Origin of the sequence: Streptomyces sp. SCSIO 75703, assembly GCF_036607905.1 — a bacterium.
Lineage (GTDB): Bacteria > Actinomycetota > Actinomycetes > Streptomycetales > Streptomycetaceae > Streptomyces.
Genome location: NZ_CP144555.1, coordinates 2,811,078 through 2,866,888, shown reverse-complemented (window position 1 = coordinate 2,866,888; position 55,811 = coordinate 2,811,078). Strand labels below are relative to the sequence as shown.

The following is a 55,811-nucleotide window of genomic DNA, read 5'->3' as shown; positions in this document are numbered from 1 at the left end:
GCTGCGCAAGCTGGAGGCCGGCACCCGGCAGCTCCCGCTGCCGCCCGAGCCGCGCATCGAGACCGCCAGCCACATGATGATCGCGAACCCTTTCCGGCCGGGGGAAGGACTGTCCAAGATGTTCTCCACCCACCCTCCGATGGCGGAGCGGATCGCCCGACTCGAAAAGATGGCAGGTCGCCACCAGTGAAGACCATCCTGAACATCATCTGGCTCGTCCTCAGCGGCTTCTGGCTGTTCCTCGGCTACCTGGTCGCGGGCGTGCTGCTGTGCATCACCATCATCGGCATCCCCTTCGGGATCGCCGCATTCCGCATCGGCGTCTACGCGCTCTGGCCCTTCGGCTACACCACGGTCGAACGCCGGGACGCGGGAGCGCCCTCCTGCATCGGCAACGTGCTCTGGCTGGTCCTGGCCGGCTGGTGGCTGGCGCTCGGCCACGTCTTCACCGGCATCGCGCTCTGCGTCACGATCATCGGCATCCCGCTCGGCATCGCCAACTTCAAGCTGATCCCCGTCTCGCTGCTCCCGCTGGGCCGCGAGATCGTCCGCACCGACCAGCCGTTCACGGCCGCCGCCGGACAGCGCAACGGCTGGTAGCCGACGGTCCGTCAGGAGTGCCGGCGCAACCACCGGGCATGATCGGGACGTCCTCTCCACCGACAGGACACGACAGCACGCGCGGAGGATCGGCCCACAGCGGCGGCACGGCGTGGAACGAGAAGGGGCAGGGTAGCGGCATGACCGTCATCGGCTGGATCATCCTGGGACTGTTGGCCGGGGCCATCGCCAAGTTCCTGCTGCCGGGGCGCGACCCGGGCGGCATCATCGGCACCACGCTGATCGGTGTCGCGGGCGCGTTCATCGGCGGCTGGATCTCGGCCCGCTGGCTGGACCACCCCATCACCAAGGGCTTCTACGACGGCGCCACCTGGGCGGCGGCCATCGGCGGCTCCCTGGTCCTCCTGATCGGCTACCGCCTGCTGTTCGGCAACTCCCGGAGCTGACCCCGCCCCGTGCCGGACGGGGCGGACGGCAACCGGGCCGACGATGACTGGGCCGAGGATGGCCGGGCGGACGGCGACCGGGCCGACGATGACCGGGCCGACGGCAACCGGGCGGACGACGAAGGGTGGGCACCCACGGGCGCCCACCCTTTCTCCCGTCCGGACCCCGGCCCCGGGGACCGGACGCCCGTGAACCGGACTACCGGTAGTTCACGAACTGCAACGCGAAGTCGAAGTCCTTGCCCTTCAGCAGCGAGATCACGGCCTGGAGGTCGTCCCGGCTCTTCGAGGTGACCCGCAGCTCCTCGCCCTGCACCTGGGCCTTCACGCCCTTGGGGCCCTCATCGCGGATGATCTTCGCCACCTTCTTCGCGTTGTCCTGGGAGATGCCCTCCTGGATCGACGCGAAGATCTTGTACTCCTTGCCGGAGAGCTGCGGCTCACCGGCGTCCAGGGCCTTCAGCGAGATGCCCCGCTTGATCAGCTTGGACTGGAAGACGTCGAGCACGGCCTTCACCCGGTCCTCGGAGTTCGCCTCCAGGAGGATCTTCTCCCCGGACCACCCGATCGAGGCGCCCACACCCTTGAAGTCGTAGCGCTGCGAAATCTCCTTGGCGGCCTGGTTGAGGGCGTTGTCGACCTCCTGCCGCTCGACCTTCGAGACGATGTCGAAACTGGAGTCGGCCATGTCCTGTGGCTCCTTGTATCTGGTGCGTGTCGGGTCACCTGCGGGACCCGTACCGGCATACGACGGCGGCCACCGGGCCCCTCCGGGGGGCCTCGGCCGCACCCGGCCAGCCTAGCCACCCGCGGCGCCCCGGACGGCGATCAATCGGGTGGCGGAGCACCCCTCCGCATCGGGTATTGTTTACGTCGTTGCCACGGAGCACCGCCCGAAAGCGGCGCGACGAGCAGCGAAACCCGGCGGTGTGCCCGAGCGGCCAAAGGGAGCAGACTGTAAATCTGCCGGCTCAGCCTTCCCAGGTTCGAATCCTGGCGCCGCCACACGACCGAAAGGGTCTGTGACCAGCAGCAATGCTGGTCACAGACCCTTTCGTCGTTGTCGGGTGCCGGCTGGTGAACCGACTGTGGCGGGGGCGCGTCCTTCCTGGTGACCGTCACCGCGCGTACAGGGGGAATGGCCGTGACCGACAAGGGTGTTGGACGGGATGACGGCTCGGGGCCCTGGTGGGCCGACCTCGGGACGTGGGGAGCCGTCGCCCTGGTCGGTGTCGGCGGGCTCGTGGCCGCGTGGGTCTTCCTCCGGCTGCCCGGAGCTCCTCAGGCGGCGGCCGGCTACCACCAGGCCGCCCGGATCGCCGCCATCGGCCTGGTGATCGTGGGAAGCGCCCTGCTCAGCCGCCGCCGCAGCGGCGGGAGGGGCGAGCAGCCGGACCAGGCGGAACGCCCCTGACCGGCGCCCCTCTCCGGCGGCCGGACGACGGCGGGAGGGGGCGATGCCATGATGTGCCGGTTTCCGGTGCGGAGCCGGAGCGGGGGAAAGGCCGGACATGACGGTGTACGTGGCCGGCGCGGGCGCGCTCGTGGCGTTGCTCATCGGTGCATCCGGCGCGGCGGCGCTCACGCGAGGGTGGCTGCTGCCGGTGAACCGGCGATCCGTGCGACGCGTACGGACCCACGGCTGGGGGCAGTTGGTGATCGCGCTCGGCCTCGCCTGGAACGCCGTCTGCGCGCTCACGCTGAACCGCCTCGCCACCCAGGGCGGCCCCCTGTGGGAGTGGGCGGCCCTCGGCGGTGTCGCCCTGCTCTTCGCCGGGCTGGCCCTGTTGGCGCTGAGCCAGTTTCCCGGGCGCGAGCGGCGGGGCGGCGACACGCCGGTCGCCTGATCACGCGGCCCGCCGCGCCGCGCCGCGCCTTGCGCCGCGCCCGGCGGTGTTCGGCGCGGCCCGCGGGCGCTCGGCGGCGTGTCGCGGGCAGACTGGGGGCATGCCGCCGTCCTCCCGGTCCGCCGGACCTTCCGGTTCCGCCCGCCGCCGGCGCTGCCCCGAGTGCCGCCGCGAGATCGCCGTCGTCGCCGGACGCTACGCCCGGCACGATCCGCCCGGTACCAGAGTCAGCGCCGACCTCGTCTCCTGCCCGGGATCGCGCCGCCCGGCCCCGCTCGGGGCGGCGCAGCCCTCCCTGGACGGCTACGTCGTCCCCGAGGTGCCCGGCCAACTGCCCCTGTTCTGAGCGGCGCGGGCCCGCGCCGCCGGCGTTCTCAGTTGCCGGCCACCGCCTTCACCGCGACCGACACCGGCGCCGAACCGCTGATCAGCTCCAGCGTCAGCCCCGCCGTCGCCGGCGTGTCCACCAGTTCGGCCAGGACCGCGGCCACGTCGTCCCGCGGCACCGGGCCGCGCCCGGTGTGCGCCTCCAGCCGTACCAGCCCCGTACCGGCGTCGTCGGTCAGCAGACCCGGGCGCAGGATCGTCCAGTCCAGCGCCTCCTGGGAGCGCACGTACGCGTCGGCCTCGCCCTTCGCGCGCAGGTAGACGTCGAACACCTCGTCGCCCGCGTGCCGCGGATCGGCGTTCATCGCCGACACCACCACGAACCGCCGTACCCCCGCCCGCACCGCCGCGTCCGCGAACAGGACCGCCGCCGCCTTGTCCACCGTCTCCTTGCGGGCCGCGCCGCTCCCGGGACCCGCGCCCGCCGCGAAGACCGCCGCGTCGGCGCCCCGCAGCCGTGCCGCGACCTCGTCGACGGAGGCCGACTCCAGGTCGAGGACCACCGGCTCGGCACCGGCCTCCCGCAGATCGTCGGCCTGCTCGGCCCGGCGGACGATGCCCGCCACCTCGTCACCGCGTGCGGCGAGCAACCGCTCCAGCCGCAGCGCGATCCGACCATGACCCCCAGCGATGACAATGCGCATGCCTTCGACCGTACGCCGCGACGGCCGTCCCCGCCGTACGGTCTCGGCCCGGCCCACGGAACGGGCAGGCGCAGGCAACGGGAGCGCGCCGCCGCGGCGAGGCGCGCGGTCACGAGCCCGGCCTCACGGCCACTCCCCGCGCCCCTGACGGCCGTCCCGGTCGCCGCGTCCCTGACGGGGCAGCCCCGGCTCCAGCCCGGTCGGCGGGTCGCCGAACTCCCGTACCGCGCTGGTCCGCGACACCACGCGCCCCCGGTGCACCACGATCCGGCTGTACGCCAGGGAGAGCGCCCCCGCCAGCCCGTCCGCGCGCACCGCGAGGAGTTCGGCCGGGAAACCCGCCTCCACGCGCACCCCGGGCAGCCCCAGCACCGACCGCGCCGTGGAACTCACCGCCTCGTACGCCTCCGTGGGGCGCAGCCCGTGCCGCGAGGCCAGCAGGAAGGCCGCCTCCAGGGGGTCGCCGCGCCCCACCGGGTTGGAGAGGTCCCGCAGCGCTCCGCTCCCGGCGGCGACGCGCACCCCGGCGGCGCGCAGCAGCCGTACCGGCGCCGGGGCGTCGCGATGGTCGGCGCCGCCGTCCCCGCCCCCGGCGCAGCCGCCCTGCGGCAGGCACACCACGGTCACCCCGGCCGCCGCGAGCAGGTCCGCCATCCGGGAGGCCACCTCGTCCGGCAGCAGGGCGAGCCCCTCGCACGGCCCGAGCGTCACCCCGGGGCGCAGTCCGCCCGCCATCGCCGTGATGCGGGCCAGCCGCGCCGGGTCGGCGGCGTCCGTGTGCAGGTCGACGGGGACGCCGTGTTCGGCGGCGATCTCCAGGACCGCCTCCACGTACCCCGTCGGGTCGGGGTCCAGGTCGGGGCAGCCGCCCGCCACGTCGGCGCCCATCTTCAGCGCGTCCCGCAGTATCGCCAGCCCCTCGGCCCCCGCCACGCCCGTCAGCACCCTCGGCACCGCCACCGTGGTCAGCTCCGTCAGCCCGCGCAGCGCGCGCCGCGCCCGCAGGACCCCTGTCAGCGTGCCCAGTCCCGGGACGTCGCCCACGCGTACGTGCGCGCGGAGCGCGGTGGCGCCGTGCCCGAGCTGGAGCAGGGCGGCCTCCGTGGCACGCCGCTGGACCTCCCGGGGGTCGTCGAGGACGGGGCCGGGCGTGTCGGCCGTCAGTGCCGTGTCGGCGTGGACGTGGGGCTCGGCGGGGGCGGGCAGGAGCAGGTAGCCGGAGAGGTCGACGCGGGCTCCCGCGCCGGGCGGAAGGCCGCCGGTCAGGCTGCCGGCGGTGCCGACCGCCTCGATGCGGTCGCCGTGCAGCCGTACGTCCACGGTGCGGCCGTCGGCGAGCCGGGCGCCGGACAGCAGCAGGGAGCCGCCGTCGGCCGGGCCCGAGCGGGAGGACGAGTGGTGCGGCTGCGGCTGGCTGGCGGGCATCGCGCTCCTCCGGGCTCGGGGCTGCGCAGTGGGGACGCAGGATCACGTACAAGATCACGCAGAGTGGGTCGAGCCTAGGACGGTGATCAGTCGGGGGCGCGGAGGAGCGCAATAGTCGTACCGCAGGGGTCCCCGTCGAGCCGGGCTTGATCCCGGTGTGGAGAACGCCCGTGGGGGAGGGGAGGGCACGGAGGGGGCCTGTCCGCGTTGACGGGGCGTGTGGGGTGGGGTGGGATGGGTCACGGTCCGGTGGGGAGGGCGGGCGCGGCGTTCGGGGGTCCGGCGGCGCCGGGGAGTCTCCGGGGCCCGGTGGTTCGGCCTCCGATCCCGCGCCGGGCCGCGGCCGCCGGGGCCGGCCACCGTACCGGCCCGGTCCCCGGCCTCGTCGCCGCTGCGGCCCCGCCCCGGCGTTCCCGGCCTTCGTCCCGGTGGGCCGGGTGCCTCGCGGGAGCGTCCGGCCCGGCGTGCTCGGCACCTTGCGGAGTGTCCGCCCGTGGTCGCCCCGGCACCGCCGGGAACGTCCGCCTCCGTGGTCCCCACGGCATCACCAGGGGTGGTCCCGGGGCGCGGGAACGAGGTCGGAGGGGACCGGGAAATGGATTTGGGCGATGGGCGGGCGAGCGTGTAATGTCTTCCTCGCTCGCCCCAATAGCTCAGTCGGCAGAGCGTCTCCATGGTAAGGAGAAGGTCAACGGTTCGATTCCGTTTTGGGGCTCTGGTGTGAGAGGTTCCCGCCGCCAGGCGGGGCCCGATCGCATCTCAGCGGTGTAGCTCAGTCGGTAGAGCAAGCGGCTCATAATCGCTGTGTCACCGGTTCAAGTCCGGTCACCGCTACGTTAAGTAGCCGATTGCGGGGTCGGTCCTTCGATCGGCTACTCTTTCTGCGTTGAACATCGTCAATCCGTTCGTCAAGGAGCACTCACGTGGCTGCCACCGACGTCCGCCCGAAGATCACGCTGGCCTGCGTGGAGTGCAAGGAGCGGAACTACATCACCAAGAAGAACCGGCGTAACAACCCGGATCGCCTGGAGATGAAGAAGCACTGCCCGCGTTGCAATGCGCACACCGCGCACCGCGAGACGCGATAAATCAGGCTCGTACGCGAGGCCGTCCCCGAAGTCAGGGGGCGGCCTCGCGTCGTTCCGGCCCCGGAACCATCGGGCCCGCGGGAACCGGCGGAACCCAGGGAACCGGCGGGCTCCGGCAGCCCGTAGTCCCGACCGGCGGGCCCCGGCCCCGGCCCCCCGTCCCGCCCCCGGGCTCCCCGCCCGGCCCCGGCCACCCGTCCCCGCGCCGCGCGGCGCGCGTCACGGACGGTCACGGGCGGCGGCGGTCGCAGACAGCAGCAGTCGCAGAGACCAGGAGGTTGCGAGCCCATGGCGCTCGACCAGTCGTTCGTGGGGCGGACCTATCCGCCGACCGCGCCCTACGAGGTGGGCCGGGAGAAGATCCGTGAGTTCGCGGAGGCGGTGGGCGACCCCAACCCCGCCTACACCGACACCGAGGCCGCCAAGGCGCTCGGCCACCCGGACGTGATCGCCCCGCCGACCTTCGTGTTCGCCATCACCTTCAAGGCGGCCGGCGAGGTCATCCAGGACCCGCAGCTCGGGCTGGACTACAGCCGGGTCGTGCACGGCGACCAGAGGTTCGCCTACGCGCGCCCCGTCCGCGCCGGCGACCGGCTCACCGTCACCTCCACCATCGAGGCGGTCAAGTCGATGGCCGGCAACGACATCCTGGACATCCGCGGTGAGGTCCACGACGAGGCCGGCGAGCACGTCGTGACCGCCTGGACCAAGCTCGTGGCCCGCGCGGCCGAGGAGGCGTGAGCACCCCATGACGGCGAAGATCGCGTACAGCGACGTCGAGGTCGGCACCGAACTGCCCGCCCGTTCCTTCCCCGTGGACCGCGCCACCCTGGTGCGCTACGCGGGTGCCTCCGGCGACTTCAACCCGATCCACTGGAACGAGCGGTTCGCCAGGGAGGTCGGTCTCCCGGACGTCATCGCGCACGGCATGTTCACCATGGCCGAGGCCATCCGGGTCGTCACCGACTGGACCGGCGACCCCGGCGCGGTCGTCGAGTACGGCGTCCGCTTCACCCGCCCCGTGGTCGTGCCCGACGACGGCGAGGGCGCCGTGATCGAGGTCAGCGGCAAGGTCGCCGCCAAACTGGACGACCACACCGTCCGCGTCGACCTCACCGCGACCAGCGCCGGGCAGAAGGTCCTCGGCATGTCCCGCGCGCTCGTCCGGCTCGCCTGACCGGCGACGACGCCAGCCCGGCGAGGGCCGCCCTCCGGGCCCGTGAACCCTCCGGGGCGCACGGGCCGGAGGAGCGGCCCTCCCGGCCCTTGACGTAGTTAGTGATTGCCCACTAACTTTCTCGCATGGTCAGGATGAGCGCCGAGGAGCGGCGCGAGAGCGTCATCCGCGCGGCGACGAGCGAGTTCGCCCGGGGCGGCTACCACGGCACGTCCACGGAGGCCATCGCCAAGCGGGTGGGGGTCTCCCAGCCGTACCTCTTCCGGCTCTTCCCGGGCAAGAAGGCGATCTTCCTCGCGGCGGCCGAACGCTGCCTGGAGGACACCCGCCGGGTCTTCGAGGAAGCCTCCGACGGACTGCGCGGCGAAGAGGCCCTGCAGGCGATGGCGGCGGCGTACACACGGCTGATCACGGAGCGGCCCGAGCAGCTCCAGATGCAGTTGCAGGTCTACGTCACCGTCGCCGCCGCCGAGGCCGCCGGCGACCACGAGTTCGGCGAGATGGTCCGCACCCGCTGGATGGAGCTGTGGGACGCCGTCCACCTCCCGCTCGGCGGGGACACCGCGGAGACGACCTCGTTCATGGCGTTCGGCATGCTCATCAACACCCTGGCAGGCATGGGCTTCCCGCCCGGCCACCGGGTCTGGGAGGGGCTCGACCTCTCCGCCCGCGTCCAGCGGGAGGCGGAGGGCACCTAGCCGGGGCGCGGCGCCGGATGGCGCGCGTGTCCGGTACGCATCCACGGCCATCCGGGCCGTGCGCTTCACGGGCGGTCTCGCGTGCCCGCGGAAAGTAGTGATCAATAACTAATCTCCGCTCGCGCAGAGCGGCGGACACCCTCTGGGGGAGAGATGTCACAGCACGGCGCACCACGCGGGGGAGCCGGGTGGGCCCTCGTCATCACCAGCGTCGCCGGTTTCATGGCGGCCCTCGACAACCTCGTCGTCACCACCGCACTGCCCTCCATCCGCGAGGACCTCGGCGGCGCGCTGCACGACCTCGAATGGACCGTGAGCGCCTACACGCTCACCTTCGCCGTCCTGTTGATGTTCGGCGCGGCCCTCGGCGACCGCTTCGGCCGGCGCCGCCTCTTCCTCGCCGGGCTCACCGTCTTCACCGGCGCCTCCGCCGCCGCCGCGCTGGCCCCCGGCATCGACGCCCTCATCGCGGCCCGCGCGGTCCAGGGCGTCGGCGCGGCCGTCATGATGCCGCTGACGCTCACCCTGCTGACCGCGGCCGTCCCCGCCGAGCGGCGCGGGATGGCGTACGGGATCTGGGGCGCCGTCAACGGGCTCGCCGTGGCCTCCGGCCCCCTGGTCGGCGGCAGCCTCACCGAGCACATCTCCTGGCAGTGGATCTTCTGGCTGAACGTTCCGCTGGGCCTCGCCCTGCTGCCCCTCGCCCGCCTCCGACTCGCCGAGTCCCACGGCACCGGCGCCCCGCTCGACATCCGCGGCACGCTGCTCGCCAGCGGCGGACTCTTCGGGATCGTCTACGGGCTGGTCCGCGGGCCCGCCGACGGCTGGACCGACGCCGTGGTGCTGACCGCCCTGTTCGCCGGGGCCGCGCTGCTCGCCGGCTTCGTCGTGCACGGCACCCGCGCCGCCCACCCGATGCTGCCGATGCGGCTGTTCCGCTCCCGGGCCTTCGCCGGGATCAACGCGGCGAGCCTGCTGATGTTCCTCGGCATGTTCGGCTCGATCTTCCTGCTCAGCCAGTACATGCAGGGCGTGCTCGGCTACTCGCCCACCGAGGCCGGGCTGCGCATGCTGCCCTGGACCGGCATGCCGATGCTCGTGGCGCCCCTCGCCGGGCTCCTCTCCGACCGGATCGGCGGGCGCCCCGTCGTCGCCGCCGGGCTCTTCCTCCAGGCGGCCGGCCTCGCCCACCTCGCCTCCGTGGTCACGGCCGACGCCACCTACGCCGCCCAACTGCCCGGACTGATCCTCGGCGGCGTCGGCATGGCCCTGTTCTTCGCCCCGGCCTCCGCCCTGGTCATGTCCAGCGTCCGGCCGCGGGAGCAGGGCATCGCCTCCGGCGCCAACAACGCGCTGCGCGAGGTCGGCGGGGCGCTCGGCATCGCCGTGATGGGGTCCATCTTCGCGGCGCGGGGCGGCTACGAGTCCGCGCAGACCTTCGTCGACGGGCTGCGGCCCGCGGTCGCCGTGGGCGCCGGGGTGGTGGGGCTGGCCGGGATCGCGGCCCTGGTGGTCCCCTCCGGCCGCCGGAGCGGGGCGGAGGCCACGCCCGGGACAGCGGCGGAGCGCACGGCTGCCGACACGCCGGCAGGTGACACGCCGACGGGACGCACGGTTGCCGACTCGCCGGGACACGGCACGCCGACGCGGCGCACGGGCACCGACACGCCGGCAGGTGACACGCCGACGCGGCGCACGGCTGCCGACACGCCGGGACGCGACACGCCGAGGTCCGGCACGCAGGCGGCGCCCGACACGCCCGTACCCGGCGGGGTACCCGGCCCGGTGGACCCCGCTCCTGCCGCCGCCCTCACCCCCGAGCCCGGACCCGCCACCCGCTGATCCCCCCCCCGGGGGGCCGGGCCCCGGCCGCCCCACGCCGCCCAGCACTCCGCGCCCGGCGCCCCACCGCCGGGCCCCGCCGAACCACTCCCCGGCAGTCCCCGGCAGTCCCCGGCAGTCCCCGGCAGTCCCCGGCAGTCCCCGGCAGTCCCCGGCAGTCCCCGAGCGACAGCCCCGACCGGCACCCACCGACCCACAGCCCTCCGGCAGGACCCGAAGCTCCCCGGCACCCCACGGCACACCCCGACGCGCCCGTGGGGCGCGCTGAGGTTCGTGGGCCCGGCCGCCCGGGTGGGGCGGCACATCGGCGCCGCCCCGGCGCGTACGGGGCCACCCTGAAGGCGCAACCTCCGCGGCGGACGTCGTGGACGCTCTCCGCCCAGGAGGCGCCCGGGGCCCTGCGGGACTTCGGGCGCTCGGGCGCCCACGCCCCCACGTCCCGCGGGCTGCCCGTGCCGATGCGGGACGACGCGTTCGCCTCCTGGACGGCGCCCGCCGGTGAACTGCCCGTCTCCTGGGCGGAGGTCCGGCGGCGGCCGGGCCGACGCGGACGAGGCCGCCCGCGGGGGTGGGCCGGCCGGGGCGGTCTCGTAGTCTTGGGCCCGTGCAGGAACTCCACGACGCCCCCCTCGCCCCCCTGACCACCCTCCGGCTGGGCGGCCCCGCCACCCGCTTGCTCACGGCAACGACCGACGGCGAGATCGTCGAGGCCGTCCGCGAGGCCGACGACAGCGGCACGCCCCTGCTGCTCATCGGCGGCGGTTCCAACCTGGTCATCGGCGACAAGGGCTTCGACGGCACCGCCCTGCACCTGGCCACCCGGGGCCTCACCCTCGACGGCACCACGCTGGAACTCGCGGCGGGCGAGGTGTGGACCGACGCCGTCGCCCGCACGGTCGAGGCCGGACTCGCCGGCATCGAGTGCCTGGCCGGCATCCCCGGCTCGGCGGGCGCGACTCCCGTCCAGAACGTCGGCGCCTACGGCCAGGAGGTCGCCAACACGATCACCGAGGTGGTCGCGTACGACCGCGAGGCCCGCGAGACGGTCACCCTCGCCAACGCCGACTGCGCCTTCTCCTACCGCGACAGCCGCTTCAAGGCCGAGAACGACCGCTACGTCGTCCTGCGTGTCCGCTTCGCCCTGGAGGACGCCGACGGCCTCTCCGGGCCGATCCGGTACGCGGAGACGGCCCGCGCCCTCGGCGTCGCCCCCGGCGACCGGGTGCCGCTGGCCGCCGCCCGCGACACCGTGCTGAAGCTGCGCGCCGGAAAGGGCATGGTCCTCGACCCGGAGGACCACGACACCTGGTCGGCGGGGTCGTTCTTCACCAACCCGATCCTCGGCGACGAGGAGTTCGCCGCCTTCCGCGCCCGCGTGGCAGGCCGCCTCGGCGCCGCCGTCGAGCCGCCCGCCTACCCGGCGGGGGAGGGGCGCACCAAGACCTCCGCGGCCTGGCTGATCGACAAGGCCGGTTTCACCAAGGGCTACGGCACCGGACCCGCCCGCATCTCCGGCAAGCACACCCTCGCCCTCACCAACCGGGGCGGGGCGACCACGGAGGACCTCCTGGCGCTCGCCCGCGAGGTCGTGGCCGGGGTGCACGAGGCGTTCGGCGTCACCCTGGTCAACGAGCCGGTGACGGTCGGCGTCAGCCTCCACCCGTAGAAGCCCCCGGCGCCCGGCGCTCACCCCGGCACCCGGCGCCCTCCCCCCGCCCCGCAGCACCCCGGCCACAGGACCGGCGCCCCGCCACGCGCCCCGCCGCGTCTCACCCCGTCCCCCGCCGGGCCCGCCTCAGGCGTCCCCGCCTCGCCGCTCACCCTGCCGGCTTGTTCAGCCAGTCGTCCACGCCCGCCAGGAGCTTCGCCCTGACCTCGGGCGGGGCGGCGGAGCCGCGGACCGACTGGCGGGCCAGCTCGGCCAGTTCCGCGTCCGTGAAGCCGTGGTACCGCCGCGCGATCTCGTACTGCGCCGCCAGCCGGGAGCCGAACAGCAGCGGGTCGTCCGCGCCCAGCGCCATCGGCACCCCGGCGTCGAACAGTTTCCGCAGCGGCACGTCCTCCGGCTTCTCGTAGACGCCGAGGGCGACGTTGGACGCGGGGCACACCTCGCAGGTCACCTGCCGGTCCGCGAGCCGCTTCAGCAGCCGCGGGTCCTCCGCCGCCCGCACCCCGTGCCCGATCCGGTCCGCCTCCAGGTCGTCCAGGCAGTCCCGCACCGAGGCCGGGCCGGTCAGCTCGCCCCCGTGCGGCGCGGACAGCAGCCCGCCGTCCCGGGCGATCGCGAAGGCGCGGTCGAAGTCGCGGGCCATGCCCCGGCGCTCGTCGTTGGACAGGCCGAAGCCGACCACGCCCCGGTCCGCGTAGCGCACCGCCAGCCGGGCCAGGGTGCGCGCGTCCAGAGGGTGCTTCATCCGGTTCGCGGCGACCAACACCCGCATGCCGATCCCGGTGTCGCGCACCGTCGTCTCCACCGCGTCCAGGATGATCTCCAGCGCCGGGATCAGCCCGCCCAGGCGCGGCGCGTACGAGGTGGGGTCGACCTGGATCTCCAGCCACTCCGAGCCGTCCCGCAGGTCCTCCAGCGCCGCCTCGCGGACCAGCCGCTGGATGTCCTCGGGCTCCTGGAGGCAGGACCGGGCCGCGTCGTACAGCCGCTGGAAGCGGAACCAGCCCCGCTCGTCGGTCGCCCGCAGCTTCGGCGACTCGCCCCGGGAGAGCGACTCCGTCAGCGTGTCGGGCAGGCGCACGCCGTGCTTGTCGGCGAGTTCCAGCAGGGTGGCGGGCCGCATCGACCCGGTGAAGTGCAGGTGGAGATGGGCCTTCGGCAGCTCAGAGAGATCACGTACACGCTCCATTCCGTGATCCTGCCGTACGCCGGGCCCGGCCCGGAAGCCGTTTCCCCATACGGGGGCTTGCTCGTACAAAGGAACAGAGCACCCCCCGGTGACCGGGGAGTGCTCCGTGAGTACCGCGCGGAAGGGGTGGGGGACCGTCAGTCCCGGGCCTCCGCCAGCAGCTTCTGCACCCGGCTCACACCCTCGACGAGGTCCTCGTCGCCGAGCGCGTACGACAACCGCAGGTAGCCCGGTGTGCCGAACGCCTCACCCGGCACCACCGCGACCTCGGCCTCCTCCAGGATCAGCGCGGCCAGCTCCACGGAGTCCTGCGGGCGGCGGCCCCGGATCTCCTTGCCGAGCAGCGCCTTCACCGACGGGTACGCGTAGAAGGCGCCCTCCGGCTCCGGGCACACCACGCCGTCGATCTCGTTGAGCATCCGCACGATGGTCCGGCGGCGCCGGTCGAACGCCTCCCGCATCGCGGCCACGGCGTCCAGGTCGCCGGAGACCGCGGCCAGGGCGGCCGCCTGGGCGACGTTGGACACGTTCGAGGTGGCGTGGGACTGGAGGTTGGTCGCGGCCTTCACCACGTCCTTGGGGCCGACGAGCCACCCGACGCGCCAGCCGGTCATGGCGTACGTCTTGGCGACACCGTTGACCACGATGCACTTGTCGCGCAGCTCGGGAAGGATCGCCGGCAGCGAGGTGAAGGTGGCGTCGCCGTAGACCAGGTGCTCGTAGATCTCGTCGGTCAGCACCCACAGGCCGTGCTCGACGGCCCAGCGGCCGATGGCCTCGGCCTCCTCGGCGCGGTAGACGGCGCCGGTCGGGTTGGAGGGCGAGACGAAGAGGACGACCTTGGTCTTCTCCGTGCGGGCCGCCTCGAGCTGCTCGACGCTCACCCGGTAGCCGGTCGTCTCGTCGGCGACCACCTCCACCGGCACACCGCCGGCCAGCCGGATCGACTCGGGGTACGTCGTCCAGTACGGGGCCGGGACGATGACCTCGTCGCCGGGGTCGAGGATCGCGGCGAACGCCTCGTAGATGGCCTGCTTGCCGCCGTTGGTGACGAGGATCTGCGACGGGTCGATCTCGTAGCCGGAGTCGCGCAGCGTCTTCGCGGCGATGGCGGCCTTCAGCTCGGGCAGGCCGCCGGCCGGCGTGTAGCGGTGGTACTTCGGGTCCTTGCACGCCTCGACGGCGGCCTCGACGATGTAGTCCGGGGTCGGGAAGTCGGGCTCGCCGGCACCGAAGCCGATCACCGGACGCCCGGCGGCCTTGAGAGCCTTGGCCTTGGCGTCCACGGCGAGGGTGGCGGACTCGGAGATCGCGCCGACTCGGGCGGAGACCCGGCGCTCGGTGGGAGGGGTTGCAGCGCTCATGCACCCCATCGTTCCAGACCCGAAACGCCCGGGGCACGCGGGTTTCACAGACCGAACGGCCCCGGGGCGAACCCCGGACAAGAGTCCGGAACCCGCCCGCGGCCTGGGCGATCTTCGGCCAGGAGGGGCCGGGGACGCCCCTCACGGGCGCTTTCTGTTCGACGCCCGGCCCCGGAACACGTACACTCTCACCTCGTTGGCCCTCAGCGGTCCGCCGCCACTCGGTGCACACCAGGCAACCGGGCGGATGCGGTACGTTGGGGGACGCACAAAGGGTCGTAGCTCAATTGGTAGAGCACTGGTCTCCAAAACCAGCGGTTGGGGGTTCGAGTCCCTCCGGCCCTGCTACACACTCCTCCGCCAGGATGTGTGCGCGTGTACGTACAGCAATGCACCGCCGTGCGGCTCAGACCGGGCGCGGCACGGCCACGACCCGGAATCAGGTGAGGACGAGTGACGGACGCCGTGGGCTCCATCGACATGCCTGATGCCCAGGACGAAGCGCCGAACTCCAAGAAGTCCCGCAAGGGCGGCAAGCGCGCCAAGAAGGGCCCTCTGAAGCGTCTCGCGCTCTTCTACCGCCAGATCGTCGCCGAGCTGCGGAAGGTCGTCTGGCCCAGCCGCAACCAGCTCACGACGTACACCACCGTGGTGATTATTTTCGTGGTCATCATGATCGGGCTGGTGACTCTGATTGACTATGGCTTCAGCCACGCCGCCAAGTACGTCTTCGGCTGAGCCGCAAGCGAAGGGCGCCGAGGTACCCGGCGCCCCTTTCGCGTGTTCCACCCCTATGTATCCAGGAAGAAGCAGCCACCGTGTCTGACCCGAACGTGAACGACGCCGCTGAGCCTCGCGGGGAGGCTGCCGAGTCCGTCGAGGACAAGCCCGGCACCGTCGAGGGCTCGGACAGCGAGGCCACCGAGACCTCGGCCGAGGTCGAGGGCGCCGAGGCCGTCGTCGCCGAGGAGACGGACGAGGCGGCCGGGGACGGCGCCGCGGACGCGGAGACCGAGGAAGAGGCCGAGCCGCAGCTCGACCCCGTCGAGCAGCTCCGCCAGGAACTGCGCGTCCTGCCCGGCGAGTGGTACGTGATCCACACCTACGCGGGCTACGAGAAGCGCGTGAAGGCCAACCTGGAGCAGCGCGCCGTCTCGCTGAACGTCGAGGAGTTCATCTACCAGGCCGAGGTCCCCGAGGAAGAGATCGTCCAGATCAAGAACGGCGAGCGCAAGACCGTCCGGCAGAACAAGCTGCCCGGTTACGTGCTCGTCCGCATGGACCTGACGAACGAGTCCTGGGGCGTCGTCCGCAACACCCCCGGCGTCACGGGCTTCGTCGGCAACGCCTACGACCCCTACCCGCTCTCCCTCGACGAGATCGTCAAGATGCTCGCCCCGGAGGCCGAGGAGAAGGCCGCCCGCGAGGCGGCCGAGGCCGAGGGCAAGCCGGCGCCGCAGCGCAAGGTCGAGGTCCAGGTCCTGGACTTCGAGGTCGGCGACTCGGTCACCGTCACCGACGGCCCCTTCGCCACCCTCCAGGCCACCATCAACGAGATCAACGCCGACTCGAAGAAGGTCAAGGGCCTCGTCGAGATCTTCGGCCGCGAGACCCCGGTCGAGCTCTCCTTCGACCAGATCCAGAAGAACTAGGTCACCCGGTTCTCCCTGGACCACCAGCGTCCGGGCAGGTCAGGCCGTCGCGTACGCGATCGCCTGACCTGCCCGGTTTTTGGCCGCGCATCCATACCCGCTATCGTTGTGCGGTATGCCTGCGTCCGGGTTGTTCCCGGTACGCGGGCAGGACCCGAATGAAAGGACCCGGAGAGCCATGCCTCCCAAGAAGAAGAAGGTCACGGGGCTCATCAAGCTCCAGATCCAGGCCGGTGCCGCCAACCCGGCTCCGCCGGTCGGCCCCGCGCTGGGTCAGCACGGCGTCAACATCATGGAGTTCTGCAAGGCCTACAACGCCGCGACCGAGTCGCAGCGCGGTTGGGTCATCCCGGTGGAGATCACGGTCTACGAGGACCGCTCCTTCACCTTCATCACCAAGACGCCGCCGGCCGCCAAGATGATCCTCAAGGCCGCGGGCGTGGAGAAGGGCTCCGGCGAGCCGCACAAGACCAAGGTCGCCAAGATCACCCGCGACCAGGTCCGCGAGATCGCCACCACCAAGCTGCCCGACCTCAACGCCAACGACCTGGACGCCGCCGAGAAGATCATCGCCGGCACCGCCCGTTCCATGGGCGTCACGGTCGAGGGCTGATCCCCACCTTCCCGCAGAAGTGGCGGGGCCTGCTCGGCCCGGACCACGACTCCTAAGCAACCCCAGGAGCAGTAGTGAGCAAGCGCAGCAAGTCTCTCCGCGCTGCGGACGCCAAGATCGACCGGGAGCGCCTGTACGCCCCGCTCGAGGCCGTCCGCCTCGCCAAGGAGACCTCCACGACCAAGTTCGACGGCACCGTCGAGGTCGCCTTCCGCCTGGGTGTCGACCCGCGCAAGGCCGACCAGATGGTCCGTGGCACCGTGAACCTCCCACACGGCACCGGCAAGACCGCCCGGGTCCTGGTCTTCGCGACCGGTGACCGTGCCGAGGCCGCGCGTGCCGCGGGCGCCGACATCGTCGGCGCCGACGAACTCATCGACGAGGTGTCGAAGGGCCGTCTGGACTTCGACGCCGTCGTCGCCACCCCGGACCTCATGGGCAAGGTCGGCCGCCTCGGCCGCGTGCTCGGTCCCCGTGGTCTGATGCCGAACCCCAAGACCGGCACCGTGACCCCGGACGTCGCCAAGGCTGTCAACGACATCAAGGGCGGCAAGATCGAGTTCCGCGTCGACAAGCACTCGAACCTGCACTTCATCATCGGCAAGACGTCGTTCGACGAGACCAAGCTGGTGGAGAACTACGGCGCGGCCCTGGACGAGATCCTGCGTCTGAAGCCGTCCGCCGCGAAGGGCCGGTACATCAAGAAGGCCGCCGTGAGCACCACCATGGGCCCCGGCATCCCGGTCGACCCGAACCGCACCCGCAACCTCCTCGTCGAGGAGGACCCGGCCGCGGTCTGAGCCGACGGCTCGCTCGACGGTCACGGGCCCCGCACCCACGGTGCGGGGCCCGTCCCCTTTTTCGGGTTTCCCGGGCTGCCGGTCCTCCCGACTTCCGGTCCTCCGGGCTGCCGGTCTATCCGGCCCCCCTGCGCCCGGCGCGGCGGCTCCCGTCCGCCGTTTCCCCGCGTCCACCCACCGCCGGGCCTTTCCCCCCGGGGGAGAGGCGGGCCAGGCTTTGCGGGACGGGTACCGCGCGCCTCGGCTAGCGTGCGGGCAGGTGACGCGCACAGGGGTGGGACGACATGACGAGCACGACGCTACGCCGCACGGCCTTCTCGACCGCGGTGACGGCCGTGCTGCTGCTGTGCACGCCCTCCTGCGCCGGCACCGGCGCCACCGGCGGCGACCGGGACGAGGGCCGCCCCACGGCCACGCCGACCGCCCCCGTGCCCTCCGCCCTGCGCGCCGCGGAACGGGCCGTCGGCCGGGCCGGCTCCGCCCGGGTCGAATCGGCCACCGTCATGGGCAGCGAACTGTCCCTGGAGGCCACCGGCGCCCTCGGCTGGAGCGACGGCCTCACCGGCACCCTGACCATCACCTACACCGGCGGCACCACCGCCGAGACGATGCGCGGACTCGGCACCACCGCCATGGAGGCCCGGTACCTGGCCGACGCGTACTACGCGAAGATGGGCGACGCCTTCGCCGAGCGGGCCGGCGGCCGGCACTGGATCAGGTACGTCTACGACGACCTGGAGGAACTGGGCGACCTCGGCGCCGACTTCGCCGACCAGATGCGCAGCACCACCCCCCACCAGGCGCTCAAGCAGCTCCTGGCCTCCGCGGACGTCCGGCGGGTCGGCGAGGAGACGACGCGCGGCCGGCGCACCACACACTGGTCGGGCACCGTGGACGGCGCCACCGCCCAGACCGTGGACGTCTGGGTCGACGACCGGGACCTCCTCGTGAAGAAGGTGGAGCGGGGCCGGACGGCGACCGGGGAGCTGACGCAGACCGCCTGGTACACCGATTACGGCGTGACCGTCGTCGCCGAGCGCCCGCCGGCCGCGGACACCGCGGACTTCAAGGAACTGCTGGCGGCGCAGACCGGCTCCTGACCCGGGAAAACTTCCGGAACGTTCGAACCGTCTTGCGATAGTCTCGCGTCCTCACTGTGAACGAGCAGTCGATTCTCTGTGCCCTCCATGGGCGCCAGGTGTCCCTTGGGGGGAATGCATGAAGACGTCCGTGCGGATGCGTGTGCCCGTCGCCACCGGTCTCGCCGCGCTGTTGCTCGCCGGGGGTGCGGTGGGCTGCGGCCAGGAGAAGAAGGCGGAGGAGACGCCGGCCATGTCGCCGGCCGCCGCGGTCGCCAAGGCGGCCAAGAACTCCGAGGACATCACCTCGCTGCACTACCGCATGACCGGCCGCACGCCCGAGGAGGGCCGCCTGGAGGGCGAGGCCAGGATGCGGCTCAAGCCCGAGCCCGCGATGGACATGAAGGTGAAGGCGCCCGACGAGGACCCCGACGCGACCGTCGAGATCCGCCTGCTGGACGGGGCCATGTACATCGGCGGCGCCGAGGCCGCCAAGGAGCTGGACGGCAAGAGCTGGATCAAGTTCGACCTGGAGGCGCTGGGCGCCGACGGCGAACTGAACGAGCTGGGCGGCTCCTCGCAGGCCGACAAGAACCCGGCCGCCGAGTCCACCTTCCTCACCGGCGCCAAGGACGTGCGCGAGGTCGGCACCGAGACCGTCGACGGCGTGAAGACCACCCACTACGAGGGCACGGTCACCCTCGCCGAGCTGGAGAAGTCCCTCAAGGACGAGGGGGCGGGCGAGGAGGAGCGCCGCAAGAGCCTGGAGGAGTACAAGGACCTCGGCATCGACAAGCTCACCATGGACATGTGGATCGACGAGAAGGACCGCACCAAGCAGTTCCGCATGCGCGGCGACGCCACCAAGGGCGAGCTGGACATGACCATCACCTTCCTCTCGTACAACGAGCCCGTGGAGATCGCGGCTCCGCCGGCCGGCGAGACCATGGACCTGGCCGAGATGATGGAGGAGATGGGCGAGGGCTGAGCCCCCGGCCGGGCGGCCACGGGAACGGATTTGCCTGGGACCGGCCCGTTCCCGTACGCTCCCTGAGAAGCCAAAGACCGCTGGTCGTCGCCGTGTGTTCGCAAGAGGACACGGTGGCCGAAGGAACCGCTGAACTGCGGACGACCCGCGTAGGTGACAGAGGATGAGCTCCCGGCCGTACCGTCGTACGTCCCGGTCGAGCCACGCCCCGTGCGCCTGCGCCCGGGGCGTTTCGTTTTCTCCAGTCCTCCTTCGGGGTCCGCGCGGTCCGAATCACCCGGAAGGAGGCCGAGGCTCTATGGCGAGGCCCGACAAGGCTGCCGCGGTTGCCGAGCTGACGGACAAGTTCCGCAGCTCCAACGCCGCCGTGCTGACCGAGTACCGCGGTCTCACCGTGGCGCAGCTCAAGACGCTGCGCCGGTCGCTCGGTGAGAACGCCCAGTACGCCGTGGTGAAGAACACGCTGACCAAGATTGCGGCCAACGAGGCCGGGATCACGACGCTGGACGACCAGTTCACTGGTCCGACGGCGGTCGCCTTCATCACCGGTGACCCGGTGGAGTCGGCGAAGGGTCTGCGCGACTTCGCCAAGGACAACCCGAATCTCGTCATCAAGGGCGGTGTCCTGGAGGGCAAGCCGCTCTCGGCCGACGAGATCAAGAAGCTCGCGGACCTCGAGTCCCGTGAGGTTCTGCTCTCCAAGCTGGCGGGTGCCTTCAAGGGCAAGCAGTCCCAGACTGCGCAGCTCTTCCAGGCGCTTCCCTCGAAGCTCGTCCGCACCGTGGACGCGCTCCGTGCCAAGCAGGACGAGCAGGGCGGTGCCGAGTAACTCGGCTCGCTTTCCGGCCCTCGCCGCCTGAGGCAAGGGCCATAGCGGGCCCGACGTCTACGCAGCAATGCCGTAAGGCACACGCCCGCCTCACCCCGTACATCCGGCATCTGCCGTTTTAGTGGAAGGACCGCCACCATGGCGAAGCTCAGCCAGGAAGACCTGCTCGCGCAGTTCGAGGAGATGACCCTCATCGAGCTCTCCGAGTTCGTGAAGGCGTTCGAGGAGAAGTTCGACGTCACCGCCGCCGCCGCGGTCGCCGTGGCCGGCCCCGCCGGTCCGGCCGCCCCGGTCGAGCAGGCCGAGGAGAAGGACGAGTTCGACGTCGTCCTCACCGGCGCCGGCGAGAAGAAGATCCAGGTCATCAAGGTCGTGCGCGAGCTGACCTCCCTGGGTCTGAAGGAGGCCAAGGACCTCGTCGACGGCACCCCGAAGCCGGTCCTCGAGAAGGTCAACAAGGAGCAGGCCGACAAGGCCGCCGAGGCCCTCAAGGGCGCCGGCGCCTCGGTCGAGGTCAAGTAAGACCTCACGGGTCCTCGTGGACCTGTAACGCCTCAGCACCGAAGAGCGATCATCCAATCGGGTGGTCGCTCTTCGGTGTGTACGGGGCCCGGCGGCGGCTGCCTTGCGTGGGCGGCGACGGGGAGTATGGTGATCTTCGTCGTGCCGTCTCCGGGGGCCACGAGGCACCCCCGGCGGCACCGGGTTTCGGCAAGGGGGGCCTTGACGAACCGCACGCGGCGCGCGATTCTCAGGACGCGTCGTCACAAGGTCCGGATCCGAGGCATGGATCGACGACGAAGAGGGCAGTATCACGGTGCGTTGAGGGATTGACCTCCCGCAGGTGGTGAGAACAACGAGGAGCCAAGACGGTCCGGGAAACCAGCACTGGACATCAGTGAGCCAAGTGGCTACACTGACCCTTTGCGCTGCCTGTTAGCTGCCCCCTGCCCGTCACCAGGGGTCCGCCCTCGCCCGAGCACTGACGATCAGAGCATGTCTGACCTGGCCTTTCCGCCACATCAGACACCCCCTGTCTCCGTGCACGGAAGAGGGGCCGGTACGCGCGTAGTGAGTCCGAGCCCTCGGAAGGACCCCCTCTTGGCCGCCTCGCGCAATGCCTCGACCGCGAATACGAACAACGCTGCCAGCACCGCCCCGCTGCGCATCTCCTTTGCAAAGATCAAGGAGCCCCTCGAGGTTCCGAACCTTCTCGCGCTGCAGACCGAGAGCTTCGACTGGCTGCTCGGCAACGACGCGTGGAAGGCTCGCGTCGAGTCGGCTCTGGAATCCGGTCAGGACGTCCCCACCAAGTCCGGTCTCGAGGAGATCTTCGAGGAGATCTCCCCGATCGAGGACTTCTCCGGGTCGATGTCGCTGACGTTCCGCGACCACCGCTTCGAGCCCCCGAAGAACAGCATCGACGAGTGCAAGGACCGCGACTTCACGTACGCCGCGCCGCTCTTCGTCACCGCCGAGTTCACGAACAACGAGACCGGCGAGATCAAGTCCCAGACCGTCTTCATGGGCGACTTCCCGCTCATGACGAACAAGGGCACCTTCGTCATCAACGGCACCGAGCGTGTCGTGGTGTCGCAGCTCGTCCGCTCGCCCGGCGTCTACTTCGACTCCTCCATCGACAAGACGTCCGACAAGGACATCTTCTCCGCCAAGATCATCCCGTCCCGGGGTGCCTGGCTGGAGATGGAGATCGACAAGCGCGACATGGTCGGTGTCCGCATCGACCGCAAGCGCAAGCAGTCCGTGACCGTCCTCCTCAAGGCGCTCGGCTGGACCACCGAGCAGATCCTGGAGGAGTTCGGCGAGTACGAGTCCATGCGCGCCACCCTGGAGAAGGACCACACCCAGGGCCAGGACGACGCGCTGCTCGACATCTACCGCAAGCTGCGTCCGGGCGAGCCCCCCACGCGCGAGGCCGCGCAGACGCTGCTGGAGAACCTCTACTTCAACCCCAAGCGCTACGACCTGGCCAAGGTCGGCCGCTACAAGGTCAACAAGAAGCTCGGCGCGGACGTGCCGCTGGACGCCGGTGTCCTGACCGTCGAGGACGTCATCTCGACGATCAAGTACCTGGTGAAGCTGCACGCCGGCGAGATCGAGACGGCCGCCGACAACGGCCAGACGATCGTCGTCGAGACCGACGACATCGACCACTTCGGCAACCGCCGTCTGCGCAGCGTCGGCGAGCTGATCCAGAACCAGGTCCGCACGGGTCTCGCCCGCATGGAGCGCGTCGTGCGCGAGCGCATGACGACCCAGGACGTCGAGGCGATCACGCCGCAGACCCTGATCAACATCCGGCCGGTCGTCGCCTCCATCAAGGAGTTCTTCGGCACCAGCCAGCTCTCGCAGTTCATGGACCAGAACAACCCGCTGTCGGGTCTCACCCACAAGCGCCGCCTGTCGGCGCTGGGTCCGGGTGGTCTCTCCCGCGAGCGGGCCGGCTTCGAGGTCCGTGACGTGCACCCCTCGCACTACGGCCGCATGTGCCCGATCGAGACCCCCGAAGGCCCGAACATCGGCCTGATCGGCTCGCTCGCCTCCTACGGCCGGGTCAACGCCTTCGGCTTCGTCGAGACCCCGTACCGCAAGGTGAACGACGGCCAGGTCACCGACGACGTCGACTACCTGACCGCCGACGAGGAAGACCGCTTCGTCATCGCGCAGGCCAACGCCGAGCTCAACGACGACCTGCGCTTCGCCGAGGCCCGCGTGCTCGTCCGCCGCCGCGGCGGCGAGGTCGACTACGTCGGCCCCGAAGAGGTCGACTACATGGACGTCTCGCCGCGCCAGATGGTGTCCGTGGCGACCGCCATGATCCCGTTCCTGGAGCACGACGACGCCAACCGCGCGCTCATGGGCGCGAACATGATGCGGCAGGCCGTCCCGCTGATCCGCTCCGAGGCCCCGCTCGTCGGCACCGGCATGGAGTACCGCTCCGCGGTCGACGCCGGCGACGTGGTCAAGGCCGAGAAGTCGGGTGTGGTCCAGGAGGTCTCCGCGGACTACATCACCACCGGCAACGACGACGGCACGTACATCACGTACCGCCTCGCCAAGTTCGCCCGCTCCAACCAGGGCACCTCGGTCAACCAGAAGGTCCTCGTCAACGAGGGCGACCGGATCATCGAGGGCCAGGTCCTCGCCGACGGTCCGGCCACCGAGAACGGCGAGATGGCGCTCGGCAAGAACCTGCTGGTCGCCTTCATGCCGTGGGAGGGCCACAACTACGAGGACGCGATCATCCTGTCGCAGCGCCTCGTGCAGGACGACGTCCTCTCCTCGATCCACATCGAGGAGCACGAGGTCGACGCCCGCGACACCAAGCTGGGCCCCGAGGAGATCACCCGGGACATCCCGAACGTCTCCGAGGAGGTCCTCGCCGACCTCGACGAGCGCGGCATCATCCGCATCGGCGCCGAGGTCATCGCCGGCGACATCCTCGTCGGCAAGGTCACGCCCAAGGGCGAGACCGAGCTGACCCCCGAGGAGCGGCTGCTGCGCGCGATCTTCGGCGAGAAGGCCCGCGAGGTCCGCGACACCTCGCTGAAGGTGCCGCACGGCGAGACCGGCAAGGTCATCGGCGTCCGCGTCTTCGACCGCGAGGAGGGCGACGAGCTGCCCCCGGGCGTCAACCAGCTCGTCCGCGTCTACGTCGCCCAGAAGCGCAAGATCACCGACGGTGACAAGCTCGCCGGCCGCCACGGCAACAAGGGCGTCATCTCCAAGATCCTGCCGATCGAGGACATGCCGTTCCTGGAGGACGGCACCCCGGTCGACATCATCCTGAACCCGCTGGGCGTCCCCTCCCGGATGAACCCCGGCCAGGTCATGGAGATCCACCTCGGCTGGCTCGCCAGCCGCGGCTGGGACGTCTCCGGCCTCGCCGACGAGTGGGCCGAGCGCCTCAGGGTCATCAGCGCCGACCGCGTCGAGCCCGGCACCAACGTCGCCACGCCCGTCTTCGACGGCGCCCGGGAGGACGAGATCGCCGGTCTGCTCCAGCACACCATCCCGAACCGGGACGGCGAGCGGCTGGTGCTCCCCTCCGGCAAGGCGCAGCTCTTCGACGGCCGCAGCGGTGAGCCGTTCCCCGAGCCGATCTCGGTCGGCTACATGTACATCCTCAAGCTGCACCACCTGGTCGACGACAAGCTCCACGCCCGTTCGACCGGTCCGTACTCCATGATCACCCAGCAGCCGCTGGGTGGTAAGGCTCAGTTCGGTGGCCAGCGCTTCGGTGAGATGGAGGTGTGGGCCCTCGAGGCCTACGGCGCCGCCTACGCGCTCCAGGAGCTGCTGACCATCAAGTCCGACGACGTCACCGGCCGCGTGAAGGTCTACGAGGCGATCGTCAAGGGCGAGAACATCCCCGAGCCCGGCATCCCCGAGTCCTTCAAGGTGCTCATCAAGGAGATGCAGTCCCTGTGCCTCAACGTGGAGGTGCTGTCCAGCGACGGTATGTCCATCGAGATGCGTGACACCGACGAGGACGTCTTCCGCGCGGCGGAGGAGCTCGGCATCGACCTGTCGCGGCGCGAGCCGAGCAGCGTCGAAGAGGTCTGACGGGAGTTCCGGCGGCCTTCGCGCCGAAGGCCGCCGGCCCCAGGACCCCCGTTTCAGACCCCATGACTCACAACCCTGAGAGGGATTGACGCATAGTGCTCGACGTCAACTTCTTCGACGAGCTCCGGATCGGTCTGGCCACCGCTGACGACATCCGTCAGTGGAGCCACGGCGAGGTCAAGAAGCCCGAGACCATCAACTACCGCACCCTCAAGCCGGAGAAGGACGGACTCTTCTGCGAGAAGATCTTCGGTCCGACCCGCGACTGGGAGTGCTACTGCGGCAAGTACAAGCGCGTCCGCTTCAAGGGCATCATCTGCGAGCGCTGTGGCGTCGAGGTCACGCGCGCCAAGGTGCGCCGTGAGCGGATGGGCCACATCGAGCTGGCCGCCCCCGTCACCCACATCTGGTACTTCAAGGGCGTCCCGTCGCGCCTCGGCTACCTGCTCGACCTCGCCCCGAAGGACCTGGAGAAGGTCATCTACTTCGCGGCGTACATGATCACGTACGTCGACGAGGAGCGCCGCACCCGCGACCTGCCCTCGCTGGAGGCCCACGTCTCCGTCGAGCGCCAGCAGATCGAGCAGCGCCGCGACGCCGACCTGGAGGCCCGCGCCAAGAAGCTCGAGACCGACCTGGCCGAGCTGGAGGCCGAGGGCGCCAAGGCGGACGTGCGCCGCAAGGTGCGCGAGGGCGCCGAGCGCGAGATGAAGCAGCTCCGCGACCGCGCCCAGCGCGAGATCGACCGCCTCGACGAGGTGTGGAACCGGTTCAAGAACCTCAAGGTCCAGGACCTGGAGGGCGACGAGCTGCTCTACCGCGAGCTGCGCGACCGCTTCGGCACCTACTTCGACGGCTCGATGGGCGCCGCCGCGCTGCAGAAGCGCCTGGAGTCCTTCGACCTGGACGAGGAGGCCGAGCGCCTCCGCGAGATCATCCGCACCGGCAAGGGCCAGAAGAAGACCCGTGCCCTGAAGCGGCTCAAGGTGGTCTCGGCGTTCCTGCAGACCTCCAACAGCCCCAAGGGCATGGTCCTGGACTGCGTCCCGGTCATCCCGCCGGACCTGCGTCCGATGGTGCAGCTCGACGGTGGCCGCTTCGCGACCTCCGACCTGAACGACCTGTACCGCCGTGTCATCAACCGCAACAACCGCCTGAAGCGGCTTCTCGACCTCGGTGCCCCCGAGATCATCGTGAACAACGAGAAGCGCATGCTCCAGGAGGCCGTCGACGCGCTCTTCGACAACGGCCGCCGCGGTCGCCCGGTCACGGGCCCCGGCAACCGTCCGCTGAAGTCGCTGTCCGACATGCTCAAGGGCAAGCAGGGCCGCTTCCGCCAGAACCTGCTCGGCAAGCGCGTGGACTACTCCGCGCGTTCCGTGATCGTCGTCGGTCCGCAGCTCAAGCTGCACCAGTGCGGTCTGCCCAAGGCGATGGCGCTGGAGCTCTTCAAGCCGTTCGTGATGAAGCGCCTGGTCGACCTGAACCACGCGCAGAACATCAAGAGCGCCAAGCGCATGGTCGAGCGCGGCCGCACGGTCGTGTACGACGTGCTGGAAGAGGTCATCGCGGAGCACCCGGTCCTGCTGAACCGGGCGCCCACCCTGCACCGCCTCGGCATCCAGGCCTTCGAGCCGCAGCTCGTCGAGGGCAAGGCCATCCAGATCCACCCGCTCGTCTGCACCGCGTTCAACGCGGACTTCGACGGCGACCAGATGGCCGTGCACCTGCCGCTGTCCGCGGAGGCGCAGGCCGAGGCCCGCATCCTGATGCTGTCCTCGAACAACATCCTCAAGCCGGCCGACGGCCGTCCGGTGACGATGCCGACCCAGGACATGGTGCTGGGCCTGTTCTTCCTCACCACCGACGGCGAGGGCCGCGACGTCAAGGGCGAGGGCCGGTCCTTCGCCTCCGTCGCCGAGGCGATCATGGCCTTCGACGCGGGCGAGCTGTCGCTCCAGTCGAAGATCGTGGTCCGCTTCCCGGTGGGCACCATCCCGCCGCGCGGCTGGGAGCCCCCGGCCCGCGAGGAGGGCGAGCCCGAGTGGCAGCAGGGTGACACCTTCACCCTGGAGACCACGCTGGGCCGCGCGCTCTTCAACGAGCTGCTTCCCGAGGACTACCCGTTCGTCGACTACGAGGTCGGCAAGCGCCAGCTCTCGGAGATCGTCAACGACCTCGCCGAGCGCTACCCCAAGGTCATCGTGGCGGCGACGCTCGACAACCTGAAGGCGGCCGGCTTCTACTGGGCCACCCGTTCCGGCGTGACCGTCGCCATCTCGGACGTCATCGTCCCGGAGGCCAAGCGGTCGATCGTCCAGAGCTACGAGGCCCAGGACGAGAAGGTCCAGAAGCAGTACGAGCGCGGTCTGATCACCAAGGACGAGCGCACGCAGGAGCTCATCGCGATCTGGACCAAGGCGACCAACGAGGTCGCCGAGGCGATGAACGACAACTTCCCGAAGACCAACCCGATCTTCATGATGGTGAACTCGGGTGCGCGCGGCAACATGATGCAGATGCGTCAGATCGCCGGTATGCGTGGTCTGGTGTCGAACGCGAAGAACGAGACGATCCCGCGGCCGATCAAGGCGTCCTTCCGCGAGGGCCTGTCCGTGCTGGAGTACTTCATCGCCACGCACGGCGCCCGCAAGGGTCTGGCGGACACCGCGCTGCGGACCGCCGACTCGGGTTACCTCACCCGTCGTCTGGTCGACGTCTCCCAGGACGTCATCATCCGCGAGGAGGACTGCGGCACCGAGCGCGGTCTGAAGCTGCGGATCGCCGAGCGGGACGCGGACGGCACGCTGCGCAAGGCCGAGGACGTCGAGACCAGCGTCTACGCCCGGATGCTCGCCGAGGACGTCGTCATCGACGGCAAGGTGATCGCGCCGGCCAACGTCGACCTGGGTGACGTGCTCATCGACCAGCTCGTGCACCACGGTGTCCAGGAGGTCAAGACCCGCTCGATCCTGACCTGCGAGTCCGCCGTCGGCACCTGCGCCATGTGCTACGGCCGTTCGCTGGCCACGGGCAAGCTGGTCGACATCGGTGAGGCGGTCGGCATCATCGCCGCCCAGTCCATCGGTGAGCCCGGTACCCAGCTCACGATGCGTACCTTCCACACCGGTGGTGTGGCCGGTGACGACATCACCCAGGGTCTGCCCCGTGTCGTCGAGCTCTTCGAGGCCCGTACCCCGAAGGGTGTCGCCCCGATCTCCGAGGCCGCCGGCCGCGTGCGGATCGAGGAGACCGAGAAGACCAAGAAGATCGTCGTCACCCCGGACGACGGCAGCGACGAGACGGCGTTCCCGATCTCGAAGCGCGCCCGTCTGCTGGTCGGCGAGGGCGATCACGTCGAGGTGGGCCAGAAGCTCACCGTGGGTGCCACCAACCCGCACGACGTGCTGCGCATCCTGGGTCAGCGTGCCGTCCAGGTCCACCTGGTCGGCGAGGTCCAGAAGGTCTACAACTCGCAGGGCGTGTCGATCCACGACAAGCACATCGAGATCATCATCCGGCAGATGCTGCGCCGGGTGACGATCATCGAGTCGGGCGACGCCGAGCTGCTGCCCGGCGAGCTGGTCGAGCGGTCGAAGTTCGAGACCGAGAACCGGCGCGTGGTCCAGGAGGGCGGTCACCCGGCCTCCGGCCGTCCGCAGCTCATGGGTATCACCAAGGCGTCGCTGGCCACCGAGTCGTGGCTGTCGGCGGCCTCCTTCCAGGAGACGACCAGGGTCCTGACGGACGCGGCGATCAACGCCAAGTCCGACTCCCTGATCGGCCTCAAGGAGAACGTCATCATCGGTAAGCTCATCCCGGCCGGTACGGGCCTGTCCCGCTACCGCAACATCCGGGTCGAGCCGACCGAGGAGGCCAAGGCCGCGATGTACTCGGCCGTCGGCTACGACGACATCGACTACTCGCCGTTCGGCACCGGTTCCGGCCAGGCCGTCCCGCTGGAGGACTACGACTACGGTCCGTACAACCAGTAAGCGAGCAGCATGACCGGAGGGCGGTCACCCCGTGGGGGTGGCCGCCCTCCGGCGTGCGCGGGGTCCGTCAGGGCACGCCCAGTTCGAAGAGGACGTAGTGGGCGTACCAGCCGGAGGCGAGGGCCGCGGTGGTGAAGAAGACCGTGAGGACGAGCGGCCGGAGCCGGGCGAGGGCCGCGGCGGGGGCGATGAGCAGGGGGAAGGCCGGCAGCAGGTAGCGCATGGTGTTGCCGAACATCTGCTGGGTGCCGAGCACGGTGACGAGGGTGGCCAGGGTGTAGGCGACCAGCACCAGCGGGGGCCGCTTGCGCAGCATCAGGGCGACGAGGAAGGGCAGCGCCAGCACCAGTTGCAGGGAGAGCAGGTCGGGTACGGAGAAGGCGAAGACGTAGTCGTGCCGGCCGACGGCCAGGTTCCGCAGGACGTCCAGGGTGTAGGCGCCGTAGTCGAAGAAGTGGGCCCAGCCCTCGCGCTGGAGCGTGAAGTACGCCGTCGCCTCACCGGTGGACCAGCCGACCCAGGCGACGTAGGAGAGGAGCCCCAGGGGGGCGACGAGCATGGCGTAGACCGGCCCGCGCACCCCGTGTTCGCGTCTGCTCGCCGGGCGGGCGAGGGTGACCAGGGCGGCCAGGCCCACGGCGCCGATGAGGACGGCGGAGGTGGGCCGGTTGAGCCCGGCGAGGAAGGCGAGCAGCCCGGCCGTCACCCAGCGGCGGGTCATCACGGCGTAGCAGGCCCAGGCCGCGATGGCGACGAAGAGGGACTCGGAGTAGACGGCCCACTCGACGCCGGCGCCGGGCGCCACCGCCCACAGCCCCGCGGCGAGGGTGCCCGCGCGGACGCCGGCGACCAGCCTGACCACGCTGTAGATGCCGGCGGCGGCGACGAAGGAGCACAGGACGGAGACGAGGATGCCGGAGCCGTAGAGGCCCAGGCCGGTCGCCTCGGAGACCGTGCGGATCAGCGACGGGTAGAGCGGGAAGAAGGCGACCGAGTTCTGCCGGACGGTGAACAGGCCCTCCGTCTCCAGCCGTACCAGCGCGGGCTGGTAGCCGTGCTCGGCGACCTGGAGGTACCACCAGCCGTCCCAGGTGGCCAGGACGTCCCACCAGTGGGCGCCGCCGCCGAAGCGCGGGTTCTTGCCGTGGTAGTCCCCGGCGTACTCCAGCAGGGCGGCGAAGACCGCGAGGCCGGTCAGTTTGAGGACGCCGTAGAGGGCGAGCGGCGCGAGGAGGGGGCGGGCGGCCGGCGGCAGGGGGAGCTGCCGGAGCCGGGCGGTGAGCCGCGCGGGCCACGGCGTGCGCCGGTTCGTGGCGGGTCCGGCGTGCGCGCCGGTGTCCTCGTCGTGCGCGCCTCCCGGCGCGCCGGTCACCGTGTCGTCGGCAGCCGATTCCATGCCGTCGTCCCCCCTGGCCCGTCCACGGGCCTCCCTTGCTGCCATAAGATCGCACAAGAGTCGCACACCTGTGCGCCGCGTCGGGGGAGGGGAGGGGCGGTGCCCGAGGAACGGGACGAGCCGATCGCGCTGTCGGTCGTGATCCCCATGTACAACGAGGAGGAGGCCCTGCCCGCGCTGGTCAGCCGGGTGCGGCCGGTCCTCGACGGCCTCGGCGTCGCCCACGAGGTCATCGCGGTCGACGACGGCAGCGGCGACCGCACGGGCGAGTTGCTCGCCGCCTTCCGGCTGGGCTGGCCCGAGCTGCGGATCATCTCCCTGCGGCGCAATTCCGGCCACCAGGCCGCCCTCACCGCGGGGCTGGACCGCTCGGTGGGCGCCCACGTGGTCAGCCTCGACGCCGACCTCCAGGACCCGCCGGAGAAGATCCCGGAGATGCTGGCGCTGGCCCGCGCCGAGAACCTGGACATCGTCTACGGCGTGCGTGCCGACCGCAGCAGCGACACCGGCTTCAAGCGCTGGACGGCGGGGGTCTACTACCGGCTCATGCGCCGGCTGGCCGGGCCCTCCGTCCCCGCGCAGGCCGGCGACTTCCGGCTGCTCAGCCGGGCCGCGGTGGACGCCCTCAAGGCCCTGCCCGACCAGCAGCGGGTCTACCGGCTGCTGGTGCCCTGGCTCGGCTTCCCCAGCGGGCGGGTCACCTACGAGCGCGCCCCGCGTACGGCCGGCCGCACGAAGTACCCGCTGGGCCGCATGATCCGGCTCGCGGTGGACAGCGTCACCGGCTTCTCCGCGGCCCCGCTGCGGCTGGCCACCTGGCTCGGCGCCGGCGCCTTCCTGGTCTGCCTGGGGCTGCTGGTCTACACGCTCACCGCGTTCGCGCTGGGCCGGACGGTGCCGGGGTGGACCTCGCTCTTCACCGGGCTGGTGTTCATCGGGGCGGTCCAGTTGGTCTGCGTCGGGCTGCTCGGCGAGTACGTCGGCCGGATCTACACGGCCGTCCAGAACCGGCCGACCTACTTCGTGCGCGACGACACAGCGGCGCCGGAGGCGGGGACACCGGCGGACAGGCCCCGCCTGCCCGCTCCCCGGACCTGAGAAGGGCCGCGTCGTGCCAGGACGGAACGGGGGGAACCGGGAGGAGCCGGGAGGAGGCGGTCGGCGCTCCGGGTGCGGCCCATTTGTTTTGACCGCAGCGAATGCTATAGGTACGCTCAGACCTTGTGCCTGGGGTGTGCCCTGGCTCAGGTGTGTGCCTTTCAACCGCACCGAGAGCTGTGACCGGCCACCGTGATCTGCGCATTCTTTTCGCCGTGCGGCGGGAGTCCGCGTGATTCGACACACCCGACCGCGTGGGTCGGTGACGTTCCAGGTTAGCTGTACCCATCGGCACACAGAAACCGGAGAAGTAGTGCCTACGATCCAGCAGCTGGTCCGGAAGGGCCGGCAGGACAAGGTCGACAAGAACAAGACGCCCGCGCTCGAGGGTTCGCCCCAGCGTCGCGGCGTCTGCACGCGTGTCTTCACGACCACCCCGAAGAAGCCGAACTCGGCCCTGCGTAAGGTCGCGCGTGTGCGTCTGACCAGCGGTATCGAGGTCACCGCTTACATTCCGGGTGAGGGACACAACCTGCAGGAGCACTCGATCGTGCTCGTGCGCGGCGGCCGTGTGAAGGACCTGCCGGGTGTTCGTTACAAGATCATCCGTGGCTCCCTCGACACCCAGGGTGTCAAGAACCGCAAGCAGGCCCGCAGCCGTTACGGCGCCAAGAAGGAGAAGTAAGAATGCCTCGTAAGGGCCCCGCCCCGAAGCGCCCGGTCATCATCGACCCGGTCTACGGTTCTCCTCTGGTGACCTCCCTGATCAACAAGGTGCTGCTGAACGGCAAGCGCTCCACCGCCGAGCGCATCGTCTACGGCGCCATGGAGGGCCTGCGCGAGAAGACCGGCAACGACCCGGTCATCACGCTGAAGCGCGCTCTCGAGAACATCAAGCCGACGCTCGAGGTCAAGTCCCGCCGCGTCGGTGGCGCCACGTACCAGGTGCCGATCGAGGTCAAGCCCGGTCGTGCCAACACCCTGGCGCTGCGCTGGCTCGTCGGTTACTCCCGCGCCCGCCGCGAGAAGACGATGACCGAGCGTCTGCTCAACGAGCTCCTCGACGCCTCCAACGGCCTCGGTGCCGCTGTGAAGAAGCGCGAGGACACGCACAAGATGGCCGAGTCCAACAAGGCCTTCGCGCACTACCGCTGGTAGTCGGAAACCCCTTCGAAACCGAGAGAAGACTGAAGCCTTATGGCTACCACTTCGCTTGACCTGGCCAAGGTCCGCAACATCGGGATCATGGCCCACATCGACGCGGGCAAGACGACCACCACCGAGCGGATTCTGTTCTACACGGGCGTTTCGTACAAGCTGGGCGAGACGCACGAGGGCTCGGCGACCATGGACTGGATGGAGCAGGAGCAGGAGCGTGGTATCACCATCACCTCCGCTGCGACCACCTGTCACTGGCCGCTCGAGGACATCGACCACACCATCAACATCATCGACACCCCGGGCCACGTCGACTTCACGGTCGAGGTGGAGCGTTCGCTGCGCGTCCTCGACGGTGCCGTCACGGTGTTCGACGGTGTCGCCGGTGTCGAGCCGCAGTCCGAGACGGTGTGGCGTCAGGCGGACCGCTACGGCGTTCCGCGTATTTGCTTCGTGAACAAGCTTGACCGCACCGGTGCGGACTTCCTCCGCAGCGTCGGCATGATCTCCGACCGGCTCGGCGCCCAGCCGCTGGTCATGCAGCTCCCCATCGGTGCCGAGGCCGACTTCCGCGGCGTCGTCGACCTCGTGACGATGCAGGCGTACGTCTGGTCCGTCGAGGCGACCAAGGGCGAGATGTACGACACCGTCGAGATCCCCGCGGACCTGGTGGAGCTGGCGGACGAGTACCGCGCCAAGCTGCTGGAGTCCGTCGCGGAGAACGACGAGGAGCTGATGGAGCTGTACCTGGAGGGCACCGAGCCCTCCGTGGAGCAGCTCTACGCGGCCGTCCGTCGCATCACCATCGCCTCCGGCAAGGCCGAGAACACCACCATCACCCCGGTGTTCTGCGGCACCGCGTTCAAGAACAAGGGCGTGCAGCCCCTGCTCGACGCGGTCGTGCGCTTCCTGCCCTCGCCGCTGGACGTCGAGGCCATCGAGGCCCATGACGTGAAGAACCCGGACACGGTCGTCACGCGCAAGCCGTCCGAGGACGAGCCGCTGGCCGCGCTGGCGTTCAAGATCATGAGCGACCCGCACCTCGGCAAGCTCACCTTCGTCCGCGTGTACTCCGGACGCCTGGTGTCCGGCACCCAGGTGCTGAACTCCGTCAAGGGCAAGAAGGAGCGCATCGGCAAGATCTACCGCATGCACGCCAACAAGCGTGAGGAGATCGAGGCGGTGGGCGCCGGCGACATCGTCGCCGTCATGGGCCTGAAGCAGACCACCACCGGTGAGACGCTCTCCGACGACAAGGCCCCCGTCGTCCTCGAGTCCATGGACTTCCCGGCGCCCGTCATCGAGGTCGCCATCGAGCCGAAGTCCAAGGGCGACCAGGAGAAGCTGGGCGTCGCGATCCAGCGCCTGGCCGAGGAGGACCCCTCCTTCCAGGTCCACTCGGACGAGGAGACCGGCCAGACCATCATCGGCGGCATGGGCGAACTGCACCTCGAGGTGCTGGTCGACCGCATGCGCCGTGAGTTCAAGGTCGAGGCCAACGTCGGCAAGCCGCAGGTCGCGTACCGCGAGACCATCCGCAAGACGGTCGAGAAGGTCGAGTTCACCCACAAGAAGCAGACGGGTGGCACCGGCCAGTTCGCTCGCGTGATCATCGCGATCGAGCCCCTCGAAGGCGGCGACGCCTCGTACGAGTTCGTCAACAAGGTGACCGGTGGCCGCGTGCCGAAGGAGTACATCCCTTCGGTCGACGCCGGTGCGCAGGAGGCCATGCAGTTCGGCATCCTCGCCGGCTACGAGATGACCGGCGTCCGCGTCACCCTGCTCGACGGCGCCTACCACGAGGTCGACTCCTCCGAGCTCGCCTTCAAGATCGCCGGTTCGCAGGCGTTCAAGGAGGCCGCGCGCAAGGCCGGCCCCGTGCTGCTCGAGCCGATGATGGCCGTTGAGGTCACCACGCCCGAGGACTACATGGGCGAGGTCATCGGTGACATCAACTCCCGCCGTGGCCAGATCCAGGCCATGGAGGAGCGGGCCGGTGCCCGCGTCGTGAAGGGCCTCGTGCCCCTCTCGGAGATGTTCGGCTACGTCGGCGACCTCCGCAGCAAGACGTCGGGTCGCGCAAGCTACTCGATGCAGTTCGACTCCTACGCCGAGGTTCCCCGGAACGTCGCCGAGGAGATCATCGCGAAGGCCAAGGGCGAGTAACGGACTCCGTTCACACGCTTTAGGCTTGACTCCGGAGCCTGATGGGGCATTCCACCGCGAACCCGGTGGAATGCCCCGCGGCCCGGGATTTCCAGCAAAGATCACCTGGCGCCGATGAGTAAGGCGTACAGAACCACTCCACAGGAGGACCCCAGTGGCGAAGGCGAAGTTCGAGCGGACTAAGCCGCACGTCAACATCGGCACCATCGGTCACATCGACCACGGTAAGACGACCCTCACGGCCGCCATTACCAAGGTGCTGCACGACGCGTACCCGGAGCTGAACGAGGCCTCGGCCTTCGACATGATCGACAAGGCGCCGGAAGAGCGCCAGCGCGGTATCACCATCTCGATCTCGCACGTCGAGTACCAGACCGAGTCGCGTCACTACGCCCACGTCGACTGCCCCGGTCACGCGGACTACATCAAGAACATGATCACCGGTGCCGCGCAGATGGACGGCGCCATCCTCGTGGTCGCCGCCACCGACGGCCCGATGCCGCAGACCAAGGAGCACGTGCTCCTGGCCCGCCAGGTCGGCGTTCCGTACATCGTCGTCGCCCTGAACAAGGCCGACATGGTGGACGACGAGGAGATCCTGGAGCTCGTCGAGCTCGAGGTCCGCGAGCTGCTCTCCGAGTACGAGTTCCCCGGCGACGAGGTTCCGGTCGTCAAGGTCTCCGCTCTGAAGGCCCTCGAGGGCGACAAGGAGTGGGGCAACACCGTCCTCGAGCTGATGAAGGCCGTGGACGACTCGATCCCCGCTCCCGAGCGTGACGTCGACAAGCCGTTCCTGATGCCGATCGAGGACGTCTTCACCATCACCGGTCGCGGTACGGTCGTCACCGGCCGCATCGAGCGTGGTGTCCTCAAGGTCAACGAGACCGTCGACATCATCGGCATCAAGACGGACAAGACCACCACCACGGTCACCGGCATCGAGATGTTCCGCAAGCTGCTCGACGAGGGCCAGGCCGGTGAGAACGTCGGTCTGCTGCTCCGCGGCATCAAGCGCGAGGACGTCGAGCGCGGCCAGGTCATCATCAAGCCGGGCTCGGTCACCCCGCACACCGAGTTCGAGGCGCAGGCGTACATCCTGTCGAAGGACGAGGGTGGCCGTCACACCCCGTTCTTCAACAACTACCGCCCGCAGTTCTACTTCCGCACGACGGACGTGACCGGCGTCGTGACCCTCCCCGAGGGCACCGAGATGGTCATGCCGGGTGACAACACCGAGATGAAGGTGGAGCTCATCCAGCCCGTCGCCATGGAAGAGGGCCTGAAGTTCGCCATCCGCGAGGGTGGCCGCACGGTGGGCGCCGGCCAGGTCACCAAGATCAACAAGTGAGTCTCGCTCACCTGAGGATCGCCTGACCTGACAGGCACGAGGAACCCGCACGACTTTGGTCGTGCGGGTTCTTTCGTTTTTGTGGGGCTTCGCGTGTGGGCCTTGCGCGCAGGGGGTGGGGAGGCCGGATTCCTCCACCGTCCCTGTCGACTCAGAAGTCGAGGTAGGTGATCTGGACGATGTAGACGCGCTCAGCCCGTACGACGATCTGGTACCTGAACATCCCGCCGGGAACCGTGATGTCTCCGCCCTTCGGGTCGCCCTCGCGGTGTGCGCGGCCGTGCAGGTACCGAGCTTCGGCCGCTCTGAGCAGTTCGGCGGCCTTGCGTTCCACCGCGGTGAGGAAGGCGGCCGGGGCGGTGCGGGCGGTTTCCTCCGCGCCGAAGGCGTACTCCCAGGCCCAGCTCACACGTGTACGGCCTTCATCGCCTCGTCCAGGACGGCGCTGAGCTCGCGCAGGGCCTCACGGGCGATGTCCGCGTCCTCGTGCTCCAAGTCGCTCGTGGCGCGGGCGTGGCGGGCGGCGAGGTCGGGCCGGCGGGCGATCTCGATGTCGCGCGACCAGGTCAGGACCCAGCTCCGCACGGGGCTGAGCGATTGCCACTCCACGGCCTGGGCGAACGCCTCGTCCTTGGTCCGCTGCATCTCCGGCAGGCGACCGGGATCGACGACGGCGAGGGCGGCACGCAGAGCGTCCGGCGTCTGCTCCGGACGGGGAACCAGCTCGTGCCCGTGGTCGGCCTGCGTGCTCATGGAGTCCTCCCGGCAGTGCATTGGCCAGAGTAGTCGTCCGGGCGGAGTGGGGCAGGGGAGCGCGAACATACGGTGTGTTTCTGCTGGTCAGCGGGTGCGTGCGGGGGAGTGGCCAGATGGCGTGCCGGTGGGTTCGCCGCTGGTGGCCGACCGGCAGTCGCGGCAGTGGGGTTCGGACTCGGGGGCGCGGAAGGCGCGGTCGCAGCGGTCGCAGGAGCGCAGGCCGTGGCGGGGTGGTGGGGGTGTGGCGGGGGCCCGGAACGGGGGCGGGGGTGGCAACTGGGCGGTGAGGCGGTGGGCGAGGAGGGCGGCGGGGCGGCGTAAGGGCTCGTCCGGCAGGGCGGTGGTGAGCGCGTGGCGTACGGCGCCGGGGGTGACGTCCCGTTCCAGCCAGGCGGCGACGCCGGGGGCCAGGTGGGCGGTGTCGGTGGCGGAGAGGAGCAGGCGCGGGTCGTGGCGGCGCAGGCCGGTGAGGAGGCCGGCGGCCTGCTGGAGGAGGCCGGCGGCGGGCACCGCGGGCTGCGGCACGGCGGGGAGGGGCTTGCGGGGCGTGGGGGCGGGCGCGACGGCGGTGGCCTGGCCGGTGCCGGTGCCGGTGCCGGTGCCGGTGCCGGTGCCCTTGCCGGTGTCTGCGTGTGTGCCGCTGGTGTGGGGACCGCTGCCCGGGCAGGGGCGGGGTGATGCCGGGGGTTCCGGGTGGCGGGTCGTCGGGCGGGGCGGCCGGGACGGTCCCGGGGGCGCGGACGGGCGGGGCTGCCGGGGTGCGGCGGACGGGCGGGGCGGTCGGTCCGCGCGGCCGGCTCCGGCGGGCGCGCGGCGGGGGCCCGGCTGGTTGCAGGAGACGGTGCGGGTGATGATGCGGCCGCTCGGCGTACGGACGCGCTCGCGGCGCAGGTACCCGTGGGCCTCCAGTTCGCGCAGCGCGGCGGCGATCCGGGTCGGGCCCTCCGGGAAGCGGGCGGTGAGCGACTTGATGTCGGCACCGGCGCCGGTGGGCAGCGACTGGATGTGGCAGCCGAGACCGATCGCCAGCAGCGACAGCGCCGGGTGCTGGACCAGGTGGTTGCCGATCACCACGAAGCGGGCGGTGTGACGGGTGTTCTCGTGGATGACGCCGCCGCGGTGGTGACGCGATCGGGTCGGATTGCCGTCGTCGGCTGACCAGGCGCGCGGGGGCACGCTAGGGTTTTCGGTATCCATCGGGGAAGGTCCGTTCTTCCTTGGTGGTCAGGCCCTCGCACTGGGATTGCCGTCCCGGCGAGGGCCGAAGTCTTTTCGCGGTGGTGTGCGCCGAGCGTAGGGGAGCCGGGGGTACGGAAAGCCAGCCGAGCCGGTGATGTTCACCCGCCCGAGTGAGAGCGCGCCTCGGGCGGGCCACGGGCGGGAGGGGTGGGGCTGGGAGGGGTTCTTTCCTCACCGGTTCTTTCCTGGTCAGAGCGCCGAGGGCACCGGAACCTCAGAACGTGGGTCCCGGTGCGGCGACGCGCAGTTCGGCCCACACGGTCTTGCGCGGGAAGCGGCCCTCGGTCACCCCCCACCGGTCCGCCAACGCCTCCACCAGCAGCAGGCCACGGCCGGACTCGGCGCCGGGCGCGGGCGTCCGGGGCTCGGGAAGCGCCTCGCCCCGCGTGTCGGTCACCTCGATGCGCAGCGTGTCGCCGACGACGTGCAGGACGAGCCGGAAGTCCCGGCCGGGCACACGCCCGTGCGCGGCGGCGTTGTTGGCCAACTCGGCGACGAGCAGCCGCGCCGGGTCCGGCGGCAGGCCCCAGGGCCGGAACCGCTCGGTCGCCAGCAGCCGGGCCAGCCGGGCACCGCGTGGCGTGGGGGAGAGCCGCACGCTGAAGTGGCGGACGGGGCTCATGAGTTCGGTGGGTTTCTCGTTCACGTCACTCAGCGTGGCGGCGTGTGCGTACGGTGAGAAGTGACTCCTTGAGTGCGCACGGTCACTGTCCGGAGGTTGTCCGGTGCTGTCCGGTCCGTCGGAGCGGTTGGTACGGGTAGGGCGTCGCGGTACGGCGCGGACGGCAGAGGGGTGCGGCATGGCGGTGGACGGCGAGGCGGTACGGCCCACGGAGGCGGCGGGCGAGGCGGGCGAGCCGGGGTGGGAGGTGGACCCGGACGACGAGTGGGGCGTCGCCGTCATCGCCACGGTGGGGCGGCAGTTGAAGCTCCGGCGCGAGGCGGTGGGCCTGCGCGCCGCCGAGTTCGGTGCCGCGGTCGGGTACGGGGAGGACCTCGTCTACAAGGTCGAGGGCGGCAAGCGCATCCCCCGGCAGGAGTACCTGGACAGGGCCGACGAGGTCCTGGGCGCGGGCGGCCTCATCGCAGCGACCTGGGAGGACGTGAAGAAGGTCCGGTATCCGAAGAAGGTACGGGAGCTGGGGAAGCTGGAGAGCAAGGCGGTTGAGATCGGCCTGTACGAGTGCAACATCGTTCCTGGGCTGTTGCAGACGCGGGAGCACGCACGCGCGGTGATCGGAGCGGCTCAGCCGCCGTACTCGCCGGACGACGTGGAGCGCATGGTGGCCGCCCGGCTGGCCCGGCAGTCGGTGTTCGAACGATCCCCTGCGCCCGCGCTCAGCTTCGTCCTGGAAGAGGGGGTCCTGCGCCGTCCCATCGGAGGCACAATGGTTTGGCGTCAGCAGCTCGAACGCTTGCTGGAGATGGGGCGGTTGCACAACGTCGTGCTTCAGGTGATGCCGACGAACAGTGACACCCACTCTGGCTTGGATGGTCGGATCGAGTTGCTGAAGTTCCCGGACGGTACAGCGGTGGGTCGCTCCGACGGTGCGTTCAACGGCCGGCCGACCGTCGAGCTTAAACATTTGCGCGTCCTTGAGCTGCGGTATGGAACCATCCGGGCTCAGGCGCTCTCGCCGGGGGAGTCGCTGGCCTTCATCGAGCAACTGCTGGGAGAAACATGATTCGCAAGCCCCTTGCCGGGGACGACGCTTCTGACTTGCTCTGGTTCAAGAGCAGCTACAGCGGCGGAAACGACGGCAACTCCTGCGTGGAGCTTGCCGTGACCCCCGGCACCGTGCACGTCCGTGATTCCAAGAGTGTCGACGGGCCACGCCTCGCGCTGGCGCCCGGGGCGTGGGTGCGCTTCGTCGCGTATGCCGCCGAGGGGTGACCTCTCGGCGGCGCGTACAGCGAGACGCGGCCCCGGGCGCGCCGTGACGGCGGGCCCGGGGCCGCTTCCATTCCCCCGCGGAATGGTCAGGTGCGGGTCAGACCCGCTGCCACAGGGCCGGGACGTTCGAGGGCTCCCAGCCCGCCTGGGCCTGGTGACCCTGGAGGCACCGGTACGAGGCGCCGCCGTACGTCACGGTGTCGCCCGGCTGGTAGACCGTGCCGGCCGCCCAGGTGCCGCCGGCGGGCGGGGGCTCCTCGCCGCCGCCACCGTTGCCGGAGGTCTTGAGGGTCAGGCCGTAGGTCTGGAGCAGCGGGTTGATCGGCTGGAAGAAGGTCTCGCCGCCGCTGCTGCAGTTGCCGGAGCCGCCCGAGGTGACGCCCTGGGCCTGGCTGCCGGAGATGTACGAGCCGCCGGAGTCGCCGGGCTCGGCGCACACCGTGGTGCGGGTGACGCCGGTGACCGTGCCCTCCTGGTAGGAGACGCTGGTGTTGAGCTGCTGGACGACGCCGCAGTGCCAGCCCGTGGTCGAACCGGAACGGCACACCGAGGAGCCGACCGGCGCCTGCGTGGAGCCGGCCACCTGGACGTTCTGCCCGCCGGCGCCCTTGACGTACGGGGTCGCGGTCCAACTGGAGTTGGTCGCCACCCAGGCCATGTCGCGGCCGGGGAAGGTCGAGCCCTGGAAGGTGCCCTGCGCGACCTGGTTGGAGCCGCTGGTGGAGGCCCCCGCCCGCCCGCAGTGACCGGCGGTGGCGAAGCCCTGCTGCGTGCCCTTGGTGACCGGGAAGCCGATCGAGCAACGGCCGCTGTTGTTGATGTAGTACGCCTCGCCGCCGCGCAGGTCGTAGAAGGTGCGGGGCCGCTCGGTGCGCTGCTCGACCCGGACCAGGGAGGCGTCCACCCCGGCCGCCGCCACCAGGTCCTGGGCCGCGGCGGTCCGTACCGCCTCCACGACCAGCGTGTTGCTCCGGACGTCCACGTACCAGACCGGGGCGTCGGTGGTGTCCCGGCCGTCCGCCGCGCGGTCCACGCGGGCCTTGGCGGCGTCCAGTTCGGCCAGCGAGTGGCGTACGACCTTCGCCTCGGCGCCCTGGGCGGTGATGGCGGCGACGTCGCGGGCGTCGGTCGTGGCCACGGTGAGGCTGCCGGACTCGGCGCCGCGCACCCACGCCCCGGCGTAGTCGGAGCCCAGGGCCGCCTGGAGCTTGCCGGCGGCGGCCCCGGCCTCGGCCTCGTTGACCAGGCGCTGGCGGGCCTGTGCGGCGTCGAGGCCGAGGTCGCGCTGCATCGCCTTCAGCAGGGCGGGCGGGGCGGCGTCGGTACGGAGGGTCTGGGCGGCCGAGGGCGCGGTGTCGGCCGGCGCCTGGGCACTGGCCGAACCGGCCAGCCCGGCCACGACCAGGGCTGCCGCCGCGGCGAGGGCCGCGCCCGCGCCTCTGGCTCTCGCTCGGGGGTGACGCTGGAACAGGGGGGACATGGGGCATCTCCTCGGTCTCGTTGGGAGGTGCCGAAACCGTAGGGAGGCCCCTGGGGCGGTCGTAAGCCGTCGTCCTGCCCTCTGTCCGGCGTTATGGATCGCGGGGGATGGCGGGCCGGGTGACGTCGTGCGAGGTCAGGGGAGGGGCGGGACCGGCTCGGGGGCGGGGCGCCGGGCGGGGGCGCCGGCGCCGCGGGGCTCGTGGCCGTGCGGTGGGGCGCCGTGGGCCGTCACCCCGTTGCGGGGCTTCCGGGCGCGGGCCGCCTCGGCGGGGTCGTCGACGCGGCGGGTACGGGCGGTGTGGTCCGCCTCGCCGCCGACGGCGGGGACGGCGGCCTCGGTGCCGGGGCTGTGTCCGGTGTCTTCGGCGTTCCCCCGGTGTGGGGGACCGCCGTCGGGGCGCCCCCGCTCGCCGGGACCCGGCCCGGGGCCGTCCGGGTCGTCGCCCCGGCCGCCGTGGACCTTCGGCCGCCGGGGCTCGTCGTGCCGTAACCGGGCCTGCTCCGCCCGTACGCGGTCGTCCCGCAGCCGCTCGTCCCGGGCCTCCGCGTCCCGTGCCGCGAGCCACTCGGTGTAGCTGTCGCTGCCCGCCGCCACGTCGGCGTGGGCGAGGCGGGCCTGCGTGAGCACGGTGGCGGCGGTGTCCTCCGGCTGGGTGGCGGCGTGCCGGCCGAGCAGGTGCCGCCAGGCGAGCGGCGTGTCCGTGAGCGGCCGGGTGACGATGCCGGGGGTGGTGGGGAAGGTGGCCCGGCACAGGCCGATCGCCCGGCCCACCTGCACCAGGTGGACCAGCGAGGCGGTGTCGGTCTCGTACAGGCGGCGCGGGGTGAACCCGGCGCGGGCGCACGCGGCGGTGAAGCAGTCGCCGAAGCAGCCGTCGCCCGGTACGCAGGCCCACTCCTCCTCCGCCAGCTCCGGCAGGGCCAACTCGCCCCGCCCGGCGAGGGGATGGGCCTCGGAGAGCATGACGAACACCGGGTCGACGGCGACCTCCTGCCAGACCAGGTCCTCGGCGGCGGGCGGCGCGGCCGAACCGCATGTGCCGGTCAGGGCGAAGTCCAGGCGCCCCTCGCCGAGTTGGTGGGCCAGCTCGCGTTCTGACCAGGAGGTGCAGGTCGTCATGCGCGCATGCGGGGACACGTCCGCGAGCCGGTCCACGAGGGCGCCGAGCAGGGGGCCGTGGGTGCCGCCGAGCCGGAGCCGGTCGGTGGTGCGCGGTGCCCGTGCGAACCGGGCCGCCTCGCGTTGCAGTTCGCTGACCGCGGGCAGCACGATCCGGCTCCGCTCCAGTACCAGTTCGCCCAGGGCGGTGGCCCGTACGCCGTGCCGCCCACGTTCGAACAGGGCGCCGCCCAGGGCTCGTTCGATGCGCTTGAGCTGTGCGCTCAGCGCGGGCTGTGCGAGGCCGAGCGCCGTCGCCGCCCTGGTGAGGCTGCCGGCGTCGGCGATGGCCCGGACCGTCTTGAGGTGACGCAACTCCAGCTCCATAGGGGGAGCTTGCGACGGGGGAGGGGCGGGGGCAAGAGGTTGGTCCGGACCTTTGGCATAAGGAGTCCGGACGAACCGGACGGGCCACCCGAAACCATCCCCTTTCCCCCCGTGTGGGCCTCAGCGGTACCGGATGACATGCAAGCGGTGGACGCCCGCGGGGTCGAACGTCACCGGTTCCTCCGAGGAACCGTCGAGCACCATCACCCCGGCATCCAGCCGGAGCGCGGTCATGAGCCGGCCGACGGCCTCACGCCCCCGGCCGTCCGTGCGACGGGCCCAGACCAGGGCGCGTGCCGCGACGGGCAGCGCACGGGCGGCCTCCAGCGCCCCGTCCCAGTCCTGGTGCTCGGACACCGACAGCGCCGGTCCCAGTTGGGCGAGCGTCGGCTCGAACCACGCGGCGGGCCCCGGGGCGGGCGGCACCGGCAGGTCCCCCGTGCCGGGGGTGGCGCCCGCGTCCCAACGGGCCAGCCAGGCCCATGGATCGGTATGGGGCAGGCCGAACGGTGCCGACCCGTCCTTCGGGACGACCACGGTCGCGTCGAGCATGGCGTCCTGCCAACGGCCTCCGCGCAGGAAGGCGGTGGTGTTGCAGGAGAAGACCCAGCCGCGCGCGGTCTCGTCCCGTGCGGTCGGGGCGTGCAGTTCGGCCTGACCGTGATACGTGCCCCGGAGCCAGCGCTGCGCCTTCTCGGCGGCGGACGGGAAGTCGGGGGCCGGGATCTCCCAGGGGGCACTGCGCAGCGCCGCCGCCTCGGGCGTCGCGCGCAGCAGGACGACATCGCGGACGAGCGGGTCGTCGAGCCGGGCGAGGGCGGAGGCCGTCGGGTCCAGCAGGACGACCTGGCCCTTGTTGTTGTGGGCGTAGAGGAGGTTGCCCGTCGCCTCGTGCCCGGCGACCGCGCGCCGTACCCACACCACGCCCCGGGTGTCCGGACCCGGCTCGGCGACGGCGCGGACCACGTCGTCCCAGGCGCGGACCGGAACTTGCGTGAACTCCGGGAAGTACCGGCGGGTCAACCGCTCCCACCAGCCGGGCGCCTCGTCGGAGGGCTTCCAGGGCAGCGCCACGGAGGGGGCCCGGCCGATCGCGGAGTGGACGGAGACGAGGCAGCCCCGGGTGTTGATCCGCCGGGGCTGACCCTCCACCCGGCCGGCCATCTCCTGGGGCGCGGCCGGTTCGAGGTCGGCGAGCGGGGCGCTCGGCGAGGGGTGGAAGGGGCTGCCTCCCGCCTTCGGCACCACGACGGAGGCGGCGAGCATGGGGGTCTCCGGGTAACCGGGCTGCGGCAGCGGGCGGCAGGCCATCAGCCAGGCGGCGGGCGTCTCGTGCACCGGGTGCGGCACGCTCAACTCCACGAGGCCCCCGTACGTGGCCCGCAGCCAGTCGGCCGCCCTCTCACCGGGGTTCCGCATCAGCGCCCCTTCTTCGGAGGCCAGTCGCCCGACGCACGCATCGCCATGTACTTCTCGGTCGCGGGGAAGGTCGGCGCCATATGGGCGGGCGTGCCGTCGTGCGGCACGACGACGACCGGGCTGAACGGCTTCTTGGTGAAGTCACCCGTCTCGATGTGCTCCTTCAGGTCGAAGCACACGGTCCAGCCGTAGGTGAACTCGACAGCCGTCTCCGGAAGCATGACGACCGAGTCGGCCTGCTCCTTGTAAGGGCCGGTCTTCACGAAATACTCGGCAGCGATTACCGCATCTTCCTTGCTTACCATTTATGAGGCTCCATCACGATAGGGAATGTGTCCGATGTGCGTGACATCTCTTTCCAGCAAGCCCAGAGTGCCACTCTGTCCGTCGAGGAAGACGACGCCGTGCCGGGTATTCACAGCGTTGAAGACGTGTGCGGATCCATTGGGGCGGGCGATGTAGACGACGCTTCTCGCACCGTCGCCCCGGGCCTGAAGATCTCGAATGACGTCATCGTAGCTGCTCACCCAGTCGTACTGGCCAGGCGCCCGGTCCTTGAGGCCGAGGTGCTCCGGCGGGATGTGGCCACCGGCATCCTTCGGCGCCGCACCCACTTCGATGCCGTCCATTCTGCGGTCCAGCGTAACGACGTTGTGGCTACAGTTGTCCGTGTATCCCGGCATTCCTGTGTTGTTGATGTCCTTGAGCCACGGGTATTCGCTGTCAAGGAATTCCTGAGCCTTCTTGGGATCCACGGAATCATAGTGAATGGCGCGTTCCTTCACATGGTCCGTCGACCTTGCGAGGTCGCTCCAGTCCTTCGGTATGCCGTCCACATGCTTCGCGCCCTTGGGCACCGTCTTTCGGGCACCGGCCTCCGCGGCCTCCTTGGCCGCAAGGCGGAGACCCCCGCGGGCGACACCTGCGCCCTTGCTGCCGATGACCTCGGGAACGAGACGGCCGATGAACTCGGAGGGGTCCTGCCGGAAGCTGTCCACCGCGGTGTTCAGCGCCCGCTCAGGCTGGGCCACGGTAGAAACCAGGCCGGCGAGCGTCAACGAGACGTTCTGCAGGTACTCGGCCGGGTGGGTCAGGTTGTAGGGGTCCACCGGGTTCAGGCCACGGGCGAAGTTGACGAGACCCGCAGTGCCCTTGAGTACGCCGCCGACAGCATGGGTGAGTTCGAGGTTGTTCGCCATGATGCCGTCGACCAGATCGTTGCCGATGCGCTCCAGCGGCGGTGGCTTGGCCGGGGCGTGCGTCAGAGCCTTGCGTATGCTCCCTTCCGCGTCGAACGAGGCGGCGTCGCGCTGGGCGCGGGCGTCGGCGAGCTTCTCGCGTGCCTGCCGGATGTTCTCCTTGCCGGGATCGTGGAACGGTGCGGGCGTGGGTCCCGGGTCCTGGTCCGCCCTCACCTTGGCGTTGTAAGCCTCGATACGCCGGTCGTACGCTTCGATGGCCTCCTCCGAGGCCCGCTTTCCCTGCCGGTACAGTGCGATGGCATCCGCCGCCTGCCGCTGCGCCCACTCGACGGTGTCGGCGTACGACTCCAGCGCTGCCGCGGCCGTTTCACAGGCGTCGGCGGCTCGCAGCCATCGGTTGGGATGCACACCGAACTTCTCGCGGAAGGCGTCGCCTCCCTCGCCGCGCCATCCGGAGGAGTCCACCGTCTTGAGACCCGACCCCACGCTGTCGAATGCGGTCGAGAAATCCCGCAGGTGCGAGGCACTGGTCCGGATACGGTCCGGTTTGCCGTGGACGAGTTCCTCGGCTTCCTCGGTCTGGCCGAGTTGCTGCTCACGAGGGGTTGCGCCGAGGCCGGAGGCGATCTCGTCGCCCCAGTCCTCCACCGTGTCGGCGACACCCTCCAGGCCGACCCGTTCGAGTCCCGCGCCTATCTGGTCGGTGCCCCAGTCGACGCCTTCGCCGAGCACCTTCTTGCCGACGTCGACCCCGTGTTCCACCATGGTCAAGCCGCGGTTGACGCCGTCCTTCAGCTTGCCGAGGCCTTCGTCGAGATCGTCGAGGACGCCCATCAGCCGTCGCCCTCACCGTCACCCGGGGCCCCGGCGCGTTGTTCCGGGGAGGGGCCAAAGCTCTCGTCGAGCATCCGCTCGTACTGTGCGTCCGGGAGTCCGACGGACTTGCGCACGGCCTCCGGTCCCCATCCTGGAAGGCCGAGGTTCTCGGAGGTCATGACGTCCCGGCCGGTGTCACGCCAGGCCTGGGTGCTGGTGTCCCACGCCTCTTCGAAGGACTCCTTGCTGTAGTCGGCGTCGCGGACCTGGGTGACCACGTTGTTCGACACGACCTCCTGCCAGCCCAGACCGGCGATCTCGTCCTCCCTCGCATGGGGGTTGCCCATCAGGGAGTTGGTCGTGATCTTCAGGGCGCCTTCCACGTACTGGTCGGTCTCGTGGTAAGTGCCCGCCGCCAGGCCGGTTTTGAGCGCGAAGCCGTTGCCCTCGTTGATCAGCGAGCGCACGCCCCACTCCCAGCGCTCGCAGAAGGAGACGAACACGCGGGTGAGGCCCTCCGTGCCGAGGTCGAGCCCGGACAGGGCGATGTCGCCGAAGCCCCGACCCGTACTCGCCTCGCCGATCACCCGAGCTCTCTCAACTCGTCCAGTGCGAGCGTCAGTCCCTTGGCGATCTGGTCCAGGCCGATTGCCGTCAGGTCCTTGCCGTCGTCCTCGGTCATCGAGGCCTTCCCCCTTGATCTGCTCGGTCCACTGCGAAGGCGTCGGGCACCACTCCCGAGACTGGTGGGAGCAGCAGCGCGTGCTCGGGGCCATCGGCGACGTCCAATGCCACGCCGCACGGCACACCGGCCTCGGGCACCGCCAGGTCCAGCAGCTTGGCCCCGAGAACCGCTTGGTAGGTCCATTCCAGGTGGCCCTCGTCGCGGGCGAGCGCATACCGGGACAGCGCCGACTCGTCGGAAAAGGCCAGAATCCAGCGCACGCCTCCGAAGTCGGCGGTGAGCCAGCCGCCTCCGCGGAGCGGCACGAGGACGGCTGTGTCCCGGAAGGTCGCCAGCAGGACCGCGAACTCTGCACGTCGGGCCGCCACTTCGGAGGCGGAGGCGATCTCAGTGTCTGGTGGTGTCCCCGTCGTTGCCGATGCCGGCGCGGGTTCGGCCGGTCCGGCGCGCGTGGGCGGCGGTGTCGTCGTCTCCGCGTACTCGGCGAGGCGGGAGCGCCGTGCCGGTACGTCCGTGTCTCCCCCTGGATGTGTCATCGGCCCCCTTATACCGGAGGCCGATGACAGAGCCGCGTCCGCGTCCCGGGCGCGGCGGGGAAGGGGACCTCCGGCGCGCGTCGAACGCCGGTACCTGGGTATGTGGTGCTGCGGCGGGTATCCGGAATGCCCATGCCCTGCGCCACCCGGAGGAAGGGAAGGGCCGGGGGCGCCCGCGCGTTGTCGGCCGGGAGCGGTGGCCGGGTTGCGGGGTGGTTCCGTATCGCGTTCAAAGGTGAGGAGCGACACAACCAGGGCCCGCGCGGGGAAATTGGAAACTAGGATAAAACGGTCAGCAGTATCGATATGTGGTGTGATCGTCTCACATAGTGAGCAGGTGATGCGCCGGGCGCTGGCCACGGCGTTTATGTGGGCGTCACACTGAAGTGTCCTGCGCGCGGCAACGGCGCCGAGCGCCCCTCACCGGACCGCACCCATTTCGTGTGCCGGGCCGGCTCCGGTGCCAGCCGTGCCAGCAGAAAGGGCTCCCGTGACGACGCGACCCGACATCAACACCACGCTCGACCTCCTGCGGATCGAGATCGAGCACCGCAACCCGGCCCAGCCCGAGTTCCACCAGGCCATCCACGAGGTGCTGGAGACCCTGGCCCCGGTCGTCGCGGAGCGCCCCGAGTACGCGGAGCCGGGCCTCATCGAGCGGTTGTGCGAGCCGGAGCGGCAGGTCATCTTCCGGGTGCCGTGGCAGGACGACCACGGGCGGGTGCACGTCAACCGCGGCTTCCGGGTGGAGTTCAACAGCGCCCTCGGCCCCTACAAGGGCGGCCTGCGCTTCCACCCCTCGGTGAACCTGGGCATCATCAAGTTCCTCGGCTTCGAGCAGGTCTTCAAGAACGCCCTCACCGGCCTCGGCATCGGCGGCGGCAAGGGCGGCAGCGACTTCGACCCGCACGGCCGCAGCGACGCGGAGGTCATGCGGTTCTGCCAGTCGTTCATGACCGAGCTGTACCGGCACATCGGCGAGCACACGGACGTACCGGCCGGTGACATCGGCGTCGGCGGCCGCGAGATCGGCTACATGTTCGGCCAGTACCGCCGGATCACCAACCGCTGGGAGGCCGGCGTCCTCACCGGCAAGGGCCAGGGCTGGGGCGGCTCGCTGATCCGCCCGGAGGCGACCGGGTACGGCAACGTGCTGTTCGCCGGGGCCATGCTGCGCGAGCGCGGCGAGGACCTGGAGGGCCAGACCGCGGTCGTCTCGGGCTCCGGCAACGTCGCGATCTACACCATCGAGAAGCTCACCGAACTCGGTGCCAACCCGCTGACCTGCTCGGACTCCAGCGGCTACGTGATCGACGAGAAGGGCATCGACGTCGCCCTGCTGAAGCAGGTCAAGGAGGTCGAGCGCGGCCGGATCGGCAGCTACGCCGAGCGCCGCGGCGCCTCCGCGCGGTTCGTGCCGGGCGGGCGGGTCTGGGAGGTCCCGGCCGACATCGCGCTGCCCTCGGCCACGCAGAACGAACTGGACGAGAACGACGCCGCCACCCTGGTCCGCAACGGCGTCAAGGCCGTCTCCGAGGGCGCCAACATGCCGGTCACCCTGGAGGCCGTGCACCTGCTCCAGCGCGCCGGCGTCGCCTTCGGCCCCGGCAAGGCCGCCAACGCGGGCGGGGTCGCGGTCAGCGCCCTGGAGATGGCCCAGAACCACGCCCGTACGTCGTGGACGGCCCAGCGCGTCCAGGACGAGCTGAGCCACATCATGAACGACATCCACACCACCTGCCACGAGACCGCCGAGCGCTACGGCGCCCCCGGCGACTACGTCACCGGCGCCAACATCGCCGCCTTCGAGCGTGTGGCCGACTCGATGCTGGCCCAGGGCGTCATCTGATCCCGGTCGTGCCCCCGGTGCCGCCACGAGCGGCGGGACGGTCTCCCCGGCCGTGCCGCCGCTCTTCGCGTCCCCGCGGCCCCACCCCGTCGGCACCCGGCCGGGCGCGGCGCCGCACCGCGGCCGGCGGTGCCGGGGCGCCCGCTTCCCCGGGCCCCGCGCCCGCCCGGACGTGGCCGAGGGGGTGGTACGGGAGGGGGTGTTCCGGGGCGCCGGTTTGACGTGGGTCACTCTCGGGGTAATCTCTACGGCTCGATTGGCCAGCGCCGCGTCTGGTGTGACAGACTAGCGGGGTTGCTCGGTCGAGTGCCGATGCTGCGCGCCTCCCGCCGGGGGGACCGGAAGCGAGTCCCACAGTACTCGTCGCCCCTGATCAGGGGCGGACGTACGGGAATCTTCCGGGAAGCGTCAGCGGGGTGCAGACCAGGCACCCGGTGGGCCTCTCGCCCCCGCCCGCGGACCCGGAAGGGACCCGCACTCCCCCTCGCAGGGAAGTTCCGCCCAGGGACATCCATGTCAGCGGGAGCGCGACACGCCCGACCGCGTGGGTCGGAGGGGAGGGGCGTTGTTCCGCCGGGTTCCGGAGCGTTCACGAGAGACAGGACTACGAAGTAGCCATGGCGGGACAGAAGATCCGCATCCGGCTCAAGGCCTACGACCACGAGGTCATCGACTCCTCGGCGAAGAAGATCGTCGAGACGGTGACCCGCACTGGTGCGTCGGTCGCGGGCCCGGTGCCGCTGCCCACTGAGAAGAACGTGTACTGCGTCATCAAGTCGCCGCACAAGTACAAGGACTCGCGCGAGCACTTCGAGATGCGCACGCACAAGCGCCTGATCGACATCCTCGACCCGACCCCCAAGACCGTTGACTCTCTGATGCGACTCGACCTCCCGGCCGGTGTCGACATCGAGATCAAGCTCTGAGGCCGGTGATCTGAAGATGACCAAGCAGATCAAGGGCATCCTGGGCGAGAAGCTCGGCATGACGCAGGTGTGGGACGAGAACAACCGTGTCGTCCCGGTCACCGTCGTCAAGGCCGGACCCAACGTCGTCACCCAGGTCCGTACGAACGACGCCGACGGCTACGAGTCGGTCCAGATCGCCTTCGGCGAGATCGACCCGCGCAAGGTGAACAAGCCCCTCAAGGGCCACTTCGCCAAGGCCGACGTCACCCCGCGCCGCCACCTCGTCGAGATCCGCACCGCGGACGCCGCCGAGTACACCCTCGGCCAGGAGATCACCGCCGAGGTGTTCGAGGCCGGTGTCAAGGTCGACGTGACCGGCAAGAGCAAGGGCAAGGGCTTCAGCGGCGTCATGAAGCGCCACAACTTCGGTGGCCTCGGCGCCGGTCACGGTGCCAAGCGTGTGCACCGCGCCCCCGGCTCCATCGGTGGCTGCGCCACCCCTGGTCGTGTGTTCAAGGGCCAGCGCATGGCGGGCCGCATGGGCAACGAGCGGGTCACCACCCAGAACCTGACCGTCCACGCCGTTGACGCGGAGAAGGGTCTGCTGCTCATCAAGGGCGCGGTTCCCGGTCCGAACGGCGGCCTCGTCCTGGTCCGCACCGCGGCCAAGGGGGCCTGAGGTAACCGATGAGCACTGTTGACATCCTTTCGCCGGCGGGCGACAAGGCCGGTACCGTCGAGCTCCCCGCGGAGATCTTCGGCGTGGAGAAGGTCAGCATCCCGCTGATCCACCAGGTCGTCGTCGCGCAGCTGGCAGCCGCCCGCCAGGGCACCCACAAGACCAAGACGCGCGGCGAGGTCCGCGGCGGTGGCAAGAAGCCGTACCGCCAGAAGGGCACCGGCCGTGCCCGTCAGGGCTCGACCCGCGCTCCGCAGTTCGCCGGCGGTGGCGTCGTCCACGGCCCGCAGCCGCGCGACTACTCGCAGCGGACCCCGAAGAAGATGAAGGCCGCGGCCCTGCGCCACGCCCTCACCGACCGGGCCCGCCACAACCGCATCCACGTCGTCTCCGGCGTGATCGAGGGCGAGACGCCGTCCACGAAGGCCGCCAAGAGCCTGTTCGGCAAGATCAGCGAGCGCAAGAACCTGCTCCTGGTCGTCGACCGCGCCGACGAGGCCGCGTGGCTGTCCGCCCGCAACCTGCCCCAGGTCCACATCCTGGAGCCGGGCCAGCTGAACACGTACGACGTTCTCGTCTCGGACGACGTGGTCTTCACCAAGACCGCTTTCGAGTCCTTCGTCGCCGGCCCGCAGACGGCCAACGACACCGAAGGGAGCGAGGTCTGATGGCTACGCGTCACCCGTCCATCGCCTCGAAGGCGGCCAAGGCCGCCAAGGCCGCGCGCGTCGCCAAGGCGCGCCGCCACGCCGCCGAGGGCAAGAACACCGTCGTCACCCCGGTCAGCAAGGCGTTCACGGACCCCCGCGACGTGCTGCTGAAGCCGGTCGTGTCGGAGAAGAGCTACGCGCTGCTGGACGAGAACAAGTACACGTTCGTCGTCGCGCCGAACTCCAACAAGACCCAGATCAAGGAGGCCGTCCAGGCGGTCTTCTCGGTCAAGGTCACCGGGGTCAACACGATCAACCGTCAGGGCAAGCGCAAGCGGACCCGCACCGGCTTCGGCAAGCGTGCGGACAGCAAGCGCGCGATCGTGACCCTCGCCGAGGGCGACCGTATCGACATCTTCGGCGGTCCGACCTCCTGACGGGGGTCTGAGCGTCCAGATTTCGGAAGAACTTCCGAGGACTGAGAGACAATGGGTATCCGCAAGTACAAGCCGACGACTCCGGGCCGTCGTGGCTCCAGCGTCGCCGACTTCGTCGAGGTCACGCGGTCCACGCCGGAGAAGTCGCTGGTCCGCCCCCTCCACAACAAGGGCGGCCGTAACAACACCGGCCGTGTGACCGTTCGCCACCAGGGTGGCGGACACAAGCGCGCCTACCGCGTGATCGACTTCCGTCGTCACGACAAGGACGGCGTGCCGGCGAAGGTCGCGCACATCGAGTACGACCCCAACCGCACCGCGCGCATCGCGCTGCTCCACTACGCGGACGGCGAGAAGCGCTACATCCTCGCGCCGCGCGGCCTCGGCCAGGGCGACCGTGTCGAGAACGGCCCCGCCGCCGACATCAAGGCGGGCAACAACCTCGCGCTGCGCAACATCCCGGTCGGTACCACGCTGCACGCCATCGAGATGCGGCCGGGCGGCGGCGCCAAGCTGGCCCGCTCCGCCGGCGCCTCGGTGCAGCTCCTCGCGAAGGAGGGCGCCTACGCCCACCTCCGCATGCCGTCCGGTGAGATCCGCCTGGTCGACGTGCGCTGCCGCGCCACGATCGGCGAGGTCGGCAACGCCGAGCAGAGCAACATCAGCTGGGGCAAGGCAGGCCGCAAGCGCTGGCTGGGCGTCCGCCCGTCCGTGCGTGGTGTGGTCATGAACCCGGTGGACCACCCGCACGGTGGTGGTGAGGGCCGGACCTCCGGTGGCCGCCACCCCGTGTCCCCGTGGGGCAAGAAGGAAGGCCGTACTCGTTCGCCCAAGAAGGCGTCGAACAAGTACATCGTCCGCCGCCGCAAGACGAACAAGAAGCGCTAAGGACGGGTTGAGATGCCTCGTAGCTTGAAGAAGGGGCCCTTCGTCGACGACCACCTGATCAAGAAGGTGGACACGCAGAACGAAGCCGGCACCAAGAACGTCATCAAGACCTGGTCCCGTCGCTCGATGATCGTCCCGGCCATGCTCGGCCACACGATCGCGGTGCACAACGGCAAGACCCACATCCCGGTGTTTGTCACCGAGTCCATGGTCGGCCACAAGCTCGGCGAGTTCTCGCCGACGCGCACCTTCCGGGGTCACGTGAAGGACGACCGGAAGTCGAAGCGCCGCTAACCAGCGGGGTGTGAAAGATCATGACAGACACTGAAGGGACAACCATGGAAGCCAGGGCCCAGGCGCGGTACATCCGCGTCACGCCCATGAAGGCCCGCCGCGTGGTGGACCTCATCCGTGGCATGGATGCCGCGGAGGCTCAGGCGGTCCTGCGTTTCGCCCCGCAGGCCGCGAGCGTGCCGGTCGGCAAGGTGCTGGACAGCGCCATCGCCAACGCCGCGCACAACTACGACCACACCGATGTCGACAGCCTCTTCATTTCCGAGGCCTACGTCGACGAGGGCCCGACCCTGAAGCGGTTCCGTCCGCGTGCCCAGGGCCGTGCCTACCGGATCCGCAAGCGGACCAGCCACATCACCGTGGTCGTCAGCAGCAAGGAAGGAACCCGGTAATGGGCCAGAAGGTAAACCCGCACGGGTTCCGGCTCGGTGTCACGACCGACTTCAAGTCGCGTTGGTACGCCGACAAGCTGTACAAGGACTACGTCAAGGAAGACGTCGCCATCCGTCGGATGATGACGTCCGGCATGGAGCGCGCCGGCATCTCCAAGGTGGAGATCGAGCGCACCCGTGACCGGGTCCGCGTGGACATCCACACCGCGCGTCCGGGCATCGTCATCGGCCGCCGTGGCGCCGAGGCCGACCGCATCCGCGGCGACCTCGAGAAGCTCACGGGCAAGCAGGTCCAGCTGAACATCCTCGAGGTCAAGAACCCCGAGACCGATGCCCAGCTCGTGGCCCAGGCCGTCGCCGAGCAGCTCTCCTCCCGCGTGTCCTTCCGCCGGGCCATGCGCAAGAGCATGCAGTCCGCCATGAAGGCCGGCGCCAAGGGCATCAAGATCCAGTGCGGTGGCCGTCTCGGCGGCGCCGAGATGTCCCGCTCGGAGTTCTACCGCGAGGGCCGTGTGCCCCTGCACACGCTCCGCGCGAACGTGGACTACGGCTTCTTCGAGGCCAAGACGACCTTCGGCCGCATCGGCGTGAAGGTCTGGATCTACAAGGGCGACGTCAAGAACATCGCCGAGGTCCGCGCCGAGAACGCCGCCGCCCGTGCCGGCAACCGCCCGGCCCGTGGTGGCAGCGACCGCCCGGCCCGTGGCCGCGGTGGCGAGCGTCGCGGGCGCAAGCCGCAGCAGCAGGCTCCGGCCGCCGAGGCTCCCAAGGCCGAGGCCCCGGCGGCTGCCGCTCCGGCTGAGAGCACCGGAACGGAGGCCTGACCACCATGCTGATCCCCCGTAGGGTCAAGCACCGCAAGCAGCACCACCCCCGGCGCAACGGCATGTCCAAGGGTGGCACGCAGGTTGCGTTCGGCGAGTACGGCATCCAGGCGCTGACCCCCGCGTACGTGACGAACCGCCAGATCGAGGCGGCTCGTATCGCGATGACCCGTCACATCAAGCGTGGCGGCAAGGTCTGGATCAACATCTACCCGGACCGCCCGCTGACGAAGAAGCCGGCCGAGACCCGCATGGGTTCCGGTAAGGGTTCCCCGGAGTGGTGGGTCGCCAACGTCAAGCCCGGACGCGTGATGTTCGAGCTGTCGTACCCCAACGAGAAGATCGCCCGTGAGGCGCTGATCCGCGCGGCCCACAAGCTGCCGATGAAGTGCCGGATCGTCAAGCGCGAGGCAGGTGAAGCGTGATGTCGGCCGGTACCAAGGCGTCCGAGCTGCGCGAACTGGGCAACGAGGAGCTTCTGGCGAAGCTCCGCGAGGCCAAGGAAGAGCTGTTCAACCTCCGTTTCCAGGCGGCGACGGGCCAGCTCGAGAACCACGGCCGTCTCAAGGCGGTCCGCAAGGACATCGCGCGGATCTACACCCTGATGCGCGAGCGTGAGCTGGGCATCGAGACGGTGGAGAACGCCTGATGAGCGAGAGCAACGTGACTGAAGAGAAGACCGTGCGCGGATTCCGCAAGACCCGCGAGGGTCTGGTCGTCAGCGACAAGATGGACAAGACCGTCGTCGTCGCCGTCGAGGACCGCGTCAAGCACGCGCTGTACGGCAAGGTCATCCGCCGTACGGAGAAGCTCAAGGCGCACGACGAGCAGAACGCCGCGGGAGTCGGCGACCGCGTCCTCCTCATGGAGACCCGGCCGATGTCCGCGACGAAGCGCTGGCGCGTCGTCGAGATCCTCGAGAAGGCGAAGTAGTCCGGAGGGGGCCGAGCGCCCCCTCCGCCCCCGGCCGGGGGCGGGCCACCCGCGGGTGAGCCGCCCCCGGCACGGGCGCCGGTCTCGAAGACACAAGTAATTCCTGCGGAAGCAAGCCCGCAGGACGGTTCCGCCAGGCTCTCCGGTTCACCCCCCGGAGGGAACCGGCAGACAATCAGGAGATAGACGTGATCCAGCAGGAGTCGCGACTGCGCGTCGCCGACAACACGGGTGCGAAGGAAATCCTCTGCATCCGTGTGCTCGGTGGCTCCGGTCGCCGCTACGCGGGTATCGGTGACGTCATCGTCGCCACCGTCAAGGACGCGATCCCCGGTGGCAACGTGAAGAAGGGTGACGTCGTCAAGGCCGTCATCGTTCGCACCGTCAAGGAGCGCC

General features: G+C 70.5%; 57 protein-coding genes, 4 tRNA genes and 2 pseudogenes (2 of these 63 cut by a window edge). 46 read left to right on the top strand and 17 right to left on the bottom strand.

All coding sequences use genetic code 11. The annotated features are described in order from the left end of the window. From htpX to VM636_RS12440, 3 genes are all read left to right on the top strand, one after another. A protein-coding gene (htpX, locus tag VM636_RS12450) for a zinc metalloprotease HtpX (protein WP_030422020.1) crosses the window boundary here: on the top strand, positions 1-190 show its 3' end. It extends 674 nt beyond the left edge of the window; the window shows 190 of its 864 coding nt (coding positions 675-864); its start codon lies beyond the left edge, outside the window; it ends in the stop codon at positions 188-190. Further along, complete coding sequence (locus tag VM636_RS12445; protein ID WP_030422021.1) at positions 187-600, top strand: YccF domain-containing protein; 414 nt, start codon at positions 187-189, stop codon at positions 598-600. The genes htpX and VM636_RS12445 overlap by 4 nt, the downstream gene beginning before the upstream one ends. A gap of 140 nt (positions 601-740) precedes the next feature. Next, positions 741-1,007 (top strand): GlsB/YeaQ/YmgE family stress response membrane protein, encoded by a 267-nt coding sequence (locus VM636_RS12440; RefSeq protein ID WP_030422022.1) that lies wholly within the window; start codon positions 741-743, stop codon positions 1,005-1,007. A gap of 199 nt (positions 1,008-1,206) precedes the next feature. Here VM636_RS12440 and VM636_RS12435 read toward each other — a convergent pair whose 3' ends face one another. Further along, the gene (locus VM636_RS12435; RefSeq protein WP_030422023.1) at positions 1,207-1,695 is read right to left on the bottom strand and encodes a YajQ family cyclic di-GMP-binding protein; all 489 of its coding nucleotides are present in this window, start codon (positions 1,693-1,695) and stop codon (positions 1,207-1,209) included. Between the two features lie 235 nt (positions 1,696-1,930). On the opposite strand from VM636_RS12435, the gene VM636_RS12430 reads away from it, so the two are divergent. From VM636_RS12430 to VM636_RS12415, 4 genes are all read left to right on the top strand, one after another. Then, positions 1,931-2,012 (top strand) — tRNA-Tyr (locus VM636_RS12430). Between the two features lie 139 nt (positions 2,013-2,151). Then, positions 2,152-2,421: a hypothetical protein gene (locus VM636_RS12425; protein WP_234340397.1), complete on the top strand. Its 270-nt coding sequence runs from the start codon at positions 2,152-2,154 to the stop codon at positions 2,419-2,421. A gap of 97 nt (positions 2,422-2,518) precedes the next feature. Further along, a complete protein-coding gene (locus tag VM636_RS12420; protein ID WP_030422025.1) occupies positions 2,519-2,854 on the top strand; it encodes a hypothetical protein in 336 nt (111 codons plus the stop codon). Between the two features lie 100 nt (positions 2,855-2,954). Then, positions 2,955-3,200 carry a hypothetical protein gene (locus VM636_RS12415; RefSeq protein WP_030422026.1) on the top strand — a complete coding sequence of 82 codons (246 nt, stop codon included), beginning with the start codon at positions 2,955-2,957 and terminating at the stop codon, positions 3,198-3,200. A 28-nt stretch (positions 3,201-3,228) separates the two neighbouring features. Here VM636_RS12415 and VM636_RS12410 read toward each other — a convergent pair whose 3' ends face one another. Beyond that, on the bottom strand, positions 3,229-3,885 hold the full coding sequence (locus tag VM636_RS12410) for an NAD(P)H-binding protein (RefSeq protein WP_030422027.1): 657 nt from the start codon (positions 3,883-3,885) through the stop codon (positions 3,229-3,231). Positions 3,886-4,008: 123 nt separating this feature from the next. After that, positions 4,009-5,310 carry an amidohydrolase family protein gene (locus VM636_RS12405; protein WP_338484402.1) on the bottom strand — a complete coding sequence of 434 codons (1,302 nt, stop codon included), beginning with the start codon at positions 5,308-5,310 and terminating at the stop codon, positions 4,009-4,011. Between the two features lie 642 nt (positions 5,311-5,952). Between VM636_RS12405 and VM636_RS12400 the strand changes: the two genes are divergently transcribed. The 8 genes and pseudogenes from VM636_RS12400 (at position 5,953) to VM636_RS12365 (ending at position 11,781) form a co-directional block, all read left to right on the top strand. Next, positions 5,953-6,025, top strand: a tRNA-Thr gene (locus tag VM636_RS12400). Positions 6,026-6,071: 46 nt separating this feature from the next. Then, positions 6,072-6,144: transfer RNA gene (locus tag VM636_RS12395), tRNA-Met, on the top strand. An 89-nt stretch (positions 6,145-6,233) separates the two neighbouring features. After that, a complete protein-coding gene (gene rpmG, locus VM636_RS12390) occupies positions 6,234-6,398 on the top strand; it encodes a 50S ribosomal protein L33 (RefSeq protein WP_003948671.1) in 165 nt (54 codons plus the stop codon). A gap of 288 nt (positions 6,399-6,686) precedes the next feature. Next, positions 6,687-7,139, top strand: a complete 453-nt coding sequence (locus VM636_RS12385) for a MaoC family dehydratase N-terminal domain-containing protein (protein ID WP_338484399.1) — start codon at positions 6,687-6,689, stop codon at positions 7,137-7,139. Positions 7,140-7,146: 7 nt separating this feature from the next. After that, positions 7,147-7,575: a MaoC family dehydratase gene (locus tag VM636_RS12380; RefSeq protein WP_030422030.1), complete on the top strand. Its 429-nt coding sequence runs from the start codon at positions 7,147-7,149 to the stop codon at positions 7,573-7,575. A gap of 125 nt (positions 7,576-7,700) precedes the next feature. Then, on the top strand, positions 7,701-8,273 hold the full coding sequence (locus VM636_RS12375) for a TetR/AcrR family transcriptional regulator (protein WP_338484397.1): 573 nt from the start codon (positions 7,701-7,703) through the stop codon (positions 8,271-8,273). Between the two features lie 153 nt (positions 8,274-8,426). Beyond that, positions 8,427-9,806, top strand: a pseudogene (locus tag VM636_RS12370) (MFS transporter); the annotation flags it as partial. Between the two features lie 913 nt (positions 9,807-10,719). Then, positions 10,720-11,781 (top strand): UDP-N-acetylmuramate dehydrogenase, encoded by a 1,062-nt coding sequence (locus VM636_RS12365; RefSeq protein ID WP_338484395.1) that lies wholly within the window; start codon positions 10,720-10,722, stop codon positions 11,779-11,781. A 151-nt stretch (positions 11,782-11,932) separates the two neighbouring features. Here the strand turns inward: VM636_RS12365 and VM636_RS12360 are convergent, their stop codons facing one another. Both VM636_RS12360 and VM636_RS12355 read right to left on the bottom strand, forming a co-directional pair. After that, on the bottom strand, positions 11,933-12,973 hold the full coding sequence (locus VM636_RS12360; protein WP_030422034.1) for an adenosine deaminase: 1,041 nt from the start codon (positions 12,971-12,973) through the stop codon (positions 11,933-11,935). Positions 12,974-13,110: 137 nt separating this feature from the next. Next, complete coding sequence (locus VM636_RS12355) at positions 13,111-14,337, bottom strand: pyridoxal phosphate-dependent aminotransferase (protein WP_030422035.1); 1,227 nt, start codon at positions 14,335-14,337, stop codon at positions 13,111-13,113. Between the two features lie 272 nt (positions 14,338-14,609). Between VM636_RS12355 and VM636_RS12350 the strand changes: the two genes are divergently transcribed. The 11 genes from VM636_RS12350 (at position 14,610) to VM636_RS12300 (ending at position 28,880) form a co-directional block, all read left to right on the top strand. After that, positions 14,610-14,682 (top strand) — tRNA-Trp (locus VM636_RS12350). Between the two features lie 108 nt (positions 14,683-14,790). After that, positions 14,791-15,075, top strand: a complete 285-nt coding sequence (gene secE / locus VM636_RS12345; RefSeq protein WP_030422036.1) for a preprotein translocase subunit SecE — start codon at positions 14,791-14,793, stop codon at positions 15,073-15,075. A gap of 80 nt (positions 15,076-15,155) precedes the next feature. Then, the gene (gene nusG / locus VM636_RS12340) at positions 15,156-15,989 is read left to right on the top strand and encodes a transcription termination/antitermination protein NusG (protein WP_053913251.1); all 834 of its coding nucleotides are present in this window, start codon (positions 15,156-15,158) and stop codon (positions 15,987-15,989) included. Between the two features lie 178 nt (positions 15,990-16,167). Next, a complete protein-coding gene (gene rplK, locus VM636_RS12335) occupies positions 16,168-16,602 on the top strand; it encodes a 50S ribosomal protein L11 (protein ID WP_004984556.1) in 435 nt (144 codons plus the stop codon). Between the two features lie 74 nt (positions 16,603-16,676). Next, on the top strand, positions 16,677-17,402 hold the full coding sequence (rplA, locus tag VM636_RS12330) for a 50S ribosomal protein L1 (RefSeq protein WP_030422038.1): 726 nt from the start codon (positions 16,677-16,679) through the stop codon (positions 17,400-17,402). A 284-nt stretch (positions 17,403-17,686) separates the two neighbouring features. After that, the gene (locus VM636_RS12325) at positions 17,687-18,502 is read left to right on the top strand and encodes a hypothetical protein (RefSeq protein ID WP_030422039.1); all 816 of its coding nucleotides are present in this window, start codon (positions 17,687-17,689) and stop codon (positions 18,500-18,502) included. A 118-nt stretch (positions 18,503-18,620) separates the two neighbouring features. Next, on the top strand, positions 18,621-19,469 hold the full coding sequence (locus VM636_RS12320; RefSeq protein ID WP_030422040.1) for a hypothetical protein: 849 nt from the start codon (positions 18,621-18,623) through the stop codon (positions 19,467-19,469). A 298-nt stretch (positions 19,470-19,767) separates the two neighbouring features. Further along, positions 19,768-20,298 (top strand): 50S ribosomal protein L10, encoded by a 531-nt coding sequence (gene rplJ, locus VM636_RS12315; RefSeq protein ID WP_030422041.1) that lies wholly within the window; start codon positions 19,768-19,770, stop codon positions 20,296-20,298. Positions 20,299-20,436: 138 nt separating this feature from the next. Continuing rightward, positions 20,437-20,820, top strand: a complete 384-nt coding sequence (rplL, locus tag VM636_RS12310; RefSeq protein ID WP_030422042.1) for a 50S ribosomal protein L7/L12 — start codon at positions 20,437-20,439, stop codon at positions 20,818-20,820. Positions 20,821-21,399: 579 nt separating this feature from the next. Further along, positions 21,400-24,885, top strand: a complete 3,486-nt coding sequence (gene rpoB / locus VM636_RS12305) for a DNA-directed RNA polymerase subunit beta (protein ID WP_030422043.1) — start codon at positions 21,400-21,402, stop codon at positions 24,883-24,885. Between the two features lie 95 nt (positions 24,886-24,980). Then, positions 24,981-28,880 carry a DNA-directed RNA polymerase subunit beta' gene (locus VM636_RS12300; protein ID WP_030422044.1) on the top strand — a complete coding sequence of 1,300 codons (3,900 nt, stop codon included), beginning with the start codon at positions 24,981-24,983 and terminating at the stop codon, positions 28,878-28,880. A gap of 67 nt (positions 28,881-28,947) precedes the next feature. On the opposite strand, the gene VM636_RS12295 is transcribed toward VM636_RS12300, so the two are convergent. Continuing rightward, the gene (locus VM636_RS12295; RefSeq protein ID WP_030422045.1) at positions 28,948-30,276 is read right to left on the bottom strand and encodes a glycosyltransferase family 39 protein; all 1,329 of its coding nucleotides are present in this window, start codon (positions 30,274-30,276) and stop codon (positions 28,948-28,950) included. A 99-nt stretch (positions 30,277-30,375) separates the two neighbouring features. On the opposite strand from VM636_RS12295, the gene VM636_RS12290 reads away from it, so the two are divergent. The 5 genes from VM636_RS12290 (at position 30,376) to tuf (ending at position 36,046) form a co-directional block, all read left to right on the top strand. Continuing rightward, positions 30,376-31,374, top strand: a complete 999-nt coding sequence (locus VM636_RS12290; RefSeq protein ID WP_338484388.1) for a glycosyltransferase family 2 protein — start codon at positions 30,376-30,378, stop codon at positions 31,372-31,374. A gap of 313 nt (positions 31,375-31,687) precedes the next feature. Continuing rightward, complete coding sequence (gene rpsL / locus VM636_RS12285; protein ID WP_030422047.1) at positions 31,688-32,059, top strand: 30S ribosomal protein S12; 372 nt, start codon at positions 31,688-31,690, stop codon at positions 32,057-32,059. 2 nt (positions 32,060-32,061) lie between these two features. Beyond that, on the top strand, positions 32,062-32,532 hold the full coding sequence (gene rpsG / locus VM636_RS12280; RefSeq protein ID WP_003974303.1) for a 30S ribosomal protein S7: 471 nt from the start codon (positions 32,062-32,064) through the stop codon (positions 32,530-32,532). Positions 32,533-32,571: 39 nt separating this feature from the next. After that, a complete protein-coding gene (fusA, locus tag VM636_RS12275) occupies positions 32,572-34,698 on the top strand; it encodes an elongation factor G (protein WP_030422048.1) in 2,127 nt (708 codons plus the stop codon). A gap of 154 nt (positions 34,699-34,852) precedes the next feature. Further along, positions 34,853-36,046: an elongation factor Tu gene (gene tuf / locus VM636_RS12270; RefSeq protein WP_030422049.1), complete on the top strand. Its 1,194-nt coding sequence runs from the start codon at positions 34,853-34,855 to the stop codon at positions 36,044-36,046. Between the two features lie 151 nt (positions 36,047-36,197). Here the strand turns inward: tuf and VM636_RS12265 are convergent, their stop codons facing one another. The 4 genes from VM636_RS12265 to VM636_RS12250 form a co-directional block, all read right to left on the bottom strand. Beyond that, on the bottom strand, positions 36,198-36,455 hold the full coding sequence (locus VM636_RS12265; RefSeq protein ID WP_338484384.1) for a hypothetical protein: 258 nt from the start codon (positions 36,453-36,455) through the stop codon (positions 36,198-36,200). Continuing rightward, positions 36,452-36,799 (bottom strand): hypothetical protein, encoded by a 348-nt coding sequence (locus VM636_RS12260; protein WP_053913367.1) that lies wholly within the window; start codon positions 36,797-36,799, stop codon positions 36,452-36,454. Before VM636_RS12260 ends, VM636_RS12265 begins: the two co-directional genes overlap by 4 nt. Positions 36,800-36,886: 87 nt before the next feature. Then, positions 36,887-37,999, bottom strand: a complete 1,113-nt coding sequence (locus VM636_RS12255; RefSeq protein WP_338484382.1) for a helix-turn-helix domain-containing protein — start codon at positions 37,997-37,999, stop codon at positions 36,887-36,889. Between the two features lie 256 nt (positions 38,000-38,255). Next, positions 38,256-38,687, bottom strand: a complete 432-nt coding sequence (locus VM636_RS12250) for an ATP-binding protein (RefSeq protein ID WP_338484380.1) — start codon at positions 38,685-38,687, stop codon at positions 38,256-38,258. A gap of 154 nt (positions 38,688-38,841) precedes the next feature. On the opposite strand from VM636_RS12250, the gene VM636_RS12245 reads away from it, so the two are divergent. Both VM636_RS12245 and VM636_RS12240 read left to right on the top strand, forming a co-directional pair. After that, positions 38,842-39,726 (top strand): helix-turn-helix transcriptional regulator, encoded by an 885-nt coding sequence (locus VM636_RS12245; RefSeq protein ID WP_338484378.1) that lies wholly within the window; start codon positions 38,842-38,844, stop codon positions 39,724-39,726. Next, on the top strand, positions 39,723-39,935 hold the full coding sequence (locus VM636_RS12240) for a DUF397 domain-containing protein (RefSeq protein WP_030420847.1): 213 nt from the start codon (positions 39,723-39,725) through the stop codon (positions 39,933-39,935). Before VM636_RS12245 ends, VM636_RS12240 begins: the two co-directional genes overlap by 4 nt. A 97-nt stretch (positions 39,936-40,032) precedes the next feature. Here the strand turns inward: VM636_RS12240 and VM636_RS12235 are convergent, their stop codons facing one another. From VM636_RS12235 to VM636_RS12205, 7 genes and pseudogenes are all read right to left on the bottom strand, one after another. Continuing rightward, the gene (locus VM636_RS12235) at positions 40,033-41,415 is read right to left on the bottom strand and encodes an alpha-lytic protease prodomain-containing protein (protein ID WP_338484376.1); all 1,383 of its coding nucleotides are present in this window, start codon (positions 41,413-41,415) and stop codon (positions 40,033-40,035) included. A 555-nt stretch (positions 41,416-41,970) separates the two neighbouring features. Then, positions 41,971-42,903, bottom strand: a pseudogene (locus VM636_RS12230) (LysR family transcriptional regulator); the annotation flags it as partial. A gap of 120 nt (positions 42,904-43,023) precedes the next feature. After that, positions 43,024-44,322 carry a YrhB domain-containing protein gene (locus VM636_RS12225; RefSeq protein WP_338484374.1) on the bottom strand — a complete coding sequence of 433 codons (1,299 nt, stop codon included), beginning with the start codon at positions 44,320-44,322 and terminating at the stop codon, positions 43,024-43,026. Next, positions 44,322-44,627, bottom strand: a complete 306-nt coding sequence (locus VM636_RS12220) for a YrhB domain-containing protein (RefSeq protein ID WP_030420844.1) — start codon at positions 44,625-44,627, stop codon at positions 44,322-44,324. Before VM636_RS12220 ends, VM636_RS12225 begins: the two co-directional genes overlap by 1 nt. Next, positions 44,628-46,358, bottom strand: coding sequence for a putative T7SS-secreted protein (locus VM636_RS12215; RefSeq protein WP_030420843.1), 1,731 nt, complete (start codon positions 46,356-46,358; stop codon positions 44,628-44,630). Beyond that, the gene (locus VM636_RS12210; protein WP_338484370.1) at positions 46,358-46,927 is read right to left on the bottom strand and encodes a hypothetical protein; all 570 of its coding nucleotides are present in this window, start codon (positions 46,925-46,927) and stop codon (positions 46,358-46,360) included. The genes VM636_RS12215 and VM636_RS12210 overlap by 1 nt, the downstream gene beginning before the upstream one ends. Before the next feature lie 91 nt (positions 46,928-47,018). Next, positions 47,019-47,393 (bottom strand): hypothetical protein, encoded by a 375-nt coding sequence (locus VM636_RS12205; protein ID WP_030420841.1) that lies wholly within the window; start codon positions 47,391-47,393, stop codon positions 47,019-47,021. 658 nt (positions 47,394-48,051) lie between these two features. Between VM636_RS12205 and gdhA the strand changes: the two genes are divergently transcribed. The 13 genes from gdhA to rplN form a co-directional block, all read left to right on the top strand. Continuing rightward, entirely contained in the window at positions 48,052-49,410 is a 1,359-nt protein-coding gene (gene gdhA, locus VM636_RS12200; protein ID WP_030420840.1) for an NADP-specific glutamate dehydrogenase, read from the top strand. A 617-nt stretch (positions 49,411-50,027) separates the two neighbouring features. Beyond that, positions 50,028-50,336, top strand: coding sequence for a 30S ribosomal protein S10 (rpsJ, locus tag VM636_RS12195; RefSeq protein ID WP_003948644.1), 309 nt, complete (start codon positions 50,028-50,030; stop codon positions 50,334-50,336). Positions 50,337-50,352: 16 nt separating this feature from the next. Beyond that, complete coding sequence (gene rplC / locus VM636_RS12190) at positions 50,353-50,997, top strand: 50S ribosomal protein L3 (protein WP_030420839.1); 645 nt, start codon at positions 50,353-50,355, stop codon at positions 50,995-50,997. Positions 50,998-51,005: 8 nt separating this feature from the next. Further along, complete coding sequence (gene rplD, locus VM636_RS12185; RefSeq protein WP_030420838.1) at positions 51,006-51,665, top strand: 50S ribosomal protein L4; 660 nt, start codon at positions 51,006-51,008, stop codon at positions 51,663-51,665. Then, the gene (gene rplW, locus VM636_RS12180) at positions 51,665-52,084 is read left to right on the top strand and encodes a 50S ribosomal protein L23 (RefSeq protein WP_030420837.1); all 420 of its coding nucleotides are present in this window, start codon (positions 51,665-51,667) and stop codon (positions 52,082-52,084) included. The genes rplD and rplW overlap by 1 nt, the downstream gene beginning before the upstream one ends. Before the next feature lie 51 nt (positions 52,085-52,135). Next, entirely contained in the window at positions 52,136-52,972 is an 837-nt protein-coding gene (gene rplB / locus VM636_RS12175) for a 50S ribosomal protein L2 (protein ID WP_030420836.1), read from the top strand. A gap of 12 nt (positions 52,973-52,984) precedes the next feature. Then, positions 52,985-53,266 carry a 30S ribosomal protein S19 gene (rpsS, locus tag VM636_RS12170; protein WP_003974263.1) on the top strand — a complete coding sequence of 94 codons (282 nt, stop codon included), beginning with the start codon at positions 52,985-52,987 and terminating at the stop codon, positions 53,264-53,266. A gap of 44 nt (positions 53,267-53,310) precedes the next feature. After that, positions 53,311-53,658 carry a 50S ribosomal protein L22 gene (rplV, locus tag VM636_RS12165; RefSeq protein ID WP_030420835.1) on the top strand — a complete coding sequence of 116 codons (348 nt, stop codon included), beginning with the start codon at positions 53,311-53,313 and terminating at the stop codon, positions 53,656-53,658. Beyond that, the gene (rpsC, locus tag VM636_RS12160) at positions 53,658-54,482 is read left to right on the top strand and encodes a 30S ribosomal protein S3 (RefSeq protein ID WP_030420834.1); all 825 of its coding nucleotides are present in this window, start codon (positions 53,658-53,660) and stop codon (positions 54,480-54,482) included. The genes rplV and rpsC overlap by 1 nt, the downstream gene beginning before the upstream one ends. Positions 54,483-54,487: 5 nt before the next feature. Beyond that, on the top strand, positions 54,488-54,907 hold the full coding sequence (gene rplP, locus VM636_RS12155; RefSeq protein WP_030420833.1) for a 50S ribosomal protein L16: 420 nt from the start codon (positions 54,488-54,490) through the stop codon (positions 54,905-54,907). Next, complete coding sequence (gene rpmC, locus VM636_RS12150; protein ID WP_007494763.1) at positions 54,907-55,131, top strand: 50S ribosomal protein L29; 225 nt, start codon at positions 54,907-54,909, stop codon at positions 55,129-55,131. The genes rplP and rpmC overlap by 1 nt, the downstream gene beginning before the upstream one ends. After that, positions 55,131-55,415: a 30S ribosomal protein S17 gene (rpsQ, locus tag VM636_RS12145; RefSeq protein WP_030420832.1), complete on the top strand. Its 285-nt coding sequence runs from the start codon at positions 55,131-55,133 to the stop codon at positions 55,413-55,415. Before rpmC ends, rpsQ begins: the two co-directional genes overlap by 1 nt. 188 nt (positions 55,416-55,603) lie before the next feature. Further along, positions 55,604-55,811, top strand: partial view of a 50S ribosomal protein L14 gene (rplN, locus tag VM636_RS12140; protein ID WP_003998823.1) — the 5' portion only. The gene runs 161 nt beyond the window's last position; 208 of the gene's 369 nt are visible here — the first part of the coding sequence; its start codon is at positions 55,604-55,606; the stop codon falls past the right edge of the window.

Coding starts and splice junctions, on each gene's coding strand:
- VM636_RS12295 (WP_030422045.1), bottom strand. CDS start 30,276: ATGGAATCGGCTGCCGACGACACGGTGACCGGCGCGCCGGGAGGCGCG.
- rplD (WP_030420838.1), top strand. CDS start 51,006: ATGAGCACTGTTGACATCCTTTCGCCGGCGGGCGACAAGGCCGGTACC.
- VM636_RS12240 (WP_030420847.1), top strand. CDS start 39,723: ATGATTCGCAAGCCCCTTGCCGGGGACGACGCTTCTGACTTGCTCTGG.
- rplW (WP_030420837.1), top strand. CDS start 51,665: ATGGCTACGCGTCACCCGTCCATCGCCTCGAAGGCGGCCAAGGCCGCC.
- rpsS (WP_003974263.1), top strand. CDS start 52,985: ATGCCTCGTAGCTTGAAGAAGGGGCCCTTCGTCGACGACCACCTGATC.
- VM636_RS12375 (WP_338484397.1), top strand. CDS start 7,701: ATGGTCAGGATGAGCGCCGAGGAGCGGCGCGAGAGCGTCATCCGCGCG.
- VM636_RS12380 (WP_030422030.1), top strand. CDS start 7,147: ATGACGGCGAAGATCGCGTACAGCGACGTCGAGGTCGGCACCGAACTG.
- VM636_RS12415 (WP_030422026.1), top strand. CDS start 2,955: ATGCCGCCGTCCTCCCGGTCCGCCGGACCTTCCGGTTCCGCCCGCCGC.
- rplK (WP_004984556.1), top strand. CDS start 16,168: ATGCCTCCCAAGAAGAAGAAGGTCACGGGGCTCATCAAGCTCCAGATC.
- VM636_RS12235 (WP_338484376.1), bottom strand. CDS start 41,415: ATGTCCCCCCTGTTCCAGCGTCACCCCCGAGCGAGAGCCAGAGGCGCG.
- VM636_RS12245 (WP_338484378.1), top strand. CDS start 38,842: ATGGCGGTGGACGGCGAGGCGGTACGGCCCACGGAGGCGGCGGGCGAG.
- VM636_RS12325 (WP_030422039.1), top strand. CDS start 17,687: ATGACGAGCACGACGCTACGCCGCACGGCCTTCTCGACCGCGGTGACG.
- rpsJ (WP_003948644.1), top strand. CDS start 50,028: ATGGCGGGACAGAAGATCCGCATCCGGCTCAAGGCCTACGACCACGAG.
- VM636_RS12405 (WP_338484402.1), bottom strand. CDS start 5,310: ATGCCCGCCAGCCAGCCGCAGCCGCACCACTCGTCCTCCCGCTCGGGC.
- VM636_RS12255 (WP_338484382.1), bottom strand. CDS start 37,999: ATGGATACCGAAAACCCTAGCGTGCCCCCGCGCGCCTGGTCAGCCGAC.
- rplL (WP_030422042.1), top strand. CDS start 20,437: ATGGCGAAGCTCAGCCAGGAAGACCTGCTCGCGCAGTTCGAGGAGATG.
- VM636_RS12355 (WP_030422035.1), bottom strand. CDS start 14,337: ATGAGCGCTGCAACCCCTCCCACCGAGCGCCGGGTCTCCGCCCGAGTC.
- rpsC (WP_030420834.1), top strand. CDS start 53,658: ATGGGCCAGAAGGTAAACCCGCACGGGTTCCGGCTCGGTGTCACGACC.
- VM636_RS12260 (WP_053913367.1), bottom strand. CDS start 36,799: ATGAGCACGCAGGCCGACCACGGGCACGAGCTGGTTCCCCGTCCGGAG.
- rpsG (WP_003974303.1), top strand. CDS start 32,062: ATGCCTCGTAAGGGCCCCGCCCCGAAGCGCCCGGTCATCATCGACCCG.
- rplP (WP_030420833.1), top strand. CDS start 54,488: ATGCTGATCCCCCGTAGGGTCAAGCACCGCAAGCAGCACCACCCCCGG.
- rplB (WP_030420836.1), top strand. CDS start 52,136: ATGGGTATCCGCAAGTACAAGCCGACGACTCCGGGCCGTCGTGGCTCC.
- rplC (WP_030420839.1), top strand. CDS start 50,353: ATGACCAAGCAGATCAAGGGCATCCTGGGCGAGAAGCTCGGCATGACG.
- VM636_RS12410 (WP_030422027.1), bottom strand. CDS start 3,885: ATGCGCATTGTCATCGCTGGGGGTCATGGTCGGATCGCGCTGCGGCTG.
- VM636_RS12420 (WP_030422025.1), top strand. CDS start 2,519: ATGACGGTGTACGTGGCCGGCGCGGGCGCGCTCGTGGCGTTGCTCATC.
- rpsQ (WP_030420832.1), top strand. CDS start 55,131: ATGAGCGAGAGCAACGTGACTGAAGAGAAGACCGTGCGCGGATTCCGC.
- rplJ (WP_030422041.1), top strand. CDS start 19,768: ATGGCGAGGCCCGACAAGGCTGCCGCGGTTGCCGAGCTGACGGACAAG.
- VM636_RS12360 (WP_030422034.1), bottom strand. CDS start 12,973: ATGGAGCGTGTACGTGATCTCTCTGAGCTGCCGAAGGCCCATCTCCAC.
- VM636_RS12435 (WP_030422023.1), bottom strand. CDS start 1,695: ATGGCCGACTCCAGTTTCGACATCGTCTCGAAGGTCGAGCGGCAGGAG.
- VM636_RS12215 (WP_030420843.1), bottom strand. CDS start 46,358: ATGGGCGTCCTCGACGATCTCGACGAAGGCCTCGGCAAGCTGAAGGAC.
- fusA (WP_030422048.1), top strand. CDS start 32,572: ATGGCTACCACTTCGCTTGACCTGGCCAAGGTCCGCAACATCGGGATC.
- rplV (WP_030420835.1), top strand. CDS start 53,311: ATGGAAGCCAGGGCCCAGGCGCGGTACATCCGCGTCACGCCCATGAAG.
- VM636_RS12385 (WP_338484399.1), top strand. CDS start 6,687: ATGGCGCTCGACCAGTCGTTCGTGGGGCGGACCTATCCGCCGACCGCG.
- VM636_RS12225 (WP_338484374.1), bottom strand. CDS start 44,322: ATGCGGAACCCCGGTGAGAGGGCGGCCGACTGGCTGCGGGCCACGTAC.
- VM636_RS12320 (WP_030422040.1), top strand. CDS start 18,621: ATGAAGACGTCCGTGCGGATGCGTGTGCCCGTCGCCACCGGTCTCGCC.
- VM636_RS12440 (WP_030422022.1), top strand. CDS start 741: ATGACCGTCATCGGCTGGATCATCCTGGGACTGTTGGCCGGGGCCATC.
- VM636_RS12220 (WP_030420844.1), bottom strand. CDS start 44,627: ATGGTAAGCAAGGAAGATGCGGTAATCGCTGCCGAGTATTTCGTGAAG.
- rpmC (WP_007494763.1), top strand. CDS start 54,907: ATGTCGGCCGGTACCAAGGCGTCCGAGCTGCGCGAACTGGGCAACGAG.